Source organism: Rhodococcus sp. 05-2256-B1, assembly GCF_002258465.1.
GTDB classification, from domain to species: Bacteria; Actinomycetota; Actinomycetes; order Mycobacteriales; family Mycobacteriaceae; genus Rhodococcoides; species Rhodococcoides fascians.
In genome coordinates this window covers 1-56,751 of record NZ_NOZA01000010.1, presented here as the reverse complement: position 1 = coordinate 56,751, position 56,751 = coordinate 1, and the positions used below count along the sequence as shown (strand labels likewise).

The window sequence follows — 56,751 nt, the reverse complement described above, 5'->3', positions numbered from 1 at the left end:
ATCGCCCAATCCGGCCTGCTCAAACCCATCGCCACACTGATCCCGCCGGCACCTGCCGCCGCGCAGAACACCCGGATCGCCGTCGACGCCGCGTGCGAATCTCGATGCAACGACCGCTTCAACCGATACCCGATGCCCGGACGCGCCAGCGGCAGCTGGTCTCGTGGCGATTCGACCTCGTTCTCGGGATCCGGGACTGCACCGGCGCGCGCCCTCGTGGCAGCCGCAAACGCGAGATGGGCGTCGAACAGCGTTTGTACCAGCGCGGGGCGCGAGGTCCCGCGCGTCGACCCGGCCTCGTACACCGCGGCCCACGCCGCGTGCAGACGCGAGGCGGCGGTATGTCGATCGCCCACGGACGCCGTCGGCGATGTCGTGTACTTCTCGATCGCCGCCACGGCCGCACCGACGGCCGCCCGTTCGGGACCCCTCGGGTCACGCACCACCCCGGACATCGCGACCACCAGCGCCGACGCCACCCCGATCGCCGCGCACACGGCACCGCGGGTCGCGCTGATGTCGGCGGCAGGGAGGTACGACGCCACCGCGCACACCAGCACGAAGAAGAAGGCTCCGGGCGGGCCGAGTCGCAGCGCTGCCACGACGTAGACCGCGACGAGAGCGAGAACGGACAACACGGTCACCGGGATCATCCGCGCCCACCCGGTCTCGCCGAAGTCGAGGGCGAGCCGACCGGCCGTCGCGCCCAGCCACACCGAGGCCACCAGGGCGGCCCCTGCGGTCAGGACTACCCACCAGCGCGATCGATAGGGGCGGCCTTCGCCGTAGATCACCGCGAAACTGCCGGAGACCACCAGTAGTGCCTCGGTGTGGAATCCGAGCAGCCACGCCAGGATCGCCGGAACACCGAACGCCAGCGCCGAACGCAGTCCACCGGGCCAGCGCCGGCCGACGGCGGGGAGCCCGAAGAGCACCTTCAGGCCTCGAGCCGGCGGTGGTGGGAGATGTTCGGGAACAGTCACTCGAACATGTTAAGGCAGGCGAGAGGCCCTAAAGTCCCAGCTCGGAGCTACCCGGCCCACTGCTCGGGGCATTCGCTCGGTAAGGTGACCCGCGGACAATCGAACGATTGTCGGCTATCCAGCGGAGGTAAAACGCGTGGCTCTCATCGTCCAGAAGTACGGTGGATCGTCGGTGGGGACCGCCGAACGTATCCGACGCGTCGCTGAACGAATCGTCGAGACCAAGAAGGCGGGCAACGACGTTGTCGTCGTCGTATCGGCGATGGGCGACACCACCGACGAACTGCTCGACCTGGCACAGCAGGTGTGCCCGGCCCCGCCCGCTCGCGAGATGGACATGCTGCTCACCTCGGGTGAACGCATCTCCAACGCACTGGTCGCGATGGCCATCCACTCGCTCGGTGCCGAGGCACGGTCGTTCACCGGTTCCCAGGCAGGCGTCGTCACCACCAGCGTGCACGGCAACGCCAAGATCATCGACGTCACCCCCGGCCGCGTCCGCAGCGCTCTCGACGAGGGCTCGATCGTGCTCGTCGCCGGCTTCCAGGGCGTCAGCCAGGACAGCAAGGACGTCACGACGCTCGGTCGTGGTGGGTCCGACACCACCGCCGTCGCGCTCGCCGCGGCCTTGAACGCCGACGTCTGCGAGATCTACACCGACGTCGACGGCATCTTCACCGCAGACCCGCGCATCGTTCCCAACGCACGCCACCTCGAGACCGTCTCGTTCGAGGAGATGCTCGAAATGGCAGCCTGCGGCGCGAAGGTGCTCATGCTGCGCTGCGTCGAATATGCCCGTCGCTACAACGTTCCCGTTCACGTGCGCTCGTCGTACACCACCAAACCCGGAACGATCGTCTCCGGATCTATGGAGGACATTCCAGTGGAAGAAGCAATTCTCACCGGCGTCGCACACGATCGCAGCGAGGCGAAGGTCACCGTCGTCGGTCTGCCCGACACACCGGGCTACGCCGCCAAGGTCTTTCGCGCCGTGGCCGACTCCGAGATCAACATCGACATGGTGTTGCAGAACGTCTCCAAGATCGACACCGGCAAGACCGACATCACCTTCACCTGCCCCAAGGCCGACGGCCCGACGGCAGTGGAGAAGCTCACCAAGCTGCAAGCCGATATCGGCTTCGCGCAGGTGCTCTACGACGACCACATCGGCAAGGTCTCGCTCGTCGGTGCCGGTATGAAGAGCCACCCCGGCGTCACCGCGACGTTCTGTGAGGCCCTCGCCGACGCCGGCATCAACATCGATCTCATCAGCACCTCCGAGATCCGTATCTCGGTGCTGTGCAGCGACACTCAGCTCGACGATGCCGTGCGCGCACTGCACGCCGCCTTCGATCTCGGCGGCGACGAAGAAGCCGTCGTGCACGCAGGAACAGGACGATAGCCATGACCACAGTTGCAGTCGTAGGAGCCACCGGCCAGGTCGGTGCCGTCATGCGAACCCTGTTGGAGGAGCGCAACTTTCCCGCCGACACCGTTCGATTCTTCGCCTCCGCACGCTCGGCGGGCAAGAAGCTGCCGTTCCGCGGCGAGGAGATCATCGTCGAGGACGCGTCCACCGCGGACCTCACCGGTATCGACATCGCACTGTTCTCGGCCGGTGCCACGCTTTCGCGTGAGCAGGCACCGCGATTCGCTGCCGCAGGTGCCACCGTCATCGACAACTCGTCGGCGTTCCGCAAGGACTCCGATGTGCCGCTGGTGGTCAGCGAGGTCAACCCCGAGGCGGCGAAGAACCCGCCCCGCGGCATCATCGCCAACCCCAACTGCACCACCATGGCCGCCATGCCGGTGCTCAAGGTGCTGCACGACGAAGCCGGCTTGCAGCGGTTGATCGTCTCGAGTTACCAGGCGGTGTCCGGTAGCGGACTCGCCGGCGTCGACGAGCTCGCCACGCAGGCACGCGCCGTCATCGACGACGTCGAAAAACTGGTGCACGACGGTTCGTCGGTCGATTTCCCGGCCCCGAACAAGTACGTCGCGCCCATCGCTTTCAACGTCCTGCCGCTGGCCGGCGCGTTGGTCGACGACGGATCCGGCGAGACCGACGAGGACCAGAAGCTGCGCAACGAATCGCGCAAGATCCTCGGACTGCCCGACCTGCTGGTCAGCGGAACGTGCGTGCGCGTTCCGGTCTTCACCGGGCACTCGCTGTCGATCAACGCCGAGTTCGCTTCACCGCTGTCGGTGGAACGCGCTCGTGAACTGCTGGCCTCCGCACCGGGTGTCTCGCTGGTTGACGTGCCGACCCCGCTGGAAGCCGCAGGCAAGGACGACTCCCTCGTCGGCCGCATCCGCCAGGATCCGGGCGTCCCCGAGGGCCGCGGACTCGCGTTGTTCGTCTCGGGCGACAACCTGCGTAAGGGTGCCGCACTCAACACCATTCAGATCGCCGAGCTGCTGGTCTGAGGTCGTGCGCGTTGTGCGTCCCCAGGGGTACGCACAACGCGCACGACGGTCAGTTCAGGCGGTGACCTTCGGCGGAGGCGTCGAAGATGTGCGCATGGGCCTCGTCGATGCGGACGTGAACGCGGTCGCCCTTCTCGGGCGGGCTGCGCCAATCGGCCCGAGCGACAATGGTTTCGGTCCGGCCGTTGATGTCCGCGCGGCCGAACACGAAGGCCTCGGAGCCGAGTTCTTCGACGACATCGATCTCGAGAGCGATTCCGCTGTCGGCGATTTCGATGTGCTCGGGACGAATGCCGAACATCACCTCGGTGGCGGAACCGAGGGTCTGACGTGGGACCGGGACTACCTGATCGGCCAGGCGGACGCCGCCGTCGGTGACCGGAGCGCGGAACAGATTCATCGACGGTGAGCCCATGAACCCGGCGACGAATGCGTTGACCGGGGTTCGGTAGAGCTCACGCGGGGTGGCGCACTGTTGCAGCACACCACCTTTCAGTACGGCGACGCGATCACCCATCGTCATGGCCTCGACCTGATCGTGCGTGACATACACCGTTGTGGTGCCGAGCCGACGCTGCAACTGAGCGATCTGCGTCCGCGTCTGAACCCTCAATTTGGCGTCGAGATTGGACAGCGGCTCGTCCATCAAAAACACCTGGGGCTGCCGAACAATGGCGCGCCCCATGGCAACTCGCTGTCGCTGGCCGCCGGAGAGCGCCTTGGGCTTGCGGTCTAGGTACGGCTCGAGGTCGAGTAGCTTGGCGGCCTCCTCGACGCGAGTGCGAATGTCCTCCTTGTTCGCCTTCGCCAGCTTGAGCGCGAACCCCATGTTCTCCGCGACGGTCATGTGGGGGTAGAGCGCGTAGTTCTGGAACACCATCGCGATGTCGCGATCCTTGGGTTCGGAATTGGTGACGTCCTTGCCGCCGATGAGGATGCGTCCCGAGTTGACCTCCTCGAGCCCGGCGAGCATCCGGAGCGACGTCGACTTGCCGCACCCGGAGGGGCCGACCAGAACGAGGAACTCACCGTCCTCGATGTGCAGATCGAGCTCGTTCACCGCGGGGGTGTCGGAGCCGGGAAAAAGCCTGGTCGTGCGCTCGAAAGAGATTGTTGCCATGACGAAATAGATCCCTCCACCGGCAGGAACGTGCCGGACGATCCGAGTGTGGGGTGACGGCGGGAGCCGACCAGCACATAGTATGGGCCCCATCACAACCAGGAGGAAGGTGGCCGGGTGAGCGGCTCCGTGTCCAGACGCACCGCCCTACGTGGGCTGGCGGCGGCCGCAGTGGCAGCCGGAGCAGCCGCGATACCCGTGGCGTCGACGACGCGTCGAGCACTGGCCGACGACTTCCTCCGCGGGCAGAGCCCACTGCTGTTCCATTCGCCGCAGCTGACGCCGTTCCGTGACGAACTACCGCGGTTGCCGCTGATCAGCGGTACCGAGATCTCCCTCGACGCGCACAGTGCCACCCACTCGTTCCACGCCGATCTCAGGCCCGCTCCTACGTTCGGCTACGGCCAGTGCGACTACCTCGGGCCCACCATCGAATCGCAGCAGGGCCAGCCGTGGACGCTGAAGTACTCCAACACTACCGCAGGCAACCCACTCGCCGCCGACGTCGACACCTCGCTGCACGGCATGAGCGAGATGGATCGCACGATGACGCCGACGGCACTGCACCTGCACGGTGCCGTCACCGAACCGGCCAGTGACGGGCACTCCGAGATGCTGGTGCGTCCGGGCGAGTCGATGACTCACAATTTTTCCGGGCTCAATGATGCTGCCGGGCTGTGGTACCACGACCACGCCATGTCGATGACGCGCATCAACGTCTACGCGGGCCTGCTCGGGATGAACCTCGTCCGTGATCGTTGGGACACCGGTACATCCGACAACGCCCTCGGTCTGCCCTCGGGCGAATTCGAGTTGCCGTTGGTGCTGCAGGAAAAGATCATGAATCCCGACGGGGGCATGAGTATCCGCTCCAATATCACTGTGCCGCAGGGTAAATGGGAGGGTGGCGGTACCGGCGACGTCGGCGTCGTCAACGGCAAGATCTGGCCGACGATGGAAGTGGCCCGGGGCATGTACCGGCTGCGGCTCGTCAACGCCGGGTCGTACAGCGTGTGGAACCTGTTCTTCACCAACAAGTTGCGATTCTGGGTCATCGGAAACGACGGCGGATTGCTCGACGCACCGGTGGAGACCACCAGCATCCGGCTCGCACCCGCCGAGCGCGCCGACATCCTCGTCGACTTCGGAGCCGTCGAGGCAGGGGCGTTGGTCGAGTTGCTCAACGACGAGCCGCCGCCGGCGCAGGCCGCGTCGCTCGGAGCCGTCCCGATGCCGATGTTCTGCCAGTTCCGCGTCGCGTCCGCGGCGGGGTTCCGGGGTGGCATGCCGTCGTTGCTGCGCGGGGGAAAGGGGCAGCCGGATCTGTTGCCCGCGTTGCCGACACCCACTTTCTCGCGCACCGTCACCGTCAACCAGCCCTCCGGTGGGCTGAACCTCGACATGACGCTGATGAACTTGAACAACCTGCGGTACTCCGACCCGGACATCGAGATGCCCAAGCAGGGCACCGTGGAGATGTGGAACATCGTCAACACGACGGTCGAGCCGCACCCGATTCACCTGCACCTAGCGCACTTTCGGACGCTGGGGCGAATTCCCATCGACATCGCGGCGTACCAACGTGACTTCCCCCGGCCGACGTTCGGCACCAAATGGGCTCCGCCGGTGGAGAAGTTCCTCACCGGGCCCTCGGTGCCGCCGGCCACCTGGGAAGCCGGGTGGAAAGACACCGTCAACACGTACCCGGGCACCGTTACCCAGATCCTCGTTCGATTCCCGACGGCCGACGAACTCGGCTTCGATCCCGACGCCACGTTCGCGGGACCGGCCGCACACCACGGCGGTCACGATATGAGCGGTCATGACATGCCGGCTGCGGGTCCGTCCGAACTGCAGGGGTACATGTGGCACTGCCACATGCTCGACCACGAGGACCACGAAATGATGTTGCGGTACCGCACCGTCGCTCCGTGACGCACGACCCCGAACCTGTCCAGGGTCGGGAGTGGTTGTGTTCACCGTCAGGTCGGTCCACACTGACCGTGCCGTGTAGAGCAATCACTGTGCTCGGTCGATCTTTCTGCCCGTCGGCCGACTGCGACAACGGAACGGAACGGACCCAGGCCATGACCAGCGGAACGAAATCCGACCCGTGGGCTCTCACCACCGCCCCCGGCACCTCGGCGTACACCATGTACCGCGATCCCGACCACGAGCCACCTGCCCTCGTGTGCCAGGTGGGGTCGACGACTCTGCGATACCGCATCGAGGCAATCGAAGACCTGCACGGTTGGCTCACCGAACGTGGCGACTGGGTATTGCTCGGTGCCGCTGACGAGAAGAAGCCGGCTGCGCCGGACACGGTCGAAGCGTGGGGACGCTCGCCCGACAACCCGGTCGGTGGCTGGTACGGGCTCAGGAACGGATACCGCGGCCGCTTCGGCATGTATCTGCCACCGCTACTCGAAGAGCTCGGCCTTGCAGAGCTCACCCACAATGCGCGGAACAACAGCATGCGCGCGCTGTAGCGGAGTCATCGAGAAAGTCTGTCGGTGGGTGGGTATAGCTTTCGTGGGGTGAAGACATGGGGGGATGTGTTCGGGCTCGGGGACCAGGAATTGGTCTCCGAGCTCGCCGATGTGACCTCCCTCGAAAACGCCCTCGCCGCAACTAGATTGACGTTGATCGCCGAAATCGACCGCCGCGGCTTGGCAATGAAACTCGGGCACTCGTCCGTCACCCGCTGGTACGCGAAGTCGGTGCGCATCACCGACGGATCCGCCGCCCGCCAGAATGCACTGGGGTACTGGCTGTTCGATCACCACACCGTGCTCGACGCCCTCGCCGATGGCCGGATCCATGCCGCACACGCCGCCGCCATCGCCGAGGGATACGACGTCGTCCTGGTGGCCGACCCGACGTTGAATCAGGACCGCCGCGACGGAATTGTCGCCGAATTGCTCGACACCGCGATGCGCAACACCGCGGGGCAGGTGACCTCCCGCGCGCAGGCTTTGGCGCATGCGGCCGCCGACGACGCCCGAGCACGACACGCGAAAGCCGAGAAACAAAGACGAGAGAAAGAACAGCAGGAACAGGAGCGTCGCGCCGCCGACACCGCCACGTCCTCCGACCGACACGGCGACCCGACACCGGATCCGGAACCGCCTGCGCCCGAGCCTGTTCCGCCGACACCTGCACCGCGACCGGTGTCGGAGAACTCGGCACTGAACCGGTTCGACCTGCATGCTCTGGCCAACGGCCGCTTTCAGTTCGGTGGCGACATCGACCGGTTGCTCGCCGAGAAGCTTCTCACCGCTCTGTCGCCGTTGACGGCACCGCGGCCAGGTCCCGGCGGGGAGCGCGACCCACGCAGCCCGTCCAAGCGCCGGGCCGATGCACTAGATCAGATCCTCGACCGACACCTCCGCGGCAGCACTCGTGGGTCGGCGGGCGGGTCGCGGGCGTCGGTGCACCTGATCGTTGCCCTGCGGGACTTGCTCGCCCACGGTGGCAACAAGCAAACGGGCAGCACCGCAACCGAATCGGGCGACACCGGTACGGGCGCGGGGAGCTCCTCGAACGGCGGCGACAGCAACGGCTCGCGTCCGCATGGAGTGGCTCGAGGGGATATCGCTGCTCACGGCGAAGCGGCATCCGGATGTGATGGTGCCGGGCAGAAGTCTGTCCCCAAGCCGGGCGACGCGGACTGGCCGTTCCACCTCGACTGGACCGGGCCCATCAGTCGCTTCCTCGCCGAGCTGGTCACCTGCGACGCCGACCTGACCCCCGTCATCGTCGACCACCACGGCGTACCACTCGCGCTCGGACGAACCACCAGACTCGCCAGCGACGACCAACGCATCGCCCTGACCATCCGCGACACCTGCTGCGTCATGTGCGGCCGCCCCGCCCAGTGGTGCCAAGCCCACCACATCAGATTCTGGGAACACGGCGGCCCCACCGACATCGACAACCTCGCGCTCGTCTGCGGAGAATGCCACCGCCTCGTCCACCACGGCGACTGGCAGCTGCTGATGGGCGACGACGGACACCCCTACGCGATCCCACCCGAATCCATCGACCCCGGACAGCAACCCCTTCCCAGCTACCACCGACGAAAACAGCGAGCCGCCTGACTCCACGCCGGCTGTGATCCTGCCGATCTATCGGACGGGAGGTGCAACCGTGCGGTAGTGCGCCGCGATGTCGCCGGGGGTGGTGAACCAGACGCCGTCGTTGTTGGCGGTCAGGTGCTCGAGTGCAGCACGGAACCGTCGCAGTCGGTAGGGCTGTCCCGTCAGGAAGGTGTGCACGGAGATCGCGAGCACCACCGGTTGCCTTGCCGAGTTCTCCTTCAGCTCGTCGAAGCTTCCGATGATGTTGTGCTCGAACGCTTCTGCGGTCTGATGGTGATGGACGAACATCGGCAGATCGTTGATCTCGTGGGGATACGGGACGCTGAGCAGCGGGCCGCCGCGGGTCTGTAGCCACACCGGTTGGTCGTCGACGGGCCAGTCCAAAGTGTACTGGTAACCGCGCTCCGCGAGGAGGTCCTCGGTGACGCGGCTCGGATTCGCACCGGGGCTCATCCATCCTCGGGGCGGTGCTCCCTCGTGTCGTTCGATCGCGGCGGTGACATCCTCGATGGAGCGACGTTCGGTGTGCTCGTCTTGATCGTTCGGTTGCACCGCGTTCGTTCGGCCGTGTGCGACGACCTCGGCGTCGAGTGCTCGGAACGCCGCGGTCAGCTGAGGGGCGTGCTCGTACACCTCGGTATTGACCAGCAATGTCGGTCGAATTCCGCACTGCTGCAATGTCTCTGCGATGCGGAAGCCGCCGACGCGATTGCCGTATTCACGCCAGCCCCAGTTGTACGTGTTGGGTTGGTCCATCGCAGGCGTGTAACCGAGGCCGGGCTGCCCGTCGTCGTACGGAAAGTGCTCGCAGTTGACCGCGACATACACCGCGAGACGCGCGCCGCCGGGCCACTCGAACCGAGGCCGATCGACGATGGGGGAGTACTCGAAGCGGCCGTGCGAGGGGAGAGCCATGGCCGGGGTATTGCCCGCGGCGAGTCGGCACAAACTGTCGGTCAGTCGGTGTGAGTCGCGACGTCCACCAGGTGGGCGATCTGCGGGTCCCGTGGCTCGAACACCTCCAACACTCCGATTGCCGCCAGCTGCGGTGCCAGCTCTTTCAGCGTCGCGATCAGTTCGCCGTGAGCCTCGGTCCCGGGTTCCACGTCGCGGAGCGCGCGCGCATTCGCGACGAACGCCGCCACGGTGCCTTTCCGTATCGGGAGCCCGTCGAACGACGCTCTTCCGGCTCCGTCGGGAAGTATGTCCTCGGGGCGCACGGAATGACCGGTCATCGTGTATTCCTTCCGTCGAAGCAGCGTACGAATGCCAGTGTGGCCGATGTCAGCGCGACGATGTGGTGCCACGGTTGGCCGCCATGCGTGCCTTCTTCTGACGGTTTCCGCACGTATTCATGTCGCACCATTTGCGGCTGCGGCTCTGGCTGGTGTCGAAGAACGCTGCGCGGCACGTAGGCGATGCGCACAACGCCAACGTGCCGTCTCGCTCACCGGCGACGATGTCGATTGCGTCGGCTGCGATGACACCGAGGGCGTCCTCGACCCCCGTCGTAGCCGTCAACTTCCACTGCCGGACGCCCGACGGCGACAGGATTGCCGACGCCCGACCCCGAAGGCTGTGGTCGTTCAAAATGCGAACGGGGGAAGCGGGCAGTCGATCTCCAGTCGCGGCTGCGGTAGCGCAGAGGTGGATCGCTTCCCGTAGCTCCCGAGCCGCGTCGAGCTGTGAGTCGGTGCAGGATTCGACGGCGAGTCCGTGGAGAGTCAACCAGTCGGAGAGCCGTTCCGGCACAGGGATTCTTTCGACGGTATCGCCGCGACGCTCGGTGAGGGTTCCGGTGAATGCCGTCGACAGGACATTGCCGGGTCGGAAATCGGGGAAGCTCCTTGCCATAGAACCACCTTAGCCGGTTGCGCCAAGCCGTCTGCGCTGTTAGAACTGCCTTAGCCGGTTCAACTGAACAAAGGAGCTTCATGATGCGCGTCGACAAGCCCGATGTCCGCCCGTTCGAGTGGCGCGCAACCGACGCCGACCTCGTCGATCTGGTCGCACGGCTCGACGCGGCTCGCCTGCCCGAATCCGAGACCGTGGCCGGCGCGCGCAGATGGGAGCAGGGGGTACCGCTCACCGAGCTCACGGACGCGATCGAGTTCTGGCGCACCGACTACGACTGGCGAGCGCTCGAGTCGAGGCTCGACCGAGTCGGGCAGTTCCGCACAACCATCGAGGGTGTGGGGATTCATTTCCTGCACCGTCGTTCACCGCGGAGTGACGCAGCGCCGTTGATCGTGACGCACGGCTGGCCGGGCAGCGTTGTCGAATTCCTCGACATCATCGACGAACTGGCCGATCCGTCGGACCTCTCGGCACGTGCATTCCACGTCGTGGTCCCGTCTCTTCCGGGCTTCGGGTTCAGCGACAAACCTGCGACGACCGGGTGGGGCACCGAGAAGATCGCGGCCGCGTGGGTCGAGCTGATGGGTCGCCTCGGCTACGAGCGGTTCCTCGCCCACGGGGGTGATTGGGGAGGTGTCGTCACCACGATCCTGGGCGGCCGATTCCCCGAGCAGGTCATCGGAATCCACACGACCTACGCCGAAGCGCCGCCCGGGTTGTCGACGGACGGACTGACGGCCGAGGAGCTCGGCTGGGTTCAGCACACCCGAGAGTTCGACCGTGATCGCATCGCCTACGCGACACTGCAGGCGACGCAGCCGCAGACGATCGGGTATTCACTCGTCGATTCCCCGGCCGGGCTGTTGGCCTGGATTCTCGACAAGTTCGCGGAGTGGACGGACACCGAGGGCAGTCCGTTCGAGACGATCTCTCGCACGGCGTTTTTCGACAACGTCACCCTGTACTGGTTGACACGTAGCGGGGCGTCGTCGGCCCGCATCTACTACGAAAGCCACCACTCACTCGACCCGGACCTCCGCGTCGATGTCCCGGCCGCGATCACGACATATCCCCGGGACATTGCGAAGTGCCCGCTGCCATGGGCCCAGCAGAGGTACCGGCGCATCGTTCGATGGCGGGCACCCGACGCCGGCGGTCACTTCCCTTCACTCGAACGGCGCGACTACTTCGTCCGGGACCTTCGCGCGGGTCTGTCGGCGGTCCTGGAGGCGGATGAACTCAGTTGTGACAAAACTTAAAGTCAGGCTGGACTGTTTGTTGTTTTGACGCTACTGTGCAAAGTGTGACTACCGACACAGAGGTCAGCGACGGCGCGCCTACCCCGCGCCGCACGCAGGCCGAACGCACCGCGGGGACCCGCGCAAAGTTGCTCGATGCGGCCATCGAGTGCCTCGTCGAGCTGGGTTTCTCGAAGACCAGCACGCAGGAAATCGCGCGGCGTGCCGGAGTGTCCCGCGGAGCGCAGCTGCACCACTTCCCGACCAAGGAGACGTTGGTGACCGCTGCCGTCGAGCATCTCGTCGACCGCCGCCTGTCCGAAATTCTGGAAGCCGAACCCGATCCGGAACGTGGACCCGAGATCCTCGTCGACGCGTTCTCGGGCCCGCTGTTCTATGCCGCGCTCGAGCTGTGGGTCGCGGCCCGTACCGATCCGGCTCTGCACGAGGCAATGGTTCCGCTCGAACGACGCGTCGCCGAGGCCATCCAGAGCGGCGCTCAGATCGTCATGGGTAGCCGCATGTCCACCGAGTCCATCGAGCTCAGCGTCGAGCTGGCACGCGGGCTCGCTGTATCGGCTCTGTTCCGTACCCCCGAAGCCGACGCGCAGCTGCGCGGACGGCTCCTCCCCGTCTGGTCCGAAAAGGTGATGGACTCGTGAATTCTGCACTGCCCCAACAAGTCGACGTGCTCGTCGTCGGAGCCGGTTTTGCCGGCCTCGCCGCGGTGGCGAAGATCCTCGCCGCCGATCCGAGTGCCGACGTGACCGTCATCGAGCGAGCGTCGGAGGTGGGCGGCACATGGCGGGACAACACTTACCCCGGGTGTGCGTGCGATGTCCCGACGTCGCTGTACTCGTTCTCGTTCGCGCCGAGCCCGAAGTGGAGTCACACCTTCGCGCGCCAACCGGAGCTGTTCGACTACCTCCAATCGGTGGTCGATCGGCTGAACCTGCGGGATCGCATCGTCGCCGATTGCGAACTGCTGTCGGCCGATTGGAGTGACACGGACCAGCGGTGGACCGTGCAGACCTCGAAGGGCGCGGCGAGCGTCAGAGTTCTCGTGGCTGCCACCGGCGCACTGTCGACGCCGAAGATCCCGGACGTCCCGGGCATCGACACATTCCAGGGAACTGTGTTCCACTCCGCGACGTGGAACCACGAGCACGATCTCACCGGAGAGCGCGTCGCCGTGATCGGCACCGGAGCGTCGGCGGTGCAGTTCGTGCCCGAGATCGTCGACAAGGCCCAGCGGCTCACCGTCTTTCAACGCACACCGGCCTGGGTCATCCCGCGCCTGGACCGCACCATCGGCCGGGTCGAGCGGACTCTGTACGAGAAGGTCCCCGCGGCTCATCGCGCGGTTCGCGGCATCATCTACGGGTACCGCGAGGCATACGTGACCGTTCTGGCCGACAATCCGTGGATGTTGCCCGCCGTCAAGGCATTCGCGAAGGCCAATCTGAAGCGTCAGGTCAAGAACCCGACGAAGAGGGCGGCCCTCACACCCGACTACGCACCCGGCTGCAAACGTCTTCTGCTGTCCAATGATTGGCTGCGGACGCTGGATCGACAAGACGTCGACTTGGTGACATCGGGCCTGACGTCGGTGACCGAGAACGGCGTCGTCGACGCGTCGGGCCGCAACTACGAGGTGGACACCATCATCTTCGCGACGGGGTTCACCCCGACCGAACCGCCGGTGTCGCATCTGTTGCGCGGCAGCGATGGTCGTACTCTCGCGGAGCGCTGGGGCGGTAGCCCGCAGGCCCACCTGGGTACCACCGTCGCCGGGTTCCCGAACCTCTTCCTGATGTACGGCCCCAACACCAATCTCGGGCACAGTTCGATCGTCTACATGCTCGAGTCGCAGGCCAATTACGTCGTCTCGGCGCTCAGCGAGATGCGGGACCATCATGCAACCGCCGTCGAGGTGTCCGAATCCGCTCAGCAGCAGCACAACTCGTGGGTCGACTCTTCTCTCGACGGCACAGTCTGGAATGCCGGCGGCTGCTCGAGCTGGTACCTCGACGCCAACGGACGCAACTCGACGATGTGGCCCACGTACACATTCCGGTTCCGCAACAAGACGCGAACGTTCGACACCTCGAATTACCGACTCGTCTCCGACACCCGTGAATCAGACAAGAAGGCGGTTTCCGCATGAGCGACTACGACGTACTGATCATCGGCTCCGGGTTCGGCGGGAGCGTCGCCGCGCTGCGGGCCGTCGAGAAGGGCTACCGGGTGGCGGTGTTGGAATCCGGCCGACGGTTCGCCGATCACGAATTGCCCAAGACCAGTTGGCGTTTGCGTAAGTACCTGTGGGCTCCGGCGATCGGCTGCTACGGCGTCCAACGTATACACCTGTTGCCCGACGTGCTCGTGATGGCGGGGGCAGGCGTCGGCGGAGGCTCGCTCAACTACGCCAACACGCTGTACCAGCCGCCGACCAAGTTCTTCGAGGATCCGCAGTGGGGTGCCATCACGGACTGGAAGCGTGAACTGAATCCGTACTACGACCAGGCGCGTCGGATGCTCGGGGTCGAGACGAACCCGACGATCACTGCCTCGGACAAGGTCATGAAGGAGGTCGCCGAGGACATGGGCGTGGGCGACACGTTCACCTCTACTCCGGTGGGCGTCTACTTCGGTGACCGTGGCAAGACTGCACCCGACCCGTTCTTCGGTGGTGCCGGCCCGGAGCGGACCGGGTGCACCGAGTGTGGTTCGTGCATGACGGGTTGCCGCGTCGGCGCGAAGAACACCCTCGTCAAGAATTACCTCTATCTCGCTGAACGTGCAGGCGCACACATCCTTCCGCTGACGACCGTCGTGGACGTCCGCCCGAACGGCAGCGGCTACGACGTCGTGACGCGCCGCACCGGCGGCAAGCTGCGCCGCAAGGAGAAGACGATCACTGCCGATCAGGTGGTCTTCTCGGCGGGCACCTATGGAACACAGAAGCTCATGCTCGCCGCCAAGGAGAAGGGCTCGTTGCCACGGCTGTCGAACAAGATCGGTTCGTTGGTACGTACCAACTCCGAGGCCGTGCTGGCCGCAACGGCGCGCGGACGCGAGGTCGACTACCACGAGGGAGTGGCGATCACCTCGTCGTTCCACCCGGACGATCACACGCACATCGAACCCGTGCGATACGGCAAGGGCAGCAACGCAATCGGGCTGCTGCAGACCGTTCTCAGTGACGGCGGCGGCAAGGTGCCGCGGATTCTCAAGACGCTCGGAGTGGCGCTGCGTCACCCCGGCGCGGCGGCCCGCAGTCTGTCGGTCCATCGGTGGTCCGAACGCACTGTCATCGCTCTGGTGATGCAGACCGACGACAACTCCCTCGAACTCGGCTCGAAGAAGGGGCCGTTCGGGCGTCGTCTGACGAGTCGGCCCGGGGCGGGCGATCCGCCGCCGCAGTGGATTCCGCAGGGGCACACGGCCATCAGGTTACTCGCCGACAAGATCGGCGGCGATCCGGGCGGGTCGATCGCCGAGATCGTCAACATTCCGATGACCGCGCACTTCCTCGGCGGCTGCGCCATCGGTGATTCACCGAACACCGGTGTGATCGACGGCTACCAGCGGGTGTACGGGTACGAGGGCTTGCACGTGCTCGACGGGTCTGCCGTCAGCGCCAACCTCGGTGTCAATCCGTCTCTGACCATCACCGCGCAGGCCGAGCGGGCAATGGCGTTGTGGCCCAACAAGGGTGAGCCGGACCGTAGGCCTGCCGTCGGCTCGGGTTATGTCGAGGTGGCACCGGTTCAGCCGTCCAACCCGGTGGTGCCGGTGACCGCGCCGGGCGCGCTGCGCCTGCCGCTGACCGTCGTGGGGAGGGACTCCTGATGTGGAGCGTCGCCGAGTCGGAGACCGAGCGCACCGATTGGCCGGTCAGCCCCGCTGCGCCGTGGCCGGCGAACGTCCGGGCCACGATCTGGTGGCATCGCGCCCGGTCGTCGGATTTCGCTCCCGTCGGCGCGAAGACGTTGCCGATCACGATGTGCATGGTCGTCGACTACATGACGTCACCCGTCGGTCCCTACCGCGAGATACTGGCGAGCCCGGTGTTGCGCCGGGACGTCGGAAAGATTCCGCGCATGTCGGTGCCGTTCATCGCCGTCGATTCCGCGACGTCGGTGCACGGCGGCAGGACCAACTGGCATCTGCCCAAGGTGCTGGCCGAGTTCGACGGCGACGTGCTGAACAAGGCCGGGGTCAGCGGTGGGGACTGGTCGGTGCGGACCGGTGCCCGCGGCTTCGGGCCCGCATTTCCGATGCGCGGTTCGATCGGGTTCGCGCAGCCGGTGCCCGGCGGATCGGCTCTGGGCGTCGCGAGCTTGAAGGGGAAAGCCAGGTTGGCCCGGGTGGAGGTGGATGCGTCGGGGCCGACGCTCGATCGCTGGATGCCGTCGGGCACGTATTTCGGGTTGCAGATCGTGTCGGGTTCGATGCGGACGGGCGAAGCGCGGCTGGTGCCCTGACGGCAATCCTTTTCTTGACTTAGTACAGATTAATGGCATGCTGGTGGTCGAGCTCGAGGGTTTATGCCGCGTGAGTACGGGCATTCCCCATCAGAATCCGGCCGCGCCCTCGGCCGCACAGATTTCGTCCGGGACAGCCCTCTCGGACTCGATACAGCCATCAGGAGGCTTCGTATGACCAAGCCGACCACCAGCAAGCCCACCACCAGTAACTCGGGAATCCCCGTAGCCAGCGACGATCAGTCGCTCACCGCCGGCACACAGGGCCCGATCCTGTTGCACGATCACTACCTGATCGAGAAGATGGCGCAGTTCAACCGCGAGCGGGTCCCGGAGCGCGTCGTGCACGCCAAGGGCGCGGGCGCGTTCGGCGAGCTCGAGATCACCGGTGACATCAGCAAGTACACCAAGGCGAAGGCGTTACAGCCCGGCGCGAAGACCGAGATGCTGGCACGGTTCTCCACCGTCGCCGGCGAGCAGGGTAGCCCCGACACCTGGCGTGATCCGCGCGGCTTCTCGCTGAAGTTCTACACCGAGGAAGGCAACTGGGACCTCGTCGGCAACAACACGCCGATCTTCTTCGTCAAGGATCCGATCAAGTTCCAGGACTTCATTCGCAGCCAGAAGCGCATGCCCGACTCCGGTCTGCGTGACAACAACATGCAGTGGGACTTCTGGACCCTCTCGCCCGAGTCGGCGCACCAGGTCACGTGGCTCATGGGTGACCGCGGCATCCCGAAGTCGTTCCGCCACATGGACGGTTTCGGTTCGCACACGTACCAGCTCATCGCCGAGGACGGCACGAAGACCTGGGTGAAGTTCCACTTCAAGACCGATCAGGGCATCGACTTCCTGACGCAGGACAAGGCCGACGAGGTTGCGGGTACGTCACCCGACCACCACCGTCAGGATCTGTTCGGGTCCATCAAGAACGGCGACTTCCCCAGTTGGACCCTCAAGGTCCAGCTCATGCCGTACGACGAGGCCGAGAACTACAAGTACAACCCGTTCGATCTCACCAAGGTCTGGTCGCAGAAGGATTACCCGCTCATCGAGGTCGGCAAAATGACCTTGAACCGGAACCCGGAGAACTTCTTCGCACAGATCGAGCAGAGCTCGTTCGAGCCGTCCAACACCGTGCCCGGCATCGGCTTCAGCCCCGACAAGATGCTGCTCGGCCGCGTCTTCTCGTACGCCGACGCGCACCGCTACCGCATCGGAGCGAACTACGCACAGTTGCCGGTCAACGCCCCGAAGTCCGAGGTCAACTCGTACTCCAAGGACGGCAACATGCGGTACTCGTTCAACTCTCCGGAGACGCCCGTCTACGCGCCGAACTCCTTCGGCGGTCCGTCGGCGGACACGAACAAGTACGGCGACGACGGAGCGTGGGACTTCGAGCCTCGCTTCGTACGCACCGGCTACATCGAGCACCCCGAGGACGGCGACTTCGTGCAAGCGGGAGCCCTGGTCCGCGAGGTCATGGACGATGCGCAGCGCGAGCGTCTGGTCGGGAACATCGTCGGACACGTCCTCAACGGCGTCAGCGAGCCGGTTCTGAGCCGGGTGTTCGAGTACTGGACCAACGTCGACCCCGAGCTCGGCAAGAAGGTCGAGGAAGGTGTTCGGTCGCAGCAGAACGAGACCGCTCCCACCACCGGTGCCGGCGCGATCGACGATCCTGCCGACGAGGCCGCCAAGGTCTGATGCGTCCGTTCCTGGGATCGGCGTCACACCGACGCCGATCCCGGAACAACCGGCGTGGTGCCGCCGTTGTGCAATACAGACGGAAGCACAATAATGGCGTGCGATGCGCACCGTCGTACAACGGCAGGGAGGCCACATCATGACGAACCCCGTCACCAGCACCCTCGACGCAGGTCAGCAGAAGATCGCGGGCGACGCTCTGCAGGGCACCGTCGTCGACCTGATCGATCTCTCGCTCATCGCGAAGCAGGCGCACTGGAACGTGATCGGCAAGAACTTCCGGTCCGTGCACCTCGAGCTCGACGAATTGGTCACTGCTGCACGTGAATTCACCGATCAGGCGGCCGAGCGCGCCACCGCGATCGGTGTCAGCCCGGACGGCCGGGCAGCCACCGTCTCCTCGACGGCAGGAACCAAGGGATTCGGTGCCGGGTGGACCCAGGACAGCGAAGTGGTGCCGGCCATCGTCGACAACATCGCTGCCGTCGTAGACCGGCTGCGTGGACGGGTCGCCGATACCGCGGAAGCCGACCCGGTGACGCAGGACCTGCTCATCGCCATCACTGCTCGGCTCGAGCAGCTGCACTGGATGTGGCAGGCCCAGGCCAGCTGAAACCTGAATTCGATGCGGGCCCCTCACCGGTGGTGAGGGGCCCGTTTTGTTTGCGTGTACAGCCCATGGGTATTCGTACGCCCATGTCTGAAAGTGCTCCGAAGGTCGACGCGGTGTTGTTCGATATCGACGGCACGCTCGTCGATTCCAATTACGTCCACGTTGACGCGTGGTCCCGCGCGTTCCGCGATGCCGGGCACGAGGTGTCGTCGTGGCGCATTCATCGCAGTATCGGGATGGACGGGTCGAAGTTGCTGGAGGCGTTGGTCGGTTCGTCCGACAGCGCGCTCGCGCAGGAAGCGAAAACCCTGCACGGGGAGTATTACGCCGCGGCGTCGAAGACCTTGGAAATCCTGCCGGGTGCACGGGAGCTGTTGGCAGAGCTGAACACTCGCGAGGTCACCGTGGTGCTCGCGACGTCCGCTCCGGAGTCCGAGCTGTCGACGTTGCGTGATCTGCTCGAGGTCGAGGATTCGGTAGCGGTGGTGACGTCCGGCGAGGACGCCGAGGTGGCGAAGCCGGAGCCCGACATCATCGGTGTTGCGCTCGAGCGCGCCGGCGTCGACGCCGACAGCGCCGTCATGGTGGGAGACAGCGTGTGGGACATCGAGTCCGCGGGCCGGGCAGGGGTGCGGGCCGTCGGCGTGCTGAGCGGTGGGATCTCACGCGCAGAGTTGCTCGACGCGGGTGCGGTGGCAGTGTTCGACGATCCGGCCGATCTGCTGGAACACCTCGCCGAGAGCCCGATCCTTGCCGACAAGGCAAGTGCTTGAGCAACTTCCGAAAGCCTTGTCCGAGGGTCGACGGGTACGTCCCCATCGAAAGTTACGGCGCGATCGGTGACGGCCGAACCGTCGCGATGATCGCCGACGATGGCCGCATCGATTGGTTCCCGGTACCGAATCTCGATTCACCACCGCCGTTCGCCTCGCTGCTCGACGCTCCGCACGGTGGGTACATCGAACTGACGCCAAGAGACGAGTTCACCGTCGAGCGCGAATTCGTGCCCGGCACAAACGTTCTGACCACCACGTTCCGCACCGACAGCGGTACCGTCCGAATCACCGACTCGCTCAACACCGGTGTGGCCGGGCGATTGCCGTGGGTGGAGTTGGCGCGCCGCATCGACGGACTGGACGGAACAGTGGACATGACGTGGTCCGTCGCACCGGGGACGATGCTCGGTATCGCGTCGCCGTGGGCGTACGACACCGAGCACGGAACCGTCCTGCGCGTCGACGGATTGACGCTGGCAGTCCGGACTTTGGGGATCGAAGACGTGCAGCTCGCGGATCGCGACATCAGCGGCGTCTTCACCACGCGCTCGGGTTCTCGTCACGTCATCGGTGTGGTCGGAACCGAGAACGAGCCACTGCCGCTGCCGGATCCTCGACACCTCGACGAGGGCATCGACCGGACCATCGACAATTGGCGCGTCTGGTCGGACGAGTTCTCGTACGAGGGCCCGTGGGCGAAGCACGTCGCACGTAGCGCGTTGGCGTTGAAGCTGTTGCTGCACAGCCCATCCGGTGCTATCGCGGCGGCAGCGACCACGTCACTGCCCGAGAATCGCACCGGTGGCAAGAACTGGGACTACCGGTACGCCTGGGTTCGGGACGCCGCGTACACCATTCGGGCGCTGCAACGGTTCGGTCTGCGTGAGGAAATCCATGCGGCGGTCGCGTGGCTGCTGAAGGTCATTCGAGTCAACGATCCGTTGGTGAACGTGTTCTACACCCTCGGCGGCGAATTGCCGGGCGGCACAGAGCAGCCCGACGTGCCCGGCTGGCGCGGCATCGGACCGGTGGTCAACGGTAACGCCGCGGCGGACCAACTCCAGCTGATGATCTTCGGAGACCTCTTCTCGATCATTCGGCAGTACGTGGACGCGGGCAACATCCTCGACGCGCAAACCGGCCGGCTGTTGGCGACCATCGCGGACGAGGCCTGCGACTCGTGGCAGCGCAAGGATGCCGGTATCTGGGAGCTCGAGGTGGAGCAGCACTACACGAGCTCGAAGTTGGGGTGCTGGCAGGCACTGGACTGCGCTGTGCACCTGGCCGAAGCCGGGGAGATCCCGGGCATACCGGATCGGTGGAAGGCCGAGAAGGAGTGCATACGGCGGTACATCGAAACCGAGTGCTGGTGCGAGGAGCGGCAGACCTACCTCGCGTACCCGGGTGCCGACGGACTCGACGCGTCGGTGCTGTTGGCAGCCGAGATGAATTTTGATCGCGGAGAACGTATTTCGGCCACGATCGATGCACTCGGCGAGGAGCTCGGTGCCGGGCCGTTGATGTACCGCTACAGCGGAGTGTCCGAGGAAGAGGTCACGTTCGTGGCCTGCGCGTTCTGGCGAGTATCGGCGCTGTCGTGCGTCGGCCGAGACGACGAGGCCACGGCCCTGATGGACCAGCTGGTGGAAATGTCCAACGACGTCGGGCTGTACAGCGAGATGATCGATGCTTCGGATGGGTCGTTTCTGGGTAACTTCCCGCAGGGCTTGAGCCACCTGGCCCTGGTGAATGCGGCGTTGACCATCGCGCGTTCGCACGACGCCACAGCCTGACAACCGACCTCTAGCGCAAAGTGGGATCGAATGGATTTGGGAATCGACGGTAGAGCCGCACTGGTGACCGGAGCCGACTCCGGCATCGGGTTGCACACTGCGAAGCTGCTGCTGGCCGAGGGCGTCCGTGTGGTCGTCAGCGACAAGGACCAGAGTTCGCTGGACGAGGCCGCCGCGAAACTCGGTGCAGCGGAAGGACAGCTGTTCGCGTTCGCCGCGGACGTGACCGACACCGAGGCCGTCGAGAACCTGGCAGTGCGCACGCAGCAGGCCGTGGGCGACATCGACATTCTGGTGCAGTCCTCCGGCGTCACCGGCGCGCAGGGGCTGTTCCACGAGATCGACGAGGAAGGGTGGCGCTCCACCCTCGACATCGACCTCATGGGCCCGGTCCGTCTACTGCGCGCGTTTCTCCCCGCCCTCCGGCGCGGTGGATGGGGGCGCATCGTGCTGTTGACGTCCGAGGACGCCGTGCAGCCGTACGACGACGAATTGCCCTACTGCTCGGCCAAAGCCGGAGTGCTGGCCCTGGCCAAGGGGCTTTCGCGCAGCTACGCGTCGGAGGGCCTGCTGGTCAACGCGGTCTCCCCGGCATTCATTCACACCCCGATGACCGACGCGATGATGGACAAGCGAGCCGAGGAGAAGGGCACCGACAGAGGCGGTGCCATCGAGAGCTTCCTCGACGAGGAGCGCCCGTACATGGAACTGGGACGCCGCGGCGAACCCGAGGAAGTGGCCTCGGTGATCGCGTTCCTGTGCTCGGATCGCGCGTCCTTCGTCAACGGATCCAACTACCGAGTCGACGCCGGTTCCGTCGCAACAATTTAGGAGAACAGCATGACCAATTTCGGATACACGTTGATGACCGAGCAGAGCGGTCCCAAAGAGCTGGTGAAGTACGCCGTCGGAGCCGAGAACGTCGGCTTCGACTTCGAGGTCAGCAGTGACCACTACTCGCCGTGGCTCTCGTCCATGGGCCACTCTCCTTACGCGTGGACCACTTTGGGTGCGGTCGCTCAGGCCACCGAGCGCGTCGAGTTGATGACGTACGTGACGTGCCCGATCATTCGGTACCACCCGGCCGTCGTCGCCCAGAAGGCCGCGACATTGCAGATCTTGGCCGACGGACGCTTCACCTTGGGACTCGGCAGCGGCGAGAACCTCAACGAGCACGTCGTCGGTGAGGGCTGGCCCTCCATCGACAAGCGTCAGGACATGTTCGTCGAGGCACTCGAGATCATCCGCGCACTGCACGCCGGTGGCCTGGTCACCTACGAGGGCAAGCACTTTCGCGTCGACTCGGCTCGGATCTGGGACCTGCCCGAGGGCGGCGTCCCGATCGGCATCGCAGCCGGCGGCGAGAAGGCCGTGGCGAGGTTCGCCGAGTACGGCGATCACCTCATCGCTACCGAACCGGATGCTGATCTCGTCAAGGCGTGGTCGGACAACCACGACGGACCGGCGCGGTCCATCGGCCAGATCCCCATATCGTGGGATCCCGACAAGGACGCAGCCATCGATCGCGCACACGACCGCTTCCGCTGGTTCGCCGGCGGCTGGGCCGTCAACGCCGATCTGCCGACGACGGCCGGTTTCGCCGGTGCGACGAAGTTCGTCAGGAAAGAGGATGTGGCCGACACGATCCCGTGCGGACCGGACCTGGACGCGATCGTCGAGGCCGTGAAGCCGTACTGGGAGGCCGGTTACACCGACATCGCGCTGGTGCAGGTGGGCGACGAAACTCAGGAGCGCTTCCTGGCCGAAGCGGCCGGCCCACTGTTGGAGAAGCTGCGCGCTGCGTCCAGCTGAGCACACACGAGAAGACCCCGATCGAGACCATCGATCGGGGTCTTGTCGTTTTGCGGCTGTGCTACCGAGCCAAGCGCGGCAGGTTCTTCGAGATGCTCGACGTCAACGCCTTGCCGACGATCGCGGCGAGACCGGGGATCGGGGCGTCGAATCCGATTGTGTAGTCGAGTTCGGTACCGCCGTCAGTGGTGGGGGTCAGCTTTTGCACACCCCAATGACCGCGTAGCGGGCCACCTTTGGTGATGCGGTACTCGATGAGGGTGTTCGGCTCGGAGACGGTTGTGGTCTCCTCGAACGCGGGGAGTGGCCCCAGCTTCAGGCTACGAGCCGATCCGACGCCGTTGCGTGAGGTGTCTCCGTCGCGCACCCGGCGGATCTTGGCCAGGAACAACGGGCCGAGGTTCTCGTGTTCGGACAGCGCCGCGAAGACGACGTCGGGAGACGAAGCGAACCGATGGGTGACATGAACGCGGGTGGGGGTCGGCATGCCTCACAGTAGCGCCGATCAGGCAAAGAAAAGGGACCCGCTCGACTGAATCGAGTGGGTCCCTTTTCGTGGTCCAACTGTCGGGGTGGCGGGATTCGAACCCACGACCTCTTCGTCCCGAACGAAGCGCGCTACCAAGCTGCGCCACACCCCGTGTACCGCTGGAGAAGTCTAACTCACGACTGCCTCAGAACGCGAAACGCCCTCGTCGGAGACGTCCTTCGGGCCCTTTCTGGGGGCAGGAGTGAGCGTGATCAGGGTTGCTTCGGGGCGGCAGCAGAAGCGGGCAGGCGCGTACGGCGATGTCCCGAGACCGGCCGACACGTGGAGCTGCGTGTGCGCACCCCACTTGGACGGACCCTTGACCCGGGAGCGATCGATCTCGCAGTTCGTCACCAGCGCACCGTAGAACGGCAGGCACAGCTGGCCGCCGTGGGTGTGCCCGGCGAGGACGAGGTCGTAACCGTCCTGCGCGAACTTGTCCAACACCCGGGGCTCGGGGGAGTGGGTGATACCGAGGCGCAAATCCGCCAACGGGTTCGGCTGGCCGGCGATGGTGTCGTAGCGATCGCGCTTCAGGTGCGGATCGTCGACGCCCGCCGATGCGATCCGGACTCCGGCGACCTCGAGTTCGCGGCGGACATGCGTCACGTCGAGCCAACCGCGTTCGGAGAACGCAGCCCGCAGATCACGCCACGGCAGCGACTCGCCCGTCGTGCGCTTGTGGTTCTTGTCGAAGTACTTGAAGGGGTTCTTCGGCTTGGGCGCGAAGTAGTCGTTGCTGCCGAACACGAACAGGCCTGGACGCGACAGCAGCGGCCCGAGAGCCTGCACGACGCTGGGAACGGCGCGTTGGTGCGACAGATTGTCGCCGGTGTTGACCACGAGGTCGGGTTCGAGGCGGTCCAGTTCGCGGAGCCAGTTCTGCTTCATCCGCTGGCCCGGCATCATGTGCAGGTCGCTGATGTGCAGTACTCGCAGCGTCGCGGAGCCGGGTTCGAGCACCGCCATCGACGTCTCACGGAGCGTGAACGCGTTGCGCTCGACGAGGGTGGCGTAGCCGATGCCCAAGGCCGCAGCACCCGCCGTCCCGATCACCGAGCTCTTGAGCGGTGCCGCCCTGACGACGTCGCGCGTGTGCTCGGCAACCGACCGCAGCTGCGTGGAGGCACTGCGTAGTTGCGTGGAAGCGCTGCGCAGTTGCGCCGAGGTTGGCAGTAACGAGGAACTGAAGTGAACGGCCACCCAGTCCACGATACGGCAGCAAGCCGATATGGACGCGCGAGCCGACGGCTGGGCCGCGTAGCGTTTCTGCCATGTCCGAACTCAAGGCCCGTATCCGAACCGACCTGACCACAGCGATGAAAGCGAAGGACAAGCTCCGGCTGGCAACGCTGCGCATGATCCTCGCCGCCATTCAGACCGAGGAGGTCTCCGGCAAGGAGGCCCACGAACTGACCGACGACGACGTCCTGAAGGTGCTGGCGAAGGAATCGAAGAAGCGCGGCGAATCGGCCGAGATCTACACGCAGAACGGCCGCGGTGAACTCGCCGCCAACGAGCACGCCGAGGCGCAGATCATCAACGAGTATCTGCCCACTCCGCTGACCGACGAGGAACTGGCCACCATCGTCGATACCGCCATCGCCCAGGTCGCCGAAGAATTGGGCGAGCGACCGGCCATGAAGCAGATGGGTCAGGTCATGAAGATCGCGTCGGGACTCGCCGCAGGCAAGGCCGATGGATCCCGTCTGTCGAAAGCCGTCAAAGACCGCCTGTAGTGCGCTCCGCGCAGTGGTGCGGTTATGTGCCCCAGGAGGGCCGTAACCACACCACTGCCGCAGGCACTAGCGAGGAGCGGTGAGCCCGGGGATTGCCGGTATCTGGATACCCGGCGGCAGGTCCGGTATCTGGATACCCGGCGGCAGGGCAGGGGCCGGAGCCGGTGCCGGGCGAACCGATCCGTCACTGACGTAGATCGTGATGTTCGATCCGGGAACCGCGCTGCCCGACGGTGACGTCGACACCACGGTTCCGCGCGCAGCCTGATCGGCCGTCGTCACCGCTGTCACCTGGAAGCCCGCACCCTGCAGCGTGGACGTCGCGGACGACTGGCTCTGGCCGGTGACGTCGGGAACCTGTCCGTTGGCCGAACCGCGGACGTACTTCTGGTCGACGGGTGGAAGTTGGACGGGCCCGAAGTTGGTGGCGATCGGGCTCATCGCGTCGAACCAGGTTCTCGCGGGTTCGTTACCGCCGTACAGGTTTCCCGAACCGCAGGGCCGAAGCGGGAACGAGCAGATCTCGCTGGGCGTCGGTGAGTCGCCGTAGGTGTACACGGCGGCGGCGTAATTGTTGGTGAACCCGAGGAAGCCCGAGGATCGGTTCGACTCGGTGGTACCGGTCTTGCCGGACATCGGCAGATTCCAGCCGGCCGAGGCAGCGGCGGACGCGGACGTGCCACCTGCCTGGTCGTCCTTGCTCATAGCGTTGGCGAGGGTGTTCGCCAGACCGGGTTCGACGACCTGCTCGCAGGCCTGGTGAGCGACGGGAACGGGCTTGCCGTCGCGGTCGAAGATCGAGTCGATCGGGGTCGGCGGGCACCATTTGCCACCGGAAGCCAAGGTCGCGGCCACGTTGGACAGCTCCAGCGGGTTCACCCAGGTGGGTCCGAGGGTGAACGAGCCGAGGTTCTGACTCTTCTGGAAATCGGCCATCGACTGCTCGGCACCCGAGGAACCCGGGTCGGTGTACGAGCGCAGGCCGAGACGGACGGCCATGTCGACCGTCGGCGTGACGCCGACGGACTCGATCAGCTTGACGAAAGCAGTGTTGGGGGACTGAGCCAACGCGTCGGTGATCGACAGCGCGGGTGGGTAGTTGCCCGCGTTCTCCACGCAGTAGGTGGAGGCCGGGCAGTTACGAGCACCACCGTCGCCGACGCCCTTGACCTCCACGCGCTTTGGGACCTGCAGCGTTGCGCTGGTGCCCAGTCCGCGTTCCATGGCGGCGGCCGTGGTGAAGATCTTGAAAATGGAGCCGGCTCCGTTACCCACGAGGGAGTGCGGTTGCGGCTGCACGGTCTCGTCGGCGTCGGCGTTGAGGCCGTAGGTGCGGCTGCTGCCCATCGCCAGGACGCGGTGCTGGTCCTGGCCCGGGGCGACGACGTTCATCACCGTCGCCACGCCGTCGAGCGAGGGGCTGGTGTTGCTGACCAGGGCGGACTTGGTGGAGTTCTGGACCGCGGGGTCGAGCGTCGTGCGGATGAGGTACCCGCCCTTGTCGATCTGCTCCTGGCTGATTCCGGCCTGAGCGAGGTACTGCAACGCGTAGTCGCAGAAGAATCCTCGGTCTCCTGCCGCGATACAGCCGCGGGGCAGGGTCTGGGGGACCGGTAGCACGCCGAGGGGCTCGGCCTTGAGTGCGGTGAGCTCGGCCGCACGCTCGGGGAGGTTCTGGATCATCGTGTCGAGCACGGTGTTCCTGCGCTCGATCACACCCTCTTCGTTGGTGTACGGGTTGAGGGCGGAGCTGGACTGGACCATGCCGGCGAGCATCGCGGCCTGGACGGCGCTGAGCTGGCTGGCATCGATGCCGAAGTACGTCTGAGCCGCGTCCTGGATTCCGAACGAGGCATTACCGAACGGCACCAGGTTGAGGTAGCGGGTGAGGATCTCGTCTTTGGTCAGTTCCTTGTCGAGCGTCAACGCCATCCGGATCTCACGGATCTTGCGGGCGGGCGTCGTCTCGATGGCGGCGCGTCGCTCGGCGTCGGTCTTCGCCACGACGAGCAGCTGGTAGTTCTTCACGTACTGCTGGTCGATGGTCGATGCACCCTGCTGGACCTGGCCGCTGGTGGTGTTGGTCAGGAACGCGCGCAGCGTGCCCTGCCAGTCGACGCCCTGGTGCTCCGCGAAGCGCCGGTCCTCGATGGAGACGATGGCCAGCTTCATCTCGTTGGAGATCTTGTCGCTCGGTACCTCGAAGCGGCGCTGCTCGTACAGCCACGCGATCGGGTTGCCGTTGACGTCGGTCATCGTCGAAACAGCAGGTACGGCACCCTCGACCAACTCGGCCGAGACGTTGTCGACGGTATCGGCGGCGCGGTTGGACGCGAACCCGAACCCACCGGCCAAGGGGAACATCACGCCGGCGAGCAATGCACCGGCGAGTGCTGAACATCCGGCGAGCTTCGCCACGGTTTTTCCAACTGACACAGAGCACAGCGTACGTGTGCCTCGTTCGGATCGGCAGTGCCCCGCATGCGTTGTGCGCTGCGCCCCTGCTCGGGACGCCCGTACCAGAAATGTGACCTCACCGTCTTGCATTCGGGGCCGGGGTTACCTAAATTATGAGCACAGTGTGATTCGCATAACACTTGATAATGAATGTGGGGCAGCTCCTAGAATTTGTGCTTCGACACCGAGGTACAAACTGCTCGGAGCCTCCAGGACGCCCAGTGAGGGCGACCGAGACGTAAAGGGGATCCGCCATGCACACGACAACCGCGCCGACGCGACTCGATGTAGAGGAAGCAGAAGCACGTATCGCTTGGGTGTCACACGCTCGGTGCAAGGGCACGGATCCGGACCAGCTGTTCGTCCGGGGTGCAGCGCAGCGCAAGGCCGCGACCATCTGCCGGCACTGCCCGGTTCTGATGCAGTGCGGCGCGGATGCGCTCGACAATCGCGTCGAGTTCGGTGTGTGGGGTGGCATGACCGAGCGTCAGCGCAGGGCACTGCTCAAGCAGCACCCCGAGGTCGACTCCTGGTCCGAATTCTTCGAGACCCAGCGTCAGCAGCAGGCGGCGATCTGACCGCCTGCCGGAACGGCCGATCAGCCTCTGCGGGTCAGCTGGTCGGCCACCGCGCGTAGCGCGGCGAGGTCGGACACCTCGAACGGCAGGGACGGAACACCGACGATGGGCACGCGGGGGTGCGCGCCGGTGAAGCGTTTGAGCAACCGCACCTCGCGCGCCGCCGTCACCGCGCGTTGAGCGTGGATACGCAGCACCGCAGCAGTCAGTTCGGCACCGGGGTCGTCGATTCGGTCCAAGAGATCGGCAGCCGTGGCCGCATGATCGGCCTGCACCGACGACAACGTCGGATGCGTCCGGTTCACCACCAGTCCGGCCAGCGGCATGTTCTCGGCGGAGAGTCGCTCGACGAAGAACGCGGCCTCGCGCAATGCGTCGGGCTCGGCGGCAGCGACAACGAGGAAACTGGTGCCGTCCTCGCGGAGCAATTGGTATGTGCGCGTAGCGCGTTCGCGGAACCCGCCGAACATCGAATCCAGCGATTGCACGAAAGCCGAAGCGTCGGACAGCATTTGGCTGCCGATGACGGTCGAGACGCCGCGCATCGCCAGGCTCATCGCGCTGGTGACGACGCGGGTGATGCCTCGTCCGGGAGCGGTCAGCAGCCGGATGAAACGCCCGTCGAGAAACGACCCGAGCCGTTGCGGAGCGTCGAGGAAGTCCAACGCGTTGCGCGACGGCGGAGTGTCCACGACGATCAGATCCCACGACGCGTCGAGGGACAGCTGGCCCAGCTTCTCCATCGCCATGTACTCCTGCGTGCCCGAAAAGGACGACGCCACAGTCTGATAGAACGGGTTGGCCAGAACCTGCGCCGCCTTTTCCGGCGTCGAATGTTCGATGACCATCTCGTCGAACGTGCGCCGCATGTTCAGCATCATCGCGTGCAGTTCGCCCTTGGCGTCGGCACCCAATTTCACCGGCTGCGGGCTGTTGTCGAGGTCGCCGAGCCCGAGGGCCTGAGCCAGCCGGCGAGCCGGATCGATGGTCAGCACGACGACACGCCTGCCCTGTTCGGCGGCACGCAGAGCCATCGCCGCTGCGGTGGTGGTCTTCCCGACACCGCCTGCGCCGCAGACCACGACGATTCGTGACGCGGGGTCGGTGAGGATGCGGTCGACGTCGAGTTCGGTTGCTGCTGGTCGAGTCATCGGACACCCTGTTCTGCGAGCGTGGCGGCGAGCTCGTACAAGCCGCCGAGGTCGACGCCGTCGGCCAACATCGGCAGCGTCATGCGTGCGACGTCGAGTTCGTCGAGTTGTGTTGCGCTCTCCACCTGAGCGGACAGCGTCGACGCGTGCTCGATCGATTCGGTCAGTAGACCGGCGAAGTCGGCCTCGGACAACGTGATTCCGGTCTTGGCCAGACCTTCCTGAATTGCGACGGCATCGATCTCGCCCTCGGCGATGGGTTCGAGGGAGTAGGCAGGCAGGTACGTCGGCTCGGTGCGGTTGACGATCACCGTGCCCAGGCGGAGGTCGGCTGCTTCGAGCTCGCGTACCGCATCTGCCGTCTCCTGCACCGGCAGTGCTTCGAGCAGGGTGACCAGGTGCACGACGGTGTCCGACGAATGCAGCAACCGCACCACGCCCTCACTCTGCGAGCGGACCGGGCCGCCTTTGGCCAGGTCGGCCATGGCCTTGGTGACGTCGAGGAAGTTTCCGATGCGGCCGGTGGGCGGCGAGTCGACGACCACCTCGTCGTACGCGCGGTTGCCCTTCTTGTCGGTCCGCACCACGCACTCCTTGACCTTGCCGGTGAGCAGTACGTCACGCAGGCCGGGCGCGATGGTCGTCGCGAACTCGATGGCACCGATCTTGCGCATCGCGCGGCCGGCGAAACCGAGGTTGTAGAACATGTCGAGATACTCGAGGAACGCGGTCTCGATGTCGATCGCCAGCGCGTAGACCTCGCCGCCGCCGTCCGCCGAGGCGACGCGGGTCTCCACCGGCGGGAGCTGCGGCACGTCGAACAGCTGCGCGATGCCCTGCCTGCCCTCGACCTCCACCAACAACACTCGCCGGCCACCCGCGGCCAGCGCCAACGCCAGCGCGGCAGCGACCGTCGACTTACCGGTACCGCCCTTGCCGGACACGAAATGCAGCCGCGCGGCATCCGCCTTCGCCGGCCATCCCTCTTGCTTCGATGTACCCACGCCTCGACCATATAGAGACGCGATGCCGGTCGTCCGTCAGAACCGAGAATCACCCGATCGCAGTGACGCACCCCTCGTACTCCGGTGGGCGATAGGCTTCGAGTCATGAGCGAAAAGATCATCTGGGAGTACTTCACCGCACCGGTGCTGATTCACGCCACCAAGCAGATTCTCGACAACTACGGCTCCGAGGGCTGGGAGCTCGTGACGATCATGGCGGGACCGAACGGCGGCGACACACTGGTCGCGTACTTCAAGCGTCCGAAGGGCTGACGCCGTGGCGAACTGGAGCGAACGCCTCTCCGAGCTGGGCATCGAGCTGCCCGACGTCGTTCCGCCGCTGGCCGCGTACGTCCCCGCCGTTCAGGTGGGTTCGCTCGTCTACACCTCCGGCCAACTGCCGATCGTGGACGGGAACCTGACCTCCGTCGGCAAGGTGGGTGCCGACGTGTCGGCCGAGGACGCCACGGCAGCTGCGCGGATCTGTGCGTTGAACGCGCTGGCCGCGGTGCATGCGCTGGTCGGTATCGACTCGGTCGCACGCGTGATCAAGGCCGTCGGCTTCGTCGCTTCCGCGGAGGGCTTCACCGGTCAGCCGGGTGTCGTCAACGGAGCCTCGAACGTCATCGGCGAGATTTTCGGTGACGCAGGCAAGCACGCCCGCTCGGCCGTCGGCGTCGCGGAACTTCCGCTCGGTGCGTCGGTGGAAGTGGAGCTCATCGTCGAACTGCAGTAGTCGACGTCCCATGAAGTGCACCGCAGGTCTCGTCGATTGCGGAACGCAGCAGGTCGGCATACACGGCGTGATCGGGGACCGTCGTCGGGCAGGCCGTCACACAGACGGTGACGACGTCCCCGTACCCGTACACGGCGTGGGTGATGCTGCAGCCCGGGCTCAGCGATGCGACCCCCGCGCACAGGGTGGCCCGGCTCGACCCCAACTCGAGGTCCAGACCGGTTCGGTTGACGCTCGTCACCACGGTATGGCTGGTGACACGCTCGGGCGTTCCGCTGCGAGGGGCGACGAGCCGGGCGCGGCGACCGAAGCCGAGCAGTAGAGCGGCGGGGTAGAGCTCGGCCGACCGGGTGGCGTCGATGTGGCGGCGATCGTTCACGCGTTCACGCTGCAGGTTCAGCGCGTGTGCCACTGCCGATGCTCGGTCGGACGCGTCGGTGAGCTCGGGATGCAGATCGACGGCAGCGGGGACGGTTCGGTTGACGGCAGGCCAGGCCGCCGACGTTCCGATCGCGGTGGGCACCGTGGCGCGGATGCGGGTGCCGTCCCTCTCTCCGTGCGCCGCGAGATACGTCGACAACGCCGCTCCGACGGCGGTGAGTGCGGTAGCCGTGACGGTGGCCGGCCCGCCCGTCCACTGCGACTTCGGGAACTGCAGGACGTGCACCGCTCTCGTTTCGTCGGGATGGGCGTTGACGCGCGTGGGTTCGACCGGTGCGGGGGCAACCAGCTCCCCGGTCCGCACTGCGTCGAGATACGTCTGCTGTGCCCGCCCCATCCGCCGCTGCGACCGCGCCCATCGGTAGGGCAGAAGCGCCGTCGCAACGACCGCATCTCGCACTCGACGTGGACGCGAGACGGCAGGGTCGTCGGGGAACGTGACGTTGTCGGTCGGCTCGTCCGGTCCGAAGAGAGCGCGAACGATGCGGGTACCGACCGACCCGTCGGACAATGCGTGGCTGACCTGAACGATCACGACAGTGGCCGCACCGCGGATACCGTCGACGCCCGACAGGCCCCTGCCGACGTGCACGGTCCATGCCCGCGTCGTCGCATCGACCGGAACGCACGCGCGTTCGGCCAGAAACGAATTCAGTGTGTGACGACCGTCGGAGAGATCGTGGTCGACCACGTGGTCACGAGGCGGCGTCGGGTCCCTGATCCAACGTGGGTACTCCAACAGACCCACCGCATCGCCGATGCGAATCTGCAGTCTCGGAACCAATCGAGCGCGTTTCTCGACGTGGGCCACGACGTCGCCGAACGTCGGTGGCTCGTGGTCCCCCGAATCGAAGACGAACGTCGTGTACTGGTCCATCGAGCGGTGCGGGGCCGAGGTGTAGTGGAACATCGCATCTTTGACGTCCATGGTGGTCACACGATCAGGGTGCCCACTCCCGCGCCCGATCAATCACCCTCTGCAAGTGCAGTCCTCGGTGTACCGAGCATTCGTGGTCGACACCCGATTCCACCGACTCGAGGAACTCGTCCAGCAGTACGGCGTAGCAGTCGGTCGACGACGTGGATCGGTCGGTGAAGGTGTCGACTCCGGCGGGTCCGGACAGCTCGATCCGCATGAGCGACGGCATGACCGGTGTCCGCAGCGACAATTGGACGGTGCTACGCGCGCCGCTCTCGTGTTCGAGCAGAACGGTCCAACTGTCCGACGCCACGTCGCGGTGCGAGTAGGCAACGCGCGCAATGGTTCCCAGTGCCGCGTCGAGGAGGTCGAAGACGTGCGGCCCGATGTCGAGGATCGCCCCGTCGTCGTGTCGCCACTGCGATTCCGAGTACGCCCCGCCGAGGGTGGCGCCGGAGAACCATGTTCCGGAGCCGGCTGCCCAGGGGCGGCCCGCTGTCGAGGCGAGGAATTGCCTTGTCTCCGGGGCGAATCGGAGTGTCAGCGTCACCATCGAACGAACTCCGGCGGTGGTGACTGCCTCGGCCAGTTCCTCGGCCTCTGCCACGGTGGCGGCAATGGGCTTGTCCAGCAACACATGCTTGCCTGCTCGCGCGGCGCGGAGGGCAAACCCGGCTTGCACAGCCGGTGGTACCGCGAACGCCACCGCGTCGACGGCATCGAGCAGGGCGTCGAAGGACTCGTAGACGGGTGCACCCAAATCGGCCGCAGCGTCCGGTCTGCGGGCCCACACTCCGGTGAAGTCCACTCCTGGATGGGCGAGCAGCGAGGGGGCCTGAGTCTTGCGGGCCCAGGGGCCGGCTCCGACGAGTCCGATCTTCATATGCGTCGACGTTAGTCGTCGGCACCGGTCCTGTTCCACCTCGAGAACAGTGGGCGTCCTACAGTGTTTCAATGGCCGACTCGAACTTGACGCATCCCGCCTACGGACTGGTCCGGCACGTGACGCCCACGGCGTCGGTTCTGCTCGCGGAGAACCCGGGCAAGATGACGCTGGACGGAACGAACACGTGGATCCTGCGGGCACCGGGTTCCGAGGAGTGCATCGTCGTCGACCCGGGTCCGAAGGACAAGGCCCATCTCGACGCCGTCGCCGCGTCGGGCACGGTGGTGCTGACCCTGGTGACCCATCGCCATGCCGATCACACGGCGGGGTTGAAGCGGTTTCACCGCAAGACAGGGGCACCGGTGCGGGCGGTGGGGGAGAAGTTCCTGCACGGCGGCGGTGAGCGGTTGGCCGACGGCGAGGTCATCGATGCGGCGGGTCTACGGATCCGGGTGCTCCACACGCCCGGTCACACGGCGGATTCGGTGAGCTTCGTGCTCGACGACGCGGTCCTGACGGGAGATACGATCCTCGGCCGCGGCACCACGGTGCTCGACCCGAAGGACGGCTCGCTCGCGGACTATCTGAATTCGCTCGACCGACTCGAGGCCGCCGGTGCGGGCAAGACGGTGTTGCCGGGGCACGGGGCCGATGTACCGGACACCGCCGAGGTGGCGCGACTGTATCGCGCTCACCGTCGGCAGCGGCTGGATCAGGTGCGGGCGGCGTTGGTCGAGATCGGAGACGACGCCAAACCGATGCAGGTGGTGCGCCACGTCTATTCGGACGTGGACAAGAAGTTGTGGCCGGCTGCGCGGATGTCGGTCAAGACGCAGCTGGCCTACCTCAGGGAGAACTAGCGAGCTGCTGTCTCGAAGGAACTCGGCCTAGCGAGCTCGGCGAGCCAGGCGCTCGGAGTCCGAGATCAGTACGGACTTGCCCTCGAGGCGCAGCCATCCGCGGTGCGCGAAGTCGGCCAGTGCCTTGTTGACGGTCTCGCGCGACGCTCCGACGAGCTGAGCGATCTCTTCCTGCGTCAGGTCGTGGGTGACGCGCAGCGATCCCGCTTCCTGGGTGCCGAAGCGCTGGGCGAGCTGCAGCAGCGCCTTGGCCACGCGTCCGGGGACGTCGGTGAAGATGAGGTCGGCCAGGTTGTTGTTGGTGCGACGCAACCGGCGAGCCAGGACGCGCAGCAGCTGCTCGGCGATCTCGGGGCGCTGATCGATCCAGTCCTTGAGGGCCGCGCGGTCCATGCTGACTGCGCGCACCTCGGTGACCGTGGTGGCCGAGGACGTGCGAGGGCCGGGGTCGAAGATGGAGAGCTCGCCGAACATGTCCGACGGTCCCATGATCGTCAGCAGGTTCTCGCGGCCGTCGGGGGAGCGTCGCCCGAGCTTGATCTTGCCGGAAACGATGATGTAGAGCCGGTCTCCGGGCTCACCCTCGTTGAACACCACGTGTCCCCGGGGGAAATCGACAGGCTGCAGCTGCTTCGTCAGTGCCGCAACCGCAGAGGGTTCGACTCCTTGGAAGATGCCGGCCCGTGCCAGGACGTCGTCCACTTGCGCTCCTTTTGGGATGTCGGCGATGCGGTGACCCGCACCCCCGAAGGCGTCTGTACACACTCGTCTCACCACCGAATCGCGCTGCGATTCAGGCGTCGATGCCGATGCAATGTTCAAACACAACAATTACCTCAGGGGAGTCTACTTCGACTCGGCCGAAACCGAGTGATCGACGCCACCACAGGTTGCCAGAGGAACGGTACGTCTGTTCGCGTTCACCGTAAATTCATCCGAATGCGGACAAATGGGTGCTCAACTGGCCCGTTGGTCGACCATGCCGTCGCGCGTGTCGATCGTGCGCGGAGGAGTCTGGTGACGCTTGCGGGTGTTGAACCGAGCCAAGGCGTGGGGGAAGCCCTCGTTCGCCAGTGTGGCGACCTCGGACTTGCTCGCTTGATCGAGGAATTCCTCTACTTCGTGCTCCCGGACGCCGAGCTTGCTGAGCCGGAACTCGACGCGCTCCATCGCGAGTGCGAAGAGCATGAGTAGTACCGGAAAGAGCACCACGGCGAGTCCTTGCATACCGGCCAGTTAACACCGAAAAGGTCTCGATACAAACACAGCTCGGCGCGCTCGCGTAGTTCGTTACGCATTCTTGTCCGTACAGTTGTGGCGTGGAATCGACAGCCCCGAAACGCCCCGACGTGCGCAAACGCGAGGAGACGCGACTCGGCCTCGTGCGGCGGGCCCGGCGGATGAACCGAACGCTCGGGGTCGCGTTTCCGCACGTTTACTGCGAACTCGACTTCACCACGCCCCTCGAACTCGCCGTCGCGACCATCCTGTCTGCGCAGTGCACCGACAAGCGCGTCAACATGGTGACTCCGGCCCTGTTCGTGAGATACCGCACAGCTCGCGACTACGCCGAAGCCGACCGCACCGAACTCGAAGAGTTCATCCGAACCACCGGCTTCTACCGCAACAAGGCCAACTCGCTGATCGGGCTGGGTCAGAAGTTACTCGAGAACTTCGACGGCGAAGTCCCCGCATCGTTGAAGGATCTGGTGACGTTGCCCGGCATCGGCCGCAAGACGGCCAACGTCGTGCTCGGCAACGCGTTCGACGTTCCCGGCATCACCGTCGACACCCACTTCGGCCGACTGGTGCGGCGCTGGCAGTGGACCGAAGAAGAGGACCCCGTCAAGGTGGAGCACGCCGTCGGCGCGCTGATCGAGCGGAAGGAGTGGACCGTGCTCTCCCATCGCGTCATCTTCCACGGTCGACGCGTCTGCCACTCCCGCACGCCGGCGTGCGGGGTGTGCGTCCTGGCCAAGGACTGCCCGTCGTTCGGCCTCGGCCCGACCGATCCGGCGACCGCTGCCGCCCTGGTGAGAGGTCCCGAGACCGATCATCTGCTCGCTCTCGCCGGAATCGTGTCGTGAACAAGGCCGCACTCCGCTGGTCTCTGGTCGCGCTCATTCTCGTCGTCGGGATGGTCTATGCCCTCTGGCCACGCAATGAATCTCCGGCAACGCAGCGCGCCGATGGTCCCGGTCTGGGGCAGCAAGGACCGTCGACGGCCGAGCGTCGGGCCGCCGATACTCCCGAGGCTCTGGCACCGCTGCGGCAGACCGCCGGTCTCGACGCATGTCCGACGCCGTCGGGCGCTGCAGCAGGCCCGTTGACGGGCATCACCCTCGAATGCATCGGCGACGGCTCGTCCGTCGACCTCGGCCAGGCTCTGGCCGGGCGACCCGCAGTGCTCAACATCTGGGCCTACTGGTGCGGCCCGTGCGCGAAGGAGTTGCCTTACCTGCAGCAATACGCGCAGCGGGCGGGTGATGCAGTCACGGTGTTGACCGTCCACAACGATGCCAACGAGTCCAACGGGCTGACCCGTCTGGCCGAGTACGGCGTCACGCTGCCCGGCGTTCAGGACGGTGCCGGACGTGTCGCCGCGGCGGTGGAAGCGCCGAACGTGTTGCCCGTATCTGTTTTGATATCTGCGGATGGCACTGTCGCCAAGGTGCTGACCGAACCCTTCACAAGCGTCGACGACATAGCCGACGCAGTCCGCGAGAACCTCGGAGTCGCGTCGTGAGCGCACCCGAGTGGCTCGGGCGCATGCTCGACGTCGCCGGCAGCGAAAACGGACTGACCGACACCACCGGCATCAACCCGGTACTGCAACGACAGGCGCAGCCGGCCGATCGAACCCGCTCGGCGGCGGTGTTGGTGCTGTTCGGCGGTCCGGCTGCCGCCGATCCGACCGCGCCCGGTGGGCTACCCGCCGAGGCCGACGTACTGCTGACCCAGCGGGCGTCGACCTTGCGCGACCACAGTGGGCAGATCGCCTTCCCCGGCGGTGCCACCGACCCGGGTGACGACGGGCCCATCGGAACGGCGCTGCGCGAGGCCCAGGAAGAGACCGGTCTCGACCCGGCCGGCGTCGTACCGCTCGCGACGATGCCCGGCATCTACGTGCCGCCGTCCCGATTCGACGTGGTTCCCGTGCTCTCGTACTGGCGGAGTCCAACCCCGGTCCGCGTCGTCGACGCCGGCGAAACCGAGCGCGTGGTGCGAGTTCCCCTGCGCGAGCTGCTCGATCCGGCCAACCGATTCCAGGTGCGTCACCCCGCCGGCTACCAGGGCCCGGCCTTCTCGGTGCAGGGAATGCTGGTGTGGGGATTCACGGGCGGTATTCTGGCGGGCCTGCTCGCTGTGTCGGGCTGGGAGTCCGAATGGGACACGGGGGATATACGCGATCTGGAGGCCAGCTTGACTGCGGTAGGAGCGAGGCTCGATCGGTGACGGGTTCAGGGTGGGTCGATATCGCGGTGCTCGCCGTCGCGCTGCTGGCGGCGACGTCGGGATGGCGACAGGGGGCGGTGGCGTCGGCGCTGGCGTTTCTGGGAGTCGTTCTGGGTGCCGTCGCCGGAATTCTGGTGGCACCGCACGTGCTCGAACACGTCGACGGATCACGCACGAGGGTGTTCGTCGGTATCGCGTTGATCGTGGTGTTGGTGATCGTCGGTGAGGTGGCCGGCATGGTTCTGGGTCGTGCGTTGCGCAGCGGAATACATTCGCGCTCAGCCAGATCCGTGGACAGCACGATCGGGGCAGGTCTGCAGGCCGCGGCCGTGCTCGCTGCCGCATGGTTGCTCGCCATTCCGCTGACGTCCTCGTCGCAGCCCGAGGTGGCCAGTGCCGTGCGTGGCTCGACGGTCCTGGGCAAGGTCGACGAGGTGGCACCCGAGTGGCTGCGTCAGGTGCCCAAGGAATTCTCGGCGCTGCTCGACACGTCCGGGCTGCCGGACGTCATCGGTCCGTTCGGACGCACTCCGGTCGCCGACGTCGCTGCTCCCGACTCCGGGATCGCCGCAGGCCCCGTCCCGATAGCGTTGCAGGCGAGCGTCATCAAGATCAACGGAATCGCCCCGAGTTGCCAGAAGGCGCTCGAGGGTTCGGGTTTCGTCGTCGGGCCGGATCTGGTGATGACCAACGCCCACGTGGTGGCCGGTACCTCCGAGGTGACCGTCGATTCTCCGGACGGCCCTCTCGACGCCGACGTCGTCCTCTTCGATCCCGAAGAAGATGTTGCTGTGCTTCGTGTTTCGCAGCTGCAAGCTCCGGTGTTGCCGTTCGCGCCGAACCCTGCCGAATCCGGATCCGACGCCATCGTGCTCGGCTACCCGGGCGGCGGTCCTTACACGGCGAGCCCAGCGCGCATTCGCGAGATCATCAACCTCAGCGGACCGGACATCTACCGCACCGGAACTGTTCAACGCGAGGTCTACACGGTTCGTGGATCGGTGCGGCAGGGCAATTCCGGTGGGCCACTGGTCAATTCGAACGGTGAGGTACTCGGTGTGGTGTTCGGTGCCGCCGTCGACGACCCCGATACCGGATTCGTCCTGACCGCAACCGAGATCTCGGACGAGCTTGCCCGCAGCTTCGATGCGCCGGTCAGTGTGGGGACCGGCGACTGCATCGTCTAGCGACGGGACGTCAGCTTTTCAGCGCGACGCGCAGGATTTCCTCGGACACCACGTCGGGGGCCTCCTGGTGCACGTAGTGCCCGATGTCCCGCACTGTTCGACGCGTCAGCCCCGGTGCCCAGTGCCGATCGCGATCGAGGGTGGTGGGTAGGACGTACGGATCGAGGTCACCGCTGATCTGCGCGACGGGGATCGAGGTCTTCACGTCGACGGCGTCCATGAAGCGTCGGCCCTCGGCGCGGAACTGGCTACGGAACGCCCAGCGCTGATATTCGAGGGCGCTGTGCGCGGCCCCGGGAATCCGGATGGCCGAGCGCATCTTGCCTGCGGTATCGGCGAAATCGTCGGTGCGCTGCCACTGCGACCCGGCGCGGCTGCGCATCAATTCCTCCACTGCCGCGCCCCCTCGGCGCGTCAGCAGCTTCTCGGGGCGCAGCGGAACTTGATACCGAGCGAAGTGCGGCAGCAGAGCACCGCGCTGTTCGGAATCCTTCAGCACGGCGCGGCGCAACGAGATCGGGTGCGGTGCATTGATCAGGACCATCGAGCGGACCATTCGCGGATGCAGAGCCGAACTCGCCCAGCACACCAGGCCGCCGTCCGCATGGCCGACGAACGTCGCATGTGGGTACCCCAGTGCGCGAACGAGACCGACGATGTCGCCGGCCAGGGTCCATCCGTCGTAACCACGTGGGGGCTTGTCGGAGTCGCCGTAGCCGCGGAGGTCGACTGCGACCGCTCGCACTCCGGAACTCGCGAGCGCGTCGAGCTGGTGATGCCAGGAGTACCAGAAGTCGGCGAAGCCGTGCAGCAGCACCACCAGTGGGGCGTCGGGAGCATGCTCGCCGACCTCCACGGTGTGGAACCGGATTCCATTGGCATGGATGTCGCGATGGATCCACTGTCCCGGGTAACGGACCGTGGACGGATCGGGATGATTCATACTGCTCGACTCGCCGGGCGTCGTCTACTTCTTGTAGCCGGGGATTCCGGGAATGCTCTCGTGCTGGTTCGGCAGCACGGTCGACGCCTGCTTGAGGGAGTCGATGGTCTTCTCGGGCTTGCGCAGTTTCTTGACCCTGCGGTAGCCGAGGAACCCGAACAGGCCGGCAACCAGCACCATGAACACGAAAACGATGAGGAACGAGGCCCATCGGTAGAGCCACACGTCGAGGAGCTCGGCGGCGAAGAAGAAGAAGAAGAACGAGCTGAACAGCAGCACTGTCAGCGCGACGATGAAGAAGACGCTGCCCTGCAGACCCTTCTTGACCTCGCCGGTGACCTCGGCCTTGGCGAGGGCCACCTCGGCACGCACCAGCGTCGAGACCTGAGTCGTGGCGTCCTTGACGAGGTTTCCGATGCTCGCGCTACCGGGTGTGCGGGCATCGACATCGGTGAGAGGTATCGACGAAATCGTGTTCGGGACGCCGTTGCCGTATCCCTTGTCATTGCTGACGCTCAACTCTCGACCCCTTGTAATCGCTGTGCTCGGTATTGCGGTGATCGCTCTGCTCGGTGTTGCGGAAGATCGTATCGACAGTAGTGCCTAAGTAGCAGATTATCTGTCCCGCGGCGGCCGAGCGACGCTCGGCCCGTCGTCGGTTACCTCTCCGCCCGTCGCGACAAACACGGGAATGTTGCACGAATCGGCAACGAACGGCCCGGGGGCGTGAAATTCTCAGGTGTTCATCAGGTAATTTTCAGGGAACTTTCCCCTTCAGGAGCACTCGTGAGTTCAACACACGCCGTCACGGACGACGGCGCAATTCCCGCACCTCAGGTGCCTCGGTCCCGAATCGTCATCGCCTCGATGGTCGGTACGTCCATCGAGTTCTTCGACTTCTATATCTATGCAACGGCCGCAGTGCTCGTCTTCCCCCGCCTGTTCTTCCCCGCGGGCAACGACACGACCGCGCTGCTGGCGTCGTTCGCGACGTTCGGTTTGGCGTTCGTCGCGCGACCCATCGGCTCGATTCTGTTCGGGCACTTCGGTGATCGCATCGGACGCAAGGCCACCCTCGTCGGGTCCCTGCTGACGATGGGTGTCGCGACGTTCGCGATCGGGCTCCTGCCGACCTACGCCGCGGCGGGTCTGTGGGCACCGGCTCTGTTAGCGCTGATGCGCTTCACTCAGGGCGTGGGCCTCGGCGGTGAATGGAGTGGTGCGGCGCTACTGGCCACCGAAACCGCGAAGCCGGGCAAGCGAGCCTGGGCGGCGATGTATCCGCAGCTGGGTGCGCCGATCGGCTTCTTCTTCGCCAACGGCATCTTTCTGCTCATCGTCATCGCGACCGGCTACGACTCCGCGAACTCCGGCACCGACCATGCGTTCCTCACGTGGGGCTGGCGCATCCCGTTCCTGCTCAGCGCGATCATGGTGATCATCGGCCTGTACGTCCGCCTCAAGCTCGAGGAGACGCCGGTGTTCAAGCTGGCAGTCGAGCGCGGCCAGAAGGTCAAGACCCCGTTGGCCCAGGTGTTCAAGACGAGCTGGCGTCAGCTGATCATCGGCACGTTCGTCATGCTCGCCACGTACACGCTCTTCTACATCATGACGACGTGGGTGGTCAGTTACGGAACAGGCAAGGTGGCCGACGTCAACGGGCCCAAGCTCGCGATTCCGTACACGGACTTCCTGGAGCTCCAGCTCATCGCGGTGCTGTTCTTCGCGGCGCTGATCCCGGTCGCCGGGCTGCTCGCCGACAAGTACGGCCGTCGCCCCACGCTCATCGTCATCACCGCGGCGATCGTGCTGTTCGGTCTGTCGTTCCACTGGTTCGCCGACCCGTCGTCCGCGTCGGCAGGCAAGATGCTGGTGTTCATGTGCGTCGGCCTGGGGCTGATGGGCCTGACGTTCGGGCCCATGAGTGCCGTTCTGCCCGAACTCTTTCCGACGAACGTGCGCTACACGGGCTCGGGAATTTCGTACAACACCGCGTCGATCCTCGGAGCTGCAGTGGCTCCGTTCATCGCAACCTGGCTGGTGAGTTCCTACGGCGTCGGCTGGGTGGGCGTCTATCTCGCCATCGCCGCTGCGCTGACCCTGATCTCGCTGATCATCATGAAGGAAACGCGAGACCAGTCGCTCGACAGCGTCTGAGCGGCTGCGCCGCATGTGAGTGGAACCTCGTAGTGGGCTACGAGGTTCCACTCACATGGGAGCGCTAGCGACCCTTCTTGATCGCCTCGAACACCTTCGGGTCGACGAGAGTGGAGACGTCACCGAGTTCGCGGCCCTCGGCCACGTCACGGAGCAGGCGGCGCATGATCTTGCCGGACCTGGTCTTCGGCAACTCCGGCACGATCGAGATTTCCCGTGGCCGCGCGATCGGCGAAATCTCTTTGGAGACCTGGGCTTTGAGTTCGGCGATCAATGCGTCGCCGGTGTTCTCCTCGCCGCCGCGCAGGATGACGAACGCGACGATGCCCTGGCCGGTGGTCTCGTCGGCGGCACCGACGACGGCAGCCTCGGCGACACTGTGATGACTGACCAGTGCCGACTCCACTTCCGACGTGGAGATGCGGTGGCCCGAGACGTTCATGACGTCGTCGACGCGGCCGAGGACCCACAGGGCGCCGTCCTCGTCGTACTTGGCACCGTCACCGGCGAAGTACCAGCCTTCTTCGGCGTAGCGGGACCAGTAGGTGTCCTTGTAGCGGTCCATGTCGCCCCAGATCCCGCGGAGCATCGCCGGCCACGGCTCGGAGAGAACGAGATATCCGTTGCCGCCGTTGCCCAGTGGCTTGGCGTCGTCGTCGACGATCTTGGCCGAGATACCGGGCAGCGGAGTCATTGCCGAGCCGGGCTTGGTGGATGTGACGCCGGGGAGCGGAGAAATCATGATCGCGCCGGTCTCGGTCTGCCACCAGGTGTCGACGATCGGTGCGCTGCCGCCGCCGACGACGTCGCGGAACCAGCGCCAAGCCTCGGGGTTGATGGGCTCGCCGACGGACCCGAGCAGGCGGATCGAGGACAGATCGTGTGCCTCGGGAATCTCCCTGCCCCACTTCATGAATGTGCGAACGAGGGTGGGGGAGGTGTAGTAGATCGACACCTTGTACTTCTCGATGACGTTCCAGTGTCGGTGCTCGTCGGGCGAATTGGGCGTGCCCTCGTAGACGACCTGGGTGGCGCGGTTGGCGAGCGGTCCGTAGACGATGTAGGAGTGTCCGGTGACCCAGCCGATGTCGGCGGTGCACCAGTAGACGTCCGTGCCGGCCTTGTGGTCGAAGACGTTGTGGTGGGTGTACGAGGTCTGCGTCAGGTAACCACCGGAGGTGTGGATGATGCCCTTGGGCTTACCCGTCGTACCCGAGGTGTAGAGGATGAACAGGGGGTGCTCGGCCGGGAACGGCTGCGCCTCATGCTCTTTCGACGCTTTCGCGACGGTCTCGTGCCACCACAGGTCGCGTCCCTCGGTCCAGGCGACGTCGGAGTCGGTGCGCTTGACGACCAGAACGTTCCGGATGGAGGCGGCTCCGTCCACGGCTTCGTCGACGGTGTCCTTGATGGGGGCGGGCTTGCCGCGTCGCCACTGGCCGTCGGTGGTGATGACGAGTTTGGCTTCGGCGTCGTCGATGCGCGAGCGCAGTGCGGTGGCGGAGAACCCGGCGAAGACGACCGAATGGGTCAGGCCGAGGCGTGCACAGGCGAGGATCGAGACGATGGCCTCGGGGATCATCGGCATGTAGATCGCGACGCGGTCACCGGAGACGAGGCCGAGTTCGGTCAGGGTGTTGGCCGCCTGGCTGACGTCGGCGAGCAGATCGGAGTAGGTGATGTCGCGGCTGTCGCCGGGTTCACCTTCCCAGTGGATGGCGACCTGGTCGCCGTGGCCGTCGAGGACGTGGCGGTCGACGCAGTTGTAGGCGACGTTGAGCTCGCCGTCGGCGAACCATTTCGCGACGGGGGCGTCGGACCAGTCGAGTACCTCGGTGAACGGGGTGTGCCAGTGCAGTCGGCGAGCCTGCTCCGCCCAGAACCCGAGTCGATCCTTCTCCGCGGCGGCGTACAGATCTGCCTGAGCGTTCGCCTGCGCCGCGAACTCGGCCGACGGCGCGTAGGAGGCAACCGCGGTGTCGTCGCTGCCGGAGGTACTGGTCGTCATCTCGAATAGCTCTCTTTCGTCCGATGCTTTTCGCCCATGAAACGGCACTTACAGGCCGGTCTCGAGCCCCTAGTGAGGGTAGTCACATGTGATGGCGATCGCACCGTTGCAATCGGCTGCAACCCCTTGATCTGCGGTGATCGGTTGTTTCCGCACGATGGACGGTCATCGCCGTCGTCGACGGGAGGCTGTCTCGGCGGCTATGCCCGCACTGTGAGAAATCGACTTGCCGAAACGTTTCGATCATGTTTCCGACTTACTCGCCGGTCAACAAAACCCGGGGGAGTTCACATGTTCGTTTCAGGATGTGTCTAAAGTTCGTTCCATCAGATCGTTGGTACGGCTCACAGGCCGTGTCTTGCGGTCGCCCACGAATCCCCGGGCGTCGCGCCCGAGGAACTGAGCACGGACGACCCCGTGTTCACATCTGGATGGAGGATTTCCTTGCGTAAAACACGCATCGCGTCAGCTGCAATCGCAGTTGTCGTCGGAGCGGCGCTGGTGACGGCGTGCTCTTCGAGCGATTCGACCGGCGGCGGAGGGTCAGGAGACGGCTCCGGCATCATCAACGCCTGGAGCGGTGAGCCGCAGAACCCCTTGGTGCCCACCAATACGAGCGAGAACACCGGCGGACGTGTCGTCGACTCGATCTTCGCAGGCTTGGTGTCCTACACCCCCGAGGGCGGTGTCGAGAACGAGGTCGCGGACTCGATCGATACCACCGACGGCCAGAACTACACCGTCACGTTGAAGGACGGCTGGCAGTTCACCGACGGCACGCCGGTCACGGCCAAGTCGTTCGTCGATGCCTGGAACTACGGCGCACTGTCGACCAATGCGCAGCTGCAGGGATCGTTCTTCGATCCGATTCAGGGCTACGACGAGGTCGCAGCCGAGAACCCGACGGTGCAGACCATGTCCGGTCTCAAGGTCGTCGACGACAAGACGTTCACCATCGAGCTCAAGCAGCCCGAGGCAGCGTTCCCCGATCGTCTCGGCTTCGCCGCGTACTACCCGCTGCCCGAGGTTGCGTACCAGGACATCGCCGCGTTCGGCGAGAACCCGATCGGCAACGGCCCGTACAAGTTCGCCCAGGAGGGCGCTTGGCAGCACAACGTGCGGATCGACCTGGTCACGAACCCCGACTACGCCGGTAACCGCAAGCCCGCCAACGGCGGCGTGAGCTTCATTCTGTACAGCAACCTCGACACCGCATACACGGACCTGCTGTCGAACAACGTCGACGTTCTCGACAACGTTCCGGCCTCGGCCGTCACCACCTTCGAGTCCGATCTTCCCGACCGCACGGTGAACCAGCCGTCCGCGTCGATCGAGACGTTCACGATTCCGGGCCGCCTCGCGCACTTCGGTGGCGAAGAGGGTGTGCTGCGTCGTCAGGCGATCTCCAAGGCGATCAACCGCGACCAGATCACCGAGCAGATCTTCAACAAGACCCGTACCCCGGCCAAGGACTTCACCAGCCCGGCCATCGACGGCTGGACCGGCGACCTCTCCGACGTCGGAAACGTCGAGTACGACCCCGAGGGTGCCAAGGCTCTGTGGGCCCAGGCCGACGCCATCGCGCCGTGGTCCGGAACGTTCTCCATCGCGTACAACTCCGACGGTGGACACCAGGAATGGGTGGATGCGGTCAGCAACAGCATCCGCAACACGCTCGGCATCGAGGCGCAGGGTGCGCCGTACCCGACGTTCGCTCAGCTGCGTACCGAAGCCACCAACCGCACCATCGCGACCGCCTTCCGGTCGGGCTGGCAGGGTGACTACCCGCAGCAGTACGGCTTCCTGGCACAGAACTACCAGACCGGTGGCAGCTCCAACGACGGTGAGTACTCCAACCCCGAGTTCGACCGTCTGCTCCGCGAGTCCGCAGGTGAGACCGACAAGACCAAGGCGCAGGAGCTGACCAACCAGGCTCAGGAAATCCTGCTCAACGACCTGCCCGCAGTGCCGACCTGGTACCGCAACGCAGCGAGTGGTTGGTCGGAGAACGTCACCAACGTCAAGATCGGTTGGGACGGAATCCCCATCTACAACCAGATCGAGAAGAACTGATCACGTTCGCTCCACTGCTGTAGAGACCGAGAAGGGCGGTAGGTCTTCCACCTACCGCCCTTCTCGTGTGCTCGCTCACTCCCGTATCTACGTTCGACGCCCCGCTGCAGCTGATCCTTGCGCCTCTGCGGTGACGTCCACCTTCCTCCAAAGGAGGTGATCCGATGCTCTGGTACATCGGACGCCGATTACTTCAGATGATCCCCGTGTTCATCGGGGCGACATTCTTGATCTATGCCATGGTCTTCTTGCTGCCAGGAGACCCCATCGCGGCATTGGCCGGAGACAAGGCGATCAGTCCCGCCGTCGCCGACCAACTGCGCGCCCGCTACAACCTCGACCAGCCGTTCATCGTGCAGTACCTGCTGTACCTGAAGGGCATTTTCACGTTCGACTTCGGCATGTCCTTCTCGGGCCGCCCGGTCAGTGAAGTTCTCGTACAGGCGTTTCCGATCACGGCCAAGCTCGCCTCGATGGCCCTCGTGATCGAGGCCGTGTTCGGTATCGGCTTCGGTCTCATCGCGGGTCTGCGCAAGGGCAAGCTGTTCGACTCGACGGTCCTCGTCGTCAGCCTCGTCATCATTGCCGTGCCGATCTTCGTCATCGGCTTTCTCGCGCAGTTCTTCATCGGTATCAAGTGGGGTTGGGTGCCGCCGACAGTGGGAGGCAACACCAGCTTCACCAACCTGTTGCTGCCGGCATTCGTACTCGGGGCCGTCTCGTTCGCCTACGTGGTGCGGTTGACGCGCACGTCGGTGGCCGAGAATCTCAGTGCGGACTTCGTGCGGACGGCGACGGCCAAGGGGCTCTCGCGTAACCGTGTCGTCAACGTGCACGTGTTGCGTAACTCGCTGATTCCCGTCGTGACGTTCCTCGGTGCAGATCTGGCCAGCCTCATGGGCGGCGCGATCATCACCGAAGGAATCTTCAACATCAACGGAGTCGGCGGCACCATCTACCAAGCCGTCATCCGCGGTGAGGCACCGACCGTTGTGTCTTTCGTGACCGTGCTGATCGTCGTCTATCTGGTCGCCAATCTCATTGTCGACCTTCTCTATGCCGCGCTCGACCCGAGGATTCGCTATGTCTGATCCCATCACCCCGAAGAGCGTCGACGCCGATCGCGCTACTCGCCAAGCACGTTTCGTCGAGGCCGACGAGGTCATCGACGTGTCGCAGACCGACGCTGTCGTCATCGACGACGCACCCGCCAGCATCTGGTCGGATGCGTGGCGGAACCTGCGCACGCGTCCGATGTTCATCGTCTCGGCCATCATCATCCTGGCCGTCATCGTGGTCGCAGCCGTGCCTGGCCTGTTCACCAGTACCGATCCGCGCTTCTGCGATCTGCAGTTCAGCATGCAGGGCCCGGGATCCGGACACTGGTTCGGTTACGACCGACAGGGCTGCGACATCTACTCCCGGGTGCTGTTCGGTGCTCGGGCGTCCGTGCTGACCGGAGTCGGGGTCACGTTCCTCGTGCTGGTCATCGGCGTCGTGTTCGGTGCTCTGGCCGGCTTCTACGGCGGCATCGCGGACTCGTTGCTCTCACGGATCACCGACATCTTCTTCGGCGTTCCGCTGATTCTGGCGGCCATCGTCCTCATGCAGCTGTTCACCGATCGCACGATCTTCACGGTGATTCTGGTGTTGGCGTTGTTCGGCTGGCCTCAGATGGCTCGCATCACTCGCGGTGCAGTGCTGTCGGCGAAGGGCAACGACTACGTAATGGCCTCGCAGGCTTTGGGTTTGACGCGACTGCGAACTCTGATGAGGCACGTACTGCCGAACGCGATGGCACCGATCATCGTCATCACGACGATTTCACTCGGTACGTTCATCGTGGCCGAGGCGACGCTGTCGTTCCTCGGCATCGGACTGCCTCCCACCGAGGTCTCCTGGGGCGGCGACATCAGTGCCGCTCAGGTCACCCTGCGACAGGGCTCGACCATTCTCTTCTATCCTGCTGCAGCGCTGGCAATCACGGTGCTCGGCTTCATCATGATGGGTGACGCCCTGCGCGACGCCCTCGACCCGAAGGCGAGGAAGCGATGACGGATCCAGCACGCATCGCAGTGGAGCAGCCCCTGCTCGACATCCAAGATCTCGAGGTCTCGTTCCGGTCCAACTCCGGTGCGGTCCCGGCTGTTCGCGGAGTATCGCTGACGGTCTACCCGGGGCAGACCGTTGCGATCGTGGGCGAATCCGGTTCCGGTAAGTCGACCACCGCGCACTCGATCATCAACCTGCTTCCCGGAACCGGCACGGTGACGGCGGGGCGCATCCTGTTCGAGGGCCGTGACTTGGCGCAGGCCAAGGAAAAGGACTTCGTCGACATCCGCGGCAGCCAGATCGGCCTGGTTCCTCAGGACCCGATGTCCAACTTGAACCCGGTGTGGAAGATCGGCTTCCAGATCGAGGAGGCCCTCGCTGCCAACGGCATCGCCAAGGGTAAGGCGGCGCGTGTTCGGGCAGCCGAGCTGCTCGAAGAAGCGGGCCTCAGCGATTCGGAGAAGCGGGTCAATCAGTACCCGCACGAGTTCTCGGGCGGTATGCGTCAGCGCGCGCTCATCGCGATCGGGCTTTCGGCACGTCCGAAACTACTGATTGCCGACGAGCCGACGTCCGCTCTCGACGTGACCGTGCAGCGTCAGATTCTCGATCATCTCGAAGGTTTGACGAAGGAACTCGGAACCGCGGTTCTGCTGATCACCCACGATCTGGGCCTGGCTGCCGAACGAGCCGAGCACCTCGTCGTCATGAGCAAGGGGCGGATCGTGGAATCCGGTCCGGCACTGGAGATCCTGCAGGACCCTCAGCATCCGTACACGCGCAAGCTCGTCTCCGCCGCGCCGTCTCTCGCGTCGCAGCGACTGAAGTCGTCGGTGGTGCGCAAGGACATCGTCGAGCATGCCAAGCAGGTGGCGGTCGAGGCCGTCACCGAGGAGACCGACTCGGCATTCGAGCCGGCCGCGGACACTGTGCTCGTGGTCGAGGGGCTGACCAAGGAATTCAAGCTCCGGGGCGGCAACCCGTTCAAGTCGTCCGTGTTCACGGCCGTCAAGGATGTGTCGTTCGGAGTCGCACGCGGTACCACCACTGCGATCGTCGGCGAATCGGGTTCTGGCAAGTCGACTGTGGCACAAATGGTTCTGGGACTTCTCGAGCCCACTGCGGGTTCGGTGAAGTTCGACGGGCGCGATGTGGCGGGGTTGAACAACAAGGACGCGTTCGCGTTTCGTCGTCGAGTGCAGCCGATCTTCCAGAATCCGTACGGGACGCTGGACCCGATGTATTCGATCTTCAGCACCATCGAGGAGCCTCTGCGCACCCACAAGGTGGGGTCGAAGTCCGAGCGGGAAGCCAGAGTCCGTGATCTGCTGGACAAGGTGGCACTGCCGTCGTCGGTGATGCGCAGGTTCCCCAACGAGCTGTCCGGCGGCCAGCGGCAACGTGTCGCAATCGCTCGTGCGTTGGCCCTCGAGCCCGAAATGGTCATCTGCGACGAGGCAGTGTCGGCTCTGGACGTGTTGGTGCAGGCGCAGATCCTGTCTCTGCTCAACGACCTGCAGGCCGAGCTCGGGTTGACGTACCTGTTCATCACGCACGACCTCGCGGTGGTCCGTCAGATTGCTGACGACGTGCTCGTGATGCGCAGCGGCGAGATCGTCGAGGCGGCGTCGACCGATGCCGTCTTCGACAACCCGCAGCAGGAGTACACCCAGAAGCTGCTCGCAGCCATTCCGGGTGGCTCGGTGCAGCTGGGCGCATAGCCGCGGTGGGTGAGGGGGTACCGTCGTCTGTCGTGACGGACCCCCTCGCCCCGCTGCTGGAATTGCCCGGAGTTGTCGATTCCGCCGAACGGGCACGCGATGCCCTCGGTGCCGTGCATCGGCACAAGGCCAATCGTCGTGGGTGGCCGGCGACCGCGGCCGAGGCCGCTGTCCGGGCGGCTCGTTCGTCCTCCGCGCTCGAGGGCGGTTCGATGGATTTCCCTCGCGAAGGCGAGGAGGGCGACCCGATTCTGGCGGGTGCGCTGCGAGTGGCCGCTGCTCTCGACGGTGACGCCCTGCAGAACACGTTGTCGACGTGGAAGCGCGCACCACTGCAGACGCTGGCCCGCCTACATCTGTTGGCCGCCGCGGATCTCGTCGACGACGCGTCCTCGCTCGGTCGACCGCGTACGGACGCGGGCATCGGCGAGCGGCTCGATCTCCTTGCGCAGTTGGTGACGGGTGGAACCTCCGCGCCGGCTCCGGTGATCGCGGCAGTCGTGCACGGTGAACTGTTGACGCTGCGGCCTTTCGGAACTGCCGACGGCATCGTGGCGCGTGCTGCATCGAGGTTGGTGGCCGCATCGTCGGGATTCGATCCGCACAACCTGGGCGTGCCCGAGGTGAGCTGGATGCGTCGAGCGAACGCGTACCGGGATGGAGCCGCCGGGTTCGCCGAGGGCACGGCAACGGGCGTCGGTAGTTGGGTGATCCTCTGCCTCGGAGCATTCGAAGCTGGTGCTGCAGAAGCGACTTCGATTGCCGAAGCTGCACAGTAGGAGTTGTGCACACGTAAAAGGGCGGCGATGCCGACTTGCGTCGACGTCGCCGCCCGTTAGCACGGAGCGCCTGGTTACCAAGCGTGCACAGGTGGGCTGTGATGGACTACCACGTGGCCTCGGCGAGAACTCGACGGTGATGAGGTCATCCCTGCAACCGGTGCAGGGTTCTTGCTGATCACCCACGAATATCGCAGGCCCACAGCGCTTCTGCCATTAGGTGGCTAGCTCCGCGTGGGTGCCGGTGTCCGTGCTGGGAATCGCGGTCGGGAGAAGCGAACCTTCTCTTCCGGTTCGTTCTTGGCCTTCCGTTCTTCCGTACGTCATTTGTACCCCGTGACGCCGCTCACATCAAGGGTTTGGGCTCATCGTTTTCTGCGGAGTAGTCCGTAGGTGATCGCGCCGGCCGCTATTGCGCTGAAACCTGCTGCAGCACTGGCTACTACGGTCTTCCCGGACGGATTCGGAATGCGGGAGCGCAGCGAAACGGGGTTCGAGAATGTCAGAATCGGCCAGCCGAGGGACGAGGCCTCTTTGCGGAGTGCGCGGTCTGGATTGACGGCGGTGGGGTGGCCGACCGCCCGCAGCATCGGCACGTCGGTGATCGAATCCGAGTAGGCGTAGCTCTTGGAGAGGTCGTAATCATGTTGTGCCGCCAGGGACTTCATGGCGTCGACCTTGCCCTCGCCGTAGCAGTAGAAGTCGACCTCGCCGATGTACTTGCCGTCGACGGTCACCATCGTCGTGGCCATGCTGTGGTCGGCACCCAGCAGTTCGGCGATGGGGTGCACGATCTCGTCACCCGACGCCGAGACGACCACCACGTCGTGTCCGCGGAGCTTGTGGTCCGCGATCAGATCGGCCGCTTCGGCGAAGACGAGGGGGTCGACGATGTCGTGCAGGGTTTCGGCCACCACTGCTCGCACCTGCTCGACGTCCCACCCGGCGGTCATGCCGGCGATGTGCGCGCGCATGCGTTCCATCTGGTCGTGATCGGCACCGGAGAGCAGGAACAGGAACTGCGCATAGCTGCTCTTGAGTACCGCTCGCCGGTTGATCAGACCTTGGTCGAAGAACGGCTTGCTGAAGGCCAGAGTGCTGGACTTCGCGATGATCGTTTTGTCGAGGTCGAAGAAGGCGGCGACGCGCGCTGCGCGTCGGCCGGCGGGGGCGTCGTCGGTGTCTGCGCTGAGGGTCACGATTGTCACCATAGTGGCCGGTGGTGACCGTTGGATGTCGCGCAACTTCTCTTCTCGACTCGCTCCGAACAAGTCCACAAATTGAGACGGTTGAACTTGCAAACAAGGACGTCCACGGGTGTAGTATTTTCCACGAGCCCGGTTCATTCCGGGCGGTGTTCAGCCCGACCCCCCGGGGCTGAACCAGACGACCCTCGCCTCCTCCCCCCCCTGGCGAGGGTCGTCCTCTTTTCCGGGGTAGGCCGAAAACTGGTACCGCGGTACCGGTATTCATCCACAGGGGCCGATTTATCCACATTTCCCCAAGTCGCGCGCCGCGCGAGCGGATTCTCGCGCACGCTTGGGTCCATGAAAACGGATTCGATTTCACGGCGGACGAACGCGAACGCGTCTATGTCGATCGAACATCACGGACTGCGTCAGGACGTGTATCGAATCGCCGCAGCCGCGGATTGTGTTGTGGAAGAGCAGAACTTACTGGTCGGTATCGGGTCGGCACGTCCGATTTGGGAATTCCCAGGAATGATTTTGATCGATTTTTCTTCTGCCGAGTCGGCGCTCGCAGCCGGATTTCCGCGACGGCCCGGCGTCGTTCTGGTCACGGCCGCGTCGCCGACACTCGACGATTGGCGGACGGCCACAGCGCTCGGTGCCGAACACGTGGTGTCGTTACCCTCGGACGAGGACACGCTCGTTCGCATCCTCGGTGAACCCGTCGTCACATCGCCGGGCGGCGGTGGCGTCATCGTGGTCGTCGGTGCCCGCGGAGGTGCGGGTGCGTCCACGTTCGCGGCGGCGCTGGGCCTGTGCAGCAGTCGCACGGGGCAACGCACGCTCGTAGTAGAAGCCGACCGGTACGGCAGCGGCCTCGATCTGCTGCTCGGCTGGGAGAACGCCCCAGGTTTGCGATGGTCCGGCCTCGTCGTCGAGGGCGGGCGAGTATCCGGGGACGCACTCCACGGCGCGCTGCCGTCGAAGAACGGATTGTCGGTACTGGCACTCGGGCGAACCGACGACCGGCGAACCGGACTCTCGGCCGTCGCCGCGGCGGCTGTGCTCGACGCAGGGCGCGCTGGAGGCGATCTCGTGGTGTGCGACGCCCCGCGCCAATCCGGTGACCTCTCGGACGCCCTGTACGCCGCAGCCGACCTCGTCGTACTGGTGCTGCCTGCGGAATTGCGGGCCGTGACGTCGGCAGAAGCAGTAGCGGACGAGATCTCGAGTCGCAATGCGAACGTCGGATTGGTCGTTCGTGGGCCGGCACCCGGGGGACTACGGGCCGCGGACATCGCCGCCGCCCTCGACCTGTCGCTGCTGACGTCCATGCGGGCCGAGCCTGGATTGGCCGAGCGTCTCGAGCGTGGCGGGCTTGCTCTCGGCCGCCGCTCACCGCTGGCGGCGGCGGCCACCGTGGTCCTCGATACCTTCGCGCACAAGCCCGGTGGTCAGCGGTGGGCCGCATGAACGCAGTCGTCACCGCCGAATTGCTCGACCGCGTACGAGAACGGCTCGCTGCTTCGGCACAGTCTCCGGTGCCCGCCACCGTTGCCGCGGCCATCCGCACCGAGGCAGGGGGAGTCATCGGTGACACCGATATGCTTGCGGCACTGCGTATTCTGCAGACAGAGCTCACCGGCGCAGGCCCGTTGGAGCCGCTTCTGTCCGAGCCAGGGGTGACCGATGTGCTGGTCACGGCGCCGGATCAGGTGTGGATCGATCGCGGTGGAGGCCTGGAACGCACCGGAGTCCAGTTCGCCGACGAAGCCGCGGTCAGGCGGCTGGCGCAACGGCTCGCTCTCTCGGCCGGTCGGCGATTGGACGATGCGCAGCCGTGGGTCGATGGCCGATTACCCGGCGTCGGACAGGGAGTCTTCGGGGTCCGTCTGCACGCGGTGCTGGCACCGGTGGCGAGCGGTGGAACCTGCCTGTCGTTGCGAGTGCTCCGCCCGGCCACCCAGGGACTCGCCGCGCTCCGGGCGTCCGGTGCGGTGACCGAGGAGGGCTACGATCTGCTCGCGCGGATTGTGCTCGCGCGCTTGGCGTTTCTGGTCGTCGGAGGTACCGGCGCTGGAAAGACTACGCTTCTGGCTGCTCTGCTGGGCGAGGTCGACCCGGCCGAACGAATCGTCTGCGTGGAGGACGCGGCCGAGTTGGCACCGGCCCATCCTCATGTGGTGCGTCTGGTGGCCCGTGCTCCGAACGTCGAAGGTGTGGGCGAGGTGTCGGTTCGGCAATTGGTTCGCCAGGCACTACGGATGCGACCCGATCGGCTCGTCGTCGGTGAGGTGCGCGGGGCCGAGGTGATCGACCTGATGACGGCCCTCAACACCGGGCACGACGGCGGTGCCGGAACCATCCATGCCAATTCGCCCTCGGAAGTACCCGCTCGGCTCGAAGCCCTTGCCGCACTGGGCGGAATGGGTCGCGACGCCTTGCACAGTCAACTCGCGGCGGCCGTCCAGGTCGTCCTGCACGTCCACCGGAGCGCCGACGGCACGCGCAGATTGCGGGAGATCGGACTGGTGGAGGTGGATTCGACGGGTCGTGTTCATATCGTGCCGGCATGGTCCGCTGATTCCGACGCCGTGCCCGGGCAGCGCGGGCTGCACGAACTGCTCGCTCGGCGCTGTGGCGAGATGCGATGACGGCTGCACTGTGTGTCCTGGCCGCTGCATTTACGCTGTGGCCCAGCCGCTCTCGCCGACTACCGCGCCGCGGTCGAGTTGCCGTCGGCGTTCCTGGGTGGGCGCTCCCTGTCGCTGTTGCCGCGGCGTCGGCCGTGGGGATGTTCTGGATCGGCGGTCCGTGGGGCGCGGCGGCTCTGTTCGTGGCGGGCGGTACCGGATGGCACCGGCATCGCCGTCGCACCGTGCGCGCCCGTCGTACGGCCGAATTGGATTGGTTGGCAACCGGAGTCGAAGTGGTCATCGGTGAACTGCGGGTCGGTGCGCACCCGGCGACGGCCGGCGAAGTGGCTGCGGACGAGTGCGGCGGGATCGCCTCGGAGGCGCTGCGCGGTGCTGCGTCCAGATCGCGACTCGGTGGACGCGCTGCCGACGGGATAGCCGCGTCGGATCCGCTGTTGAACCCCGAACTGGACCGCTTGGCCGCGGCATGGCGGGTGGCCGACGAACACGGCCTCGCACTCGCCGAGTTGCTCGACGCCGTGCGCGAGGATCTGCTCGGACGTCGGCGATTCCGGGAACGAACCGAGGCCTCGCTTGCAGGGGCCCGCGCTACTGCATTGGTGTTGGCTGGACTGCCCGTTCTTGGGGTCGCGCTCGGACAACTGATGGGGGCCGATCCGCTGCGCATACTGCTGGGCGGCGGGCTGGGCGGAATCCTGCTCCTCATCGGAACCGCTCTCGGTTGCGCAGGTCTGCTGTGGACCGATGCGATCACCGGCAAGGTGACGACATGACGTGGGCGATCACGCTCTGTCTGGCAACGGCTTTGATCGTCGTCCCCGCTGCCCGCGGCGGTTTGGCGCGAGTAGAGGTTGCAGGGCTTTCGACGGCAGAAGCCGTCGACGACTCCGGACCCGATCCGCTCGCGGTGGCAACGACATTCGACCTTCTCGCTGCGTGTCTGCGTTCCGGACTCCCGATCTCGACTGCCGCGGCGGCCGCAGCCCACTCCGCTCCGCCCGCATTCGGTATCGCTCTGCGCAAGGCCGCCGATCTACTCGAGCTGGGGGCCGATGCAGCGACGGCGTGGGACGCAGTGGCGAAGGATCCGGAGACCGAGGCGCTGGCACGGATGGCGCGACGATCCGCCCGGGCCGGGTCGTCCATGGCGTCAGCGATGACGGAACTGGCTGCTACCCAACGAACTCGGGCCGAGGACGCGTCGGCGGCTGCGGCCGAACGGGCCGGTGTGCTGATCAGCGGACCGCTGGGCCTGTGCTTTCTGCCGGCTTTCATCTGCCTGGGCATCGTGCCCGTGGTGATCGGCCTTGCGGGCAATGTGCTGGGCGGCGGTCTGATGTGACCGCCGAACAACGAATCGTCCGGTGCGGATACGCCGCGCCGGAATACGGGGAGGGGAAGCGTCATGATGGGGAATGCAATGCAGGAGATCAAGACTCGAATCGCATTGTTCGGTGTGGAGGACGACGGTATGTCGACCGCGGAGTACGCGATCGGCACCATCGCCGCCGCGGCGTTCGGTGCGGTGCTGTACACAGTGGTGACCGGGGACAGCATCGTGACCGCGCTGACGGGAATCATCGATCGAGCGCTCAACACAGCCGTCTGATTCCGGGCGGTGAGGACGGGGCTGTGACGGTGGAGGCGGCGATCGCCGTCGCGTCCATCGTCGCAGTGATCGTGGTGTGCATCGGTGCGATCGTGTCGGTGACGATGCACATCGGCTGCGTCGACGCTGCGCGGGAAGCGGCTCGATTGGCGGCCAGAGGTGATGGGGCCCGAGCTGTGTCGGTAGGGGAGCGGGTTGCGCCGGAGGGTGCTCGGATCACGGTGCGCGAAAACGGTGAATTCTTCGTCGCGCGGGTGGAGGTGGAGAGTCCGCTGCCGGGACTGACGTTGTCGGCGGAGGCCGTTGCTGCTGCGGAACCGGTTGCAGCGGAATGAAATCAGGTGTGCGTGATGACGAGGGCGGGGCGACGGTCTTGGCGGCACTGGCGATGTCGGCGTTGATCGCCGTCGTGGTGATGGTGATGCACGTCGGGTCGGCGGTGGGCGCTCGTCATCAGGCGCAGTCGGCTGCTGATCTCGCTGCATTGGCCGGTGCGGGGGCCCTCGATCGTGGGGTGGCCGATGCGTGTGAGACGGCGAGGGGGTTGGCGATGCGAATGGGAACGGAGTTGCGGGAGTGCACGATCGACGAGTGGGACGTGATCGTCACGGTGGGTCAGCCGGTGTTCCTCGGACGCTTCGGAATGTCCGACGCCACCGCGACGGCGCGGGCGGGGCCGGAGTGACCGGACGCCCGCCCGCCG

Annotated in this window: 56 protein-coding genes and 1 tRNA gene (1 of these 57 only partly in view); 38 read left to right on the top strand and 19 right to left on the bottom strand. The window is 65.5% G+C overall.

What is annotated here, in order from left to right; genetic code table 11:
* Window positions 1-983, bottom strand: partial view of an FUSC family protein gene (locus tag CH285_RS01940; protein ID WP_141215045.1) — the 5' portion only. The gene continues 706 nt to the left of window position 1, outside the view; the window shows 983 of its 1,689 coding nt (coding positions 1-983); its start codon is at window positions 981-983; the stop codon falls past the left edge of the window.
* 136 nt (window positions 984-1,119) lie between these two features.
* Between CH285_RS01940 and CH285_RS01935 the strand changes: the two genes are divergently transcribed.
* Both CH285_RS01935 and CH285_RS01930 read left to right on the top strand, forming a co-directional pair.
* Window positions 1,120-2,385, top strand: a complete 1,266-nt coding sequence (locus tag CH285_RS01935) for an aspartate kinase (protein WP_027494523.1) — start codon at window positions 1,120-1,122, stop codon at window positions 2,383-2,385.
* A 2-nt stretch (window positions 2,386-2,387) separates the two neighbouring features.
* Entirely contained in the window at window positions 2,388-3,410 is a 1,023-nt protein-coding gene (locus CH285_RS01930) for an aspartate-semialdehyde dehydrogenase (RefSeq protein ID WP_027494522.1), read from the top strand.
* Window positions 3,411-3,459: 49 nt separating this feature from the next.
* Here the strand turns inward: CH285_RS01930 and CH285_RS01925 are convergent, their stop codons facing one another.
* Window positions 3,460-4,530, bottom strand: a complete 1,071-nt coding sequence (locus tag CH285_RS01925) for an ABC transporter ATP-binding protein (RefSeq protein WP_032364567.1) — start codon at window positions 4,528-4,530, stop codon at window positions 3,460-3,462.
* Window positions 4,531-4,647: 117 nt separating this feature from the next.
* Here CH285_RS01925 and CH285_RS01920 point away from each other — a divergent pair, with 117 nt between their 5' ends.
* The 3 genes from CH285_RS01920 (at window position 4,648) to CH285_RS01910 (ending at window position 8,630) form a co-directional block, all read left to right on the top strand.
* A complete protein-coding gene (locus tag CH285_RS01920) occupies window positions 4,648-6,465 on the top strand; it encodes a multicopper oxidase family protein (RefSeq protein WP_094642735.1) in 1,818 nt (605 codons plus the stop codon).
* 152 nt (window positions 6,466-6,617) lie between these two features.
* The gene (locus CH285_RS01915) at window positions 6,618-7,019 is read left to right on the top strand and encodes a DUF6855 family protein (protein ID WP_032385994.1); all 402 of its coding nucleotides are present in this window, start codon (window positions 6,618-6,620) and stop codon (window positions 7,017-7,019) included.
* Window positions 7,020-7,067: 48 nt separating this feature from the next.
* The gene (locus tag CH285_RS01910; RefSeq protein WP_255032234.1) at window positions 7,068-8,630 is read left to right on the top strand and encodes an HNH endonuclease signature motif containing protein; all 1,563 of its coding nucleotides are present in this window, start codon (window positions 7,068-7,070) and stop codon (window positions 8,628-8,630) included.
* Between the two features lie 27 nt (window positions 8,631-8,657).
* Here CH285_RS01910 and CH285_RS01905 read toward each other — a convergent pair whose 3' ends face one another.
* From CH285_RS01905 to CH285_RS01895, 3 genes are read right to left on the bottom strand one after another with little or no spacing between them, the layout of a single operon-like run.
* Window positions 8,658-9,545, bottom strand: coding sequence for a polysaccharide deacetylase family protein (locus tag CH285_RS01905; protein WP_094642733.1), 888 nt, complete (start codon window positions 9,543-9,545; stop codon window positions 8,658-8,660).
* Between the two features lie 41 nt (window positions 9,546-9,586).
* Window positions 9,587-9,865: a hypothetical protein gene (locus CH285_RS01900; protein ID WP_094642732.1), complete on the bottom strand. Its 279-nt coding sequence runs from the start codon at window positions 9,863-9,865 to the stop codon at window positions 9,587-9,589.
* 49 nt (window positions 9,866-9,914) lie between these two features.
* Window positions 9,915-10,484 carry a CGNR zinc finger domain-containing protein gene (locus CH285_RS01895; protein ID WP_094642731.1) on the bottom strand — a complete coding sequence of 190 codons (570 nt, stop codon included), beginning with the start codon at window positions 10,482-10,484 and terminating at the stop codon, window positions 9,915-9,917.
* An 83-nt stretch (window positions 10,485-10,567) separates the two neighbouring features.
* Here CH285_RS01895 and CH285_RS01890 point away from each other — a divergent pair, with 83 nt between their 5' ends.
* The 11 genes from CH285_RS01890 to CH285_RS01840 all read left to right on the top strand — a co-directional run bounded on the left by CH285_RS01890 (window position 10,568) and on the right by CH285_RS01840 (window position 22,916).
* Window positions 10,568-11,746 (top strand): epoxide hydrolase family protein, encoded by a 1,179-nt coding sequence (locus CH285_RS01890; protein WP_094642742.1) that lies wholly within the window; start codon window positions 10,568-10,570, stop codon window positions 11,744-11,746.
* Window positions 11,747-11,790: 44 nt separating this feature from the next.
* A complete protein-coding gene (locus CH285_RS01885; protein ID WP_057472567.1) occupies window positions 11,791-12,387 on the top strand; it encodes a TetR/AcrR family transcriptional regulator in 597 nt (198 codons plus the stop codon).
* A complete protein-coding gene (locus CH285_RS01880) occupies window positions 12,384-13,892 on the top strand; it encodes a flavin-containing monooxygenase (RefSeq protein ID WP_032369295.1) in 1,509 nt (502 codons plus the stop codon). Before CH285_RS01885 ends, CH285_RS01880 begins: the two co-directional genes overlap by 4 nt.
* Window positions 13,889-15,580 (top strand): GMC oxidoreductase, encoded by a 1,692-nt coding sequence (locus tag CH285_RS01875; RefSeq protein WP_032364560.1) that lies wholly within the window; start codon window positions 13,889-13,891, stop codon window positions 15,578-15,580. Before CH285_RS01880 ends, CH285_RS01875 begins: the two co-directional genes overlap by 4 nt.
* Window positions 15,580-16,215, top strand: a complete 636-nt coding sequence (locus tag CH285_RS01870; protein ID WP_094642730.1) for a hypothetical protein — start codon at window positions 15,580-15,582, stop codon at window positions 16,213-16,215. Before CH285_RS01875 ends, CH285_RS01870 begins: the two co-directional genes overlap by 1 nt.
* Before the next feature lie 174 nt (window positions 16,216-16,389).
* On the top strand, window positions 16,390-17,922 hold the full coding sequence (locus CH285_RS01865) for a catalase (protein WP_094642729.1): 1,533 nt from the start codon (window positions 16,390-16,392) through the stop codon (window positions 17,920-17,922).
* 139 nt (window positions 17,923-18,061) lie between these two features.
* Entirely contained in the window at window positions 18,062-18,535 is a 474-nt protein-coding gene (locus tag CH285_RS01860; protein WP_094642741.1) for a Dps family protein, read from the top strand.
* Between the two features lie 83 nt (window positions 18,536-18,618).
* Window positions 18,619-19,308: an HAD family hydrolase gene (locus tag CH285_RS01855; protein ID WP_032384062.1), complete on the top strand. Its 690-nt coding sequence runs from the start codon at window positions 18,619-18,621 to the stop codon at window positions 19,306-19,308.
* Window positions 19,305-21,104 (top strand): glycoside hydrolase family 15 protein, encoded by a 1,800-nt coding sequence (locus CH285_RS01850; RefSeq protein WP_032384061.1) that lies wholly within the window; start codon window positions 19,305-19,307, stop codon window positions 21,102-21,104. Before CH285_RS01855 ends, CH285_RS01850 begins: the two co-directional genes overlap by 4 nt.
* 30 nt (window positions 21,105-21,134) lie before the next feature.
* Window positions 21,135-21,935, top strand: a complete 801-nt coding sequence (locus tag CH285_RS01845; protein ID WP_094642728.1) for an SDR family NAD(P)-dependent oxidoreductase — start codon at window positions 21,135-21,137, stop codon at window positions 21,933-21,935.
* A gap of 9 nt (window positions 21,936-21,944) precedes the next feature.
* Window positions 21,945-22,916 (top strand): LLM class F420-dependent oxidoreductase, encoded by a 972-nt coding sequence (locus CH285_RS01840; protein WP_032384059.1) that lies wholly within the window; start codon window positions 21,945-21,947, stop codon window positions 22,914-22,916.
* A gap of 61 nt (window positions 22,917-22,977) precedes the next feature.
* Here the strand turns inward: CH285_RS01840 and CH285_RS01835 are convergent, their stop codons facing one another.
* The 3 genes from CH285_RS01835 to CH285_RS01825 all read right to left on the bottom strand — a co-directional run bounded on the left by CH285_RS01835 (window position 22,978) and on the right by CH285_RS01825 (window position 24,501).
* Window positions 22,978-23,403: an SRPBCC family protein gene (locus CH285_RS01835; protein WP_027494505.1), complete on the bottom strand. Its 426-nt coding sequence runs from the start codon at window positions 23,401-23,403 to the stop codon at window positions 22,978-22,980.
* 80 nt (window positions 23,404-23,483) lie between these two features.
* Window positions 23,484-23,557 (bottom strand) — tRNA-Pro (locus CH285_RS01830).
* Window positions 23,558-23,574: 17 nt separating this feature from the next.
* Entirely contained in the window at window positions 23,575-24,501 is a 927-nt protein-coding gene (locus tag CH285_RS01825) for a metallophosphoesterase (RefSeq protein WP_228139376.1), read from the bottom strand.
* A 218-nt stretch (window positions 24,502-24,719) separates the two neighbouring features.
* Between CH285_RS01825 and CH285_RS01820 the strand changes: the two genes are divergently transcribed.
* Complete coding sequence (locus CH285_RS01820) at window positions 24,720-25,184, top strand: GatB/YqeY domain-containing protein (protein ID WP_027494503.1); 465 nt, start codon at window positions 24,720-24,722, stop codon at window positions 25,182-25,184.
* A 66-nt stretch (window positions 25,185-25,250) separates the two neighbouring features.
* Here the strand turns inward: CH285_RS01820 and CH285_RS01815 are convergent, their stop codons facing one another.
* Window positions 25,251-27,602 (bottom strand): penicillin-binding protein, encoded by a 2,352-nt coding sequence (locus CH285_RS01815; RefSeq protein WP_032364743.1) that lies wholly within the window; start codon window positions 27,600-27,602, stop codon window positions 25,251-25,253.
* 293 nt (window positions 27,603-27,895) lie between these two features.
* Here CH285_RS01815 and CH285_RS01810 point away from each other — a divergent pair, with 293 nt between their 5' ends.
* Window positions 27,896-28,219: a WhiB family transcriptional regulator gene (locus CH285_RS01810; RefSeq protein ID WP_008712729.1), complete on the top strand. Its 324-nt coding sequence runs from the start codon at window positions 27,896-27,898 to the stop codon at window positions 28,217-28,219.
* A gap of 20 nt (window positions 28,220-28,239) precedes the next feature.
* Here the strand turns inward: CH285_RS01810 and CH285_RS01805 are convergent, their stop codons facing one another.
* Window positions 28,240-29,370 (bottom strand): ArsA family ATPase, encoded by a 1,131-nt coding sequence (locus CH285_RS01805; protein WP_027494500.1) that lies wholly within the window; start codon window positions 29,368-29,370, stop codon window positions 28,240-28,242.
* A complete protein-coding gene (locus tag CH285_RS01800) occupies window positions 29,367-30,374 on the bottom strand; it encodes an ArsA-related P-loop ATPase (protein ID WP_094642727.1) in 1,008 nt (335 codons plus the stop codon). Before CH285_RS01800 ends, CH285_RS01805 begins: the two co-directional genes overlap by 4 nt.
* 105 nt (window positions 30,375-30,479) lie before the next feature.
* Here CH285_RS01800 and CH285_RS01795 point away from each other — a divergent pair, with 105 nt between their 5' ends.
* Window positions 30,480-30,647, top strand: coding sequence for a DUF4177 domain-containing protein (locus CH285_RS01795; RefSeq protein ID WP_072691993.1), 168 nt, complete (start codon window positions 30,480-30,482; stop codon window positions 30,645-30,647).
* 4 nt (window positions 30,648-30,651) lie between these two features.
* Entirely contained in the window at window positions 30,652-31,110 is a 459-nt protein-coding gene (locus CH285_RS01790; protein ID WP_027494498.1) for a RidA family protein, read from the top strand.
* Here the strand turns inward: CH285_RS01790 and CH285_RS01785 are convergent.
* On the bottom strand, window positions 31,091-32,479 hold the full coding sequence (locus CH285_RS01785; protein WP_255032236.1) for a wax ester/triacylglycerol synthase domain-containing protein: 1,389 nt from the start codon (window positions 32,477-32,479) through the stop codon (window positions 31,091-31,093). The genes CH285_RS01790 and CH285_RS01785 overlap by 20 nt on opposite strands.
* Before the next feature lie 13 nt (window positions 32,480-32,492).
* The gene (locus CH285_RS01780) at window positions 32,493-33,353 is read right to left on the bottom strand and encodes a Gfo/Idh/MocA family protein (protein WP_094642725.1); all 861 of its coding nucleotides are present in this window, start codon (window positions 33,351-33,353) and stop codon (window positions 32,493-32,495) included.
* 71 nt (window positions 33,354-33,424) lie between these two features.
* On the opposite strand from CH285_RS01780, the gene CH285_RS01775 reads away from it, so the two are divergent.
* On the top strand, window positions 33,425-34,216 hold the full coding sequence (locus CH285_RS01775) for an MBL fold metallo-hydrolase (RefSeq protein WP_032373796.1): 792 nt from the start codon (window positions 33,425-33,427) through the stop codon (window positions 34,214-34,216).
* Window positions 34,217-34,243: 27 nt separating this feature from the next.
* Here the strand turns inward: CH285_RS01775 and CH285_RS01770 are convergent, their stop codons facing one another.
* Both CH285_RS01770 and CH285_RS01765 read right to left on the bottom strand, forming a co-directional pair.
* A complete protein-coding gene (locus CH285_RS01770) occupies window positions 34,244-34,918 on the bottom strand; it encodes a Crp/Fnr family transcriptional regulator (RefSeq protein ID WP_027494494.1) in 675 nt (224 codons plus the stop codon).
* 255 nt (window positions 34,919-35,173) lie between these two features.
* Complete coding sequence (locus tag CH285_RS01765; protein ID WP_027494493.1) at window positions 35,174-35,443, bottom strand: hypothetical protein; 270 nt, start codon at window positions 35,441-35,443, stop codon at window positions 35,174-35,176.
* 173 nt (window positions 35,444-35,616) lie between these two features.
* On the opposite strand from CH285_RS01765, the gene nth reads away from it, so the two are divergent.
* From nth to marP, 4 genes are read left to right on the top strand one after another with little or no spacing between them, the layout of a single operon-like run.
* The gene (gene nth / locus CH285_RS01760; protein ID WP_205912677.1) at window positions 35,617-36,303 is read left to right on the top strand and encodes an endonuclease III; all 687 of its coding nucleotides are present in this window, start codon (window positions 35,617-35,619) and stop codon (window positions 36,301-36,303) included.
* A 50-nt stretch (window positions 36,304-36,353) separates the two neighbouring features.
* Window positions 36,354-36,962: a TlpA family protein disulfide reductase gene (locus CH285_RS01755; RefSeq protein WP_052066158.1), complete on the top strand. Its 609-nt coding sequence runs from the start codon at window positions 36,354-36,356 to the stop codon at window positions 36,960-36,962.
* Between the two features lie 23 nt (window positions 36,963-36,985).
* Complete coding sequence (locus CH285_RS01750) at window positions 36,986-37,672, top strand: NUDIX hydrolase (RefSeq protein ID WP_032364742.1); 687 nt, start codon at window positions 36,986-36,988, stop codon at window positions 37,670-37,672.
* Complete coding sequence (gene marP / locus CH285_RS01745; RefSeq protein ID WP_032364547.1) at window positions 37,669-38,859, top strand: acid resistance serine protease MarP; 1,191 nt, start codon at window positions 37,669-37,671, stop codon at window positions 38,857-38,859. The genes CH285_RS01750 and marP overlap by 4 nt, the downstream gene beginning before the upstream one ends.
* 10 nt (window positions 38,860-38,869) lie before the next feature.
* Here marP and CH285_RS01740 read toward each other — a convergent pair whose 3' ends face one another.
* Both CH285_RS01740 and CH285_RS01735 read right to left on the bottom strand, forming a co-directional pair.
* Window positions 38,870-39,802, bottom strand: coding sequence for an alpha/beta fold hydrolase (locus CH285_RS01740; protein ID WP_032387950.1), 933 nt, complete (start codon window positions 39,800-39,802; stop codon window positions 38,870-38,872).
* 24 nt (window positions 39,803-39,826) lie between these two features.
* Window positions 39,827-40,321 carry a phage holin family protein gene (locus CH285_RS01735; RefSeq protein WP_032373800.1) on the bottom strand — a complete coding sequence of 165 codons (495 nt, stop codon included), beginning with the start codon at window positions 40,319-40,321 and terminating at the stop codon, window positions 39,827-39,829.
* A gap of 267 nt (window positions 40,322-40,588) precedes the next feature.
* Between CH285_RS01735 and CH285_RS01730 the strand changes: the two genes are divergently transcribed.
* A complete protein-coding gene (locus CH285_RS01730) occupies window positions 40,589-41,959 on the top strand; it encodes an MFS transporter (RefSeq protein ID WP_048316729.1) in 1,371 nt (456 codons plus the stop codon).
* 64 nt (window positions 41,960-42,023) lie between these two features.
* On the opposite strand, the gene acs is transcribed toward CH285_RS01730, so the two are convergent.
* Window positions 42,024-43,967: an acetate--CoA ligase gene (acs, locus tag CH285_RS01725; RefSeq protein ID WP_094642724.1), complete on the bottom strand. Its 1,944-nt coding sequence runs from the start codon at window positions 43,965-43,967 to the stop codon at window positions 42,024-42,026.
* A gap of 444 nt (window positions 43,968-44,411) precedes the next feature.
* On the opposite strand from acs, the gene CH285_RS01720 reads away from it, so the two are divergent.
* The 5 genes from CH285_RS01720 (at window position 44,412) to CH285_RS01700 (ending at window position 50,592) form a co-directional block, all read left to right on the top strand.
* Complete coding sequence (locus CH285_RS01720; RefSeq protein WP_027494484.1) at window positions 44,412-46,040, top strand: peptide ABC transporter substrate-binding protein; 1,629 nt, start codon at window positions 44,412-44,414, stop codon at window positions 46,038-46,040.
* A 164-nt stretch (window positions 46,041-46,204) separates the two neighbouring features.
* Window positions 46,205-47,131: an ABC transporter permease gene (locus tag CH285_RS01715; protein ID WP_027494483.1), complete on the top strand. Its 927-nt coding sequence runs from the start codon at window positions 46,205-46,207 to the stop codon at window positions 47,129-47,131.
* Window positions 47,124-48,095 carry an ABC transporter permease gene (locus tag CH285_RS01710; RefSeq protein WP_032386012.1) on the top strand — a complete coding sequence of 324 codons (972 nt, stop codon included), beginning with the start codon at window positions 47,124-47,126 and terminating at the stop codon, window positions 48,093-48,095. The genes CH285_RS01715 and CH285_RS01710 overlap by 8 nt, the downstream gene beginning before the upstream one ends.
* Window positions 48,092-49,813, top strand: coding sequence for a dipeptide ABC transporter ATP-binding protein (locus CH285_RS01705; protein WP_027494481.1), 1,722 nt, complete (start codon window positions 48,092-48,094; stop codon window positions 49,811-49,813). Before CH285_RS01710 ends, CH285_RS01705 begins: the two co-directional genes overlap by 4 nt.
* Before the next feature lie 32 nt (window positions 49,814-49,845).
* Window positions 49,846-50,592 carry a hypothetical protein gene (locus CH285_RS01700; protein WP_032364740.1) on the top strand — a complete coding sequence of 249 codons (747 nt, stop codon included), beginning with the start codon at window positions 49,846-49,848 and terminating at the stop codon, window positions 50,590-50,592.
* A gap of 365 nt (window positions 50,593-50,957) precedes the next feature.
* Here the strand turns inward: CH285_RS01700 and CH285_RS01695 are convergent, their stop codons facing one another.
* Entirely contained in the window at window positions 50,958-51,803 is an 846-nt protein-coding gene (locus CH285_RS01695) for an HAD-IB family hydrolase (RefSeq protein WP_205914341.1), read from the bottom strand.
* A 336-nt stretch (window positions 51,804-52,139) separates the two neighbouring features.
* Between CH285_RS01695 and ssd the strand changes: the two genes are divergently transcribed.
* From ssd to CH285_RS01660, 7 genes are all read left to right on the top strand, one after another.
* Entirely contained in the window at window positions 52,140-53,255 is a 1,116-nt protein-coding gene (ssd, locus tag CH285_RS01690) for a septum site-determining protein Ssd (protein WP_080736034.1), read from the top strand.
* Window positions 53,252-54,436: a TadA family conjugal transfer-associated ATPase gene (locus tag CH285_RS01685; RefSeq protein ID WP_176458648.1), complete on the top strand. Its 1,185-nt coding sequence runs from the start codon at window positions 53,252-53,254 to the stop codon at window positions 54,434-54,436. Before ssd ends, CH285_RS01685 begins: the two co-directional genes overlap by 4 nt.
* Complete coding sequence (locus CH285_RS01680; RefSeq protein ID WP_094660365.1) at window positions 54,433-55,212, top strand: type II secretion system F family protein; 780 nt, start codon at window positions 54,433-54,435, stop codon at window positions 55,210-55,212. The genes CH285_RS01685 and CH285_RS01680 overlap by 4 nt, the downstream gene beginning before the upstream one ends.
* Complete coding sequence (locus tag CH285_RS01675; protein WP_094642721.1) at window positions 55,209-55,781, top strand: type II secretion system F family protein; 573 nt, start codon at window positions 55,209-55,211, stop codon at window positions 55,779-55,781. Before CH285_RS01680 ends, CH285_RS01675 begins: the two co-directional genes overlap by 4 nt.
* Window positions 55,782-55,859: 78 nt before the next feature.
* A complete protein-coding gene (locus CH285_RS01670; RefSeq protein ID WP_373454713.1) occupies window positions 55,860-56,048 on the top strand; it encodes a DUF4244 domain-containing protein in 189 nt (62 codons plus the stop codon).
* 23 nt (window positions 56,049-56,071) lie between these two features.
* Complete coding sequence (locus tag CH285_RS01665) at window positions 56,072-56,383, top strand: TadE family type IV pilus minor pilin (RefSeq protein ID WP_094642720.1); 312 nt, start codon at window positions 56,072-56,074, stop codon at window positions 56,381-56,383.
* Window positions 56,380-56,733 carry an Rv3654c family TadE-like protein gene (locus tag CH285_RS01660; RefSeq protein WP_094642719.1) on the top strand — a complete coding sequence of 118 codons (354 nt, stop codon included), beginning with the start codon at window positions 56,380-56,382 and terminating at the stop codon, window positions 56,731-56,733. The genes CH285_RS01665 and CH285_RS01660 overlap by 4 nt, the downstream gene beginning before the upstream one ends.
* Window positions 56,734-56,751: the final 18 nt, after the last annotated feature.

Bases quoted from the DNA above. Each gene is read 5' to 3' on its own strand.
- CH285_RS01915 (WP_032385994.1), top strand. From the start codon at position 6,618: ATGACCAGCGGAACGAAATCCGACCCGTGGGCTCTCACCACCGCCCCC.
- CH285_RS01895 (WP_094642731.1), bottom strand. From the start codon at position 10,484: ATGGCAAGGAGCTTCCCCGATTTCCGACCCGGCAATGTCCTGTCGACG.
- CH285_RS01870 (WP_094642730.1), top strand. From the start codon at position 15,580: ATGTGGAGCGTCGCCGAGTCGGAGACCGAGCGCACCGATTGGCCGGTC.
- ssd (WP_080736034.1), top strand. From the start codon at position 52,140: ATGAAAACGGATTCGATTTCACGGCGGACGAACGCGAACGCGTCTATG.
- CH285_RS01775 (WP_032373796.1), top strand. From the start codon at position 33,425: ATGGCCGACTCGAACTTGACGCATCCCGCCTACGGACTGGTCCGGCAC.
- CH285_RS01925 (WP_032364567.1), bottom strand. From the start codon at position 4,530: ATGGCAACAATCTCTTTCGAGCGCACGACCAGGCTTTTTCCCGGCTCC.
- CH285_RS01845 (WP_094642728.1), top strand. From the start codon at position 21,135: ATGGATTTGGGAATCGACGGTAGAGCCGCACTGGTGACCGGAGCCGAC.
- CH285_RS01750 (WP_032364742.1), top strand. From the start codon at position 36,986: ATGCTCGACGTCGCCGGCAGCGAAAACGGACTGACCGACACCACCGGC.
- CH285_RS01835 (WP_027494505.1), bottom strand. From the start codon at position 23,403: ATGCCGACCCCCACCCGCGTTCATGTCACCCATCGGTTCGCTTCGTCT.
- CH285_RS01765 (WP_027494493.1), bottom strand. From the start codon at position 35,443: ATGCAAGGACTCGCCGTGGTGCTCTTTCCGGTACTACTCATGCTCTTC.
- CH285_RS01780 (WP_094642725.1), bottom strand. From the start codon at position 33,353: ATGAAGATCGGACTCGTCGGAGCCGGCCCCTGGGCCCGCAAGACTCAG.
- acs (WP_094642724.1), bottom strand. From the start codon at position 43,967: ATGACGACCAGTACCTCCGGCAGCGACGACACCGCGGTTGCCTCCTAC.
- CH285_RS01660 (WP_094642719.1), top strand. From the start codon at position 56,380: ATGAAATCAGGTGTGCGTGATGACGAGGGCGGGGCGACGGTCTTGGCG.
- CH285_RS01710 (WP_032386012.1), top strand. From the start codon at position 47,124: ATGTCTGATCCCATCACCCCGAAGAGCGTCGACGCCGATCGCGCTACT.
- CH285_RS01905 (WP_094642733.1), bottom strand. From the start codon at position 9,545: ATGGCTCTCCCCTCGCACGGCCGCTTCGAGTACTCCCCCATCGTCGAT.
- CH285_RS01840 (WP_032384059.1), top strand. From the start codon at position 21,945: ATGACCAATTTCGGATACACGTTGATGACCGAGCAGAGCGGTCCCAAA.
- CH285_RS01680 (WP_094660365.1), top strand. From the start codon at position 54,433: ATGACGGCTGCACTGTGTGTCCTGGCCGCTGCATTTACGCTGTGGCCC.
- CH285_RS01715 (WP_027494483.1), top strand. From the start codon at position 46,205: ATGCTCTGGTACATCGGACGCCGATTACTTCAGATGATCCCCGTGTTC.
- CH285_RS01875 (WP_032364560.1), top strand. From the start codon at position 13,889: ATGAGCGACTACGACGTACTGATCATCGGCTCCGGGTTCGGCGGGAGC.
- CH285_RS01865 (WP_094642729.1), top strand. From the start codon at position 16,390: ATGACCAAGCCGACCACCAGCAAGCCCACCACCAGTAACTCGGGAATC.
- CH285_RS01860 (WP_094642741.1), top strand. From the start codon at position 18,062: ATGACGAACCCCGTCACCAGCACCCTCGACGCAGGTCAGCAGAAGATC.
- CH285_RS01670 (WP_373454713.1), top strand. From the start codon at position 55,860: ATGCAGGAGATCAAGACTCGAATCGCATTGTTCGGTGTGGAGGACGAC.
- CH285_RS01740 (WP_032387950.1), bottom strand. From the start codon at position 39,802: ATGAATCATCCCGATCCGTCCACGGTCCGTTACCCGGGACAGTGGATC.
- CH285_RS01795 (WP_072691993.1), top strand. From the start codon at position 30,480: ATGAGCGAAAAGATCATCTGGGAGTACTTCACCGCACCGGTGCTGATT.
- CH285_RS01685 (WP_176458648.1), top strand. From the start codon at position 53,252: ATGAACGCAGTCGTCACCGCCGAATTGCTCGACCGCGTACGAGAACGG.
- nth (WP_205912677.1), top strand. From the start codon at position 35,617: ATGAACCGAACGCTCGGGGTCGCGTTTCCGCACGTTTACTGCGAACTC.
- CH285_RS01855 (WP_032384062.1), top strand. From the start codon at position 18,619: ATGTCTGAAAGTGCTCCGAAGGTCGACGCGGTGTTGTTCGATATCGAC.
- CH285_RS01805 (WP_027494500.1), bottom strand. From the start codon at position 29,370: ATGACTCGACCAGCAGCAACCGAACTCGACGTCGACCGCATCCTCACC.
- CH285_RS01930 (WP_027494522.1), top strand. From the start codon at position 2,388: ATGACCACAGTTGCAGTCGTAGGAGCCACCGGCCAGGTCGGTGCCGTC.
- CH285_RS01705 (WP_027494481.1), top strand. From the start codon at position 48,092: ATGACGGATCCAGCACGCATCGCAGTGGAGCAGCCCCTGCTCGACATC.
- CH285_RS01675 (WP_094642721.1), top strand. From the start codon at position 55,209: ATGACGTGGGCGATCACGCTCTGTCTGGCAACGGCTTTGATCGTCGTC.
- CH285_RS01890 (WP_094642742.1), top strand. From the start codon at position 10,568: ATGCGCGTCGACAAGCCCGATGTCCGCCCGTTCGAGTGGCGCGCAACC.
- CH285_RS01695 (WP_205914341.1), bottom strand. From the start codon at position 51,803: ATGGTGACAATCGTGACCCTCAGCGCAGACACCGACGACGCCCCCGCC.
- CH285_RS01900 (WP_094642732.1), bottom strand. From the start codon at position 9,865: ATGACCGGTCATTCCGTGCGCCCCGAGGACATACTTCCCGACGGAGCC.
- CH285_RS01755 (WP_052066158.1), top strand. From the start codon at position 36,354: ATGGTCTATGCCCTCTGGCCACGCAATGAATCTCCGGCAACGCAGCGC.
- CH285_RS01785 (WP_255032236.1), bottom strand. From the start codon at position 32,479: ATGGACGTCAAAGATGCGATGTTCCACTACACCTCGGCCCCGCACCGC.
- CH285_RS01820 (WP_027494503.1), top strand. From the start codon at position 24,720: ATGTCCGAACTCAAGGCCCGTATCCGAACCGACCTGACCACAGCGATG.
- CH285_RS01810 (WP_008712729.1), top strand. From the start codon at position 27,896: ATGCACACGACAACCGCGCCGACGCGACTCGATGTAGAGGAAGCAGAA.